This is a genomic window from Phenylobacterium sp. (assembly GCF_020402505.1).
GTDB lineage: Bacteria > Pseudomonadota > Alphaproteobacteria > Caulobacterales > Caulobacteraceae > Phenylobacterium.
Genome location: NZ_JADBZL010000148.1, coordinates 1 through 49,628, shown reverse-complemented (window position 1 = coordinate 49,628; position 49,628 = coordinate 1). Strand labels below are relative to the sequence as shown.

The 49,628-nt window shown below is 70.0% G+C and carries 50 protein-coding genes, 1 tRNA gene and 1 other RNA gene; 27 read left to right on the top strand and 25 right to left on the bottom strand.

Annotated features, from left to right (window positions below; genetic code table 11):
* Positions 1-579: cytochrome c family protein (locus IM632_RS10950; RefSeq protein ID WP_296552320.1), on the bottom strand; the 579-nt coding region annotated here is incomplete at its 3' end.
* Between the two features lie 167 nt (positions 580-746).
* Between IM632_RS10950 and IM632_RS10945 the strand changes: the two genes are divergently transcribed.
* Both IM632_RS10945 and IM632_RS10940 read left to right on the top strand, forming a co-directional pair.
* Positions 747-1,493, top strand: coding sequence for a 3-deoxy-manno-octulosonate cytidylyltransferase (locus IM632_RS10945; RefSeq protein WP_296552319.1), 747 nt, complete (start codon positions 747-749; stop codon positions 1,491-1,493).
* A complete protein-coding gene (locus IM632_RS10940; RefSeq protein WP_296480642.1) occupies positions 1,490-2,335 on the top strand; it encodes a prephenate dehydratase in 846 nt (281 codons plus the stop codon). Before IM632_RS10945 ends, IM632_RS10940 begins: the two co-directional genes overlap by 4 nt.
* Before the next feature lie 6 nt (positions 2,336-2,341).
* On the opposite strand, the gene nudC is transcribed toward IM632_RS10940, so the two are convergent.
* Complete coding sequence (gene nudC, locus IM632_RS10935; RefSeq protein ID WP_296480644.1) at positions 2,342-3,268, bottom strand: NAD(+) diphosphatase; 927 nt, start codon at positions 3,266-3,268, stop codon at positions 2,342-2,344.
* A 73-nt stretch (positions 3,269-3,341) separates the two neighbouring features.
* Here nudC and ffs point away from each other — a divergent pair.
* Together ffs and IM632_RS10925 are read left to right on the top strand one after the other, a co-directional pair.
* Positions 3,342-3,440, top strand: an RNA gene (gene ffs, locus IM632_RS10930) — signal recognition particle sRNA small type.
* 16 nt (positions 3,441-3,456) lie between these two features.
* A complete protein-coding gene (locus IM632_RS10925) occupies positions 3,457-5,259 on the top strand; it encodes a DNA polymerase III subunit gamma/tau (RefSeq protein ID WP_296480647.1) in 1,803 nt (600 codons plus the stop codon).
* A 268-nt stretch (positions 5,260-5,527) separates the two neighbouring features.
* Here the strand turns inward: IM632_RS10925 and pseC are convergent, their stop codons facing one another.
* Positions 5,528-6,697 carry a UDP-4-amino-4,6-dideoxy-N-acetyl-beta-L-altrosamine transaminase gene (gene pseC, locus IM632_RS10920; RefSeq protein WP_296480649.1) on the bottom strand — a complete coding sequence of 390 codons (1,170 nt, stop codon included), beginning with the start codon at positions 6,695-6,697 and terminating at the stop codon, positions 5,528-5,530.
* 1 nt (position 6,698) lies between these two features.
* Entirely contained in the window at positions 6,699-7,757 is a 1,059-nt protein-coding gene (gene pseB / locus IM632_RS10915) for a UDP-N-acetylglucosamine 4,6-dehydratase (inverting) (protein WP_296480652.1), read from the bottom strand.
* A gap of 87 nt (positions 7,758-7,844) precedes the next feature.
* Here pseB and IM632_RS10910 point away from each other — a divergent pair, with 87 nt between their 5' ends.
* Complete coding sequence (locus IM632_RS10910) at positions 7,845-8,246, top strand: hypothetical protein (protein ID WP_296480654.1); 402 nt, start codon at positions 7,845-7,847, stop codon at positions 8,244-8,246.
* Between the two features lie 6 nt (positions 8,247-8,252).
* On the opposite strand, the gene IM632_RS10905 is transcribed toward IM632_RS10910, so the two are convergent.
* Both IM632_RS10905 and IM632_RS10900 read right to left on the bottom strand, forming a co-directional pair.
* Positions 8,253-8,558 carry a 4a-hydroxytetrahydrobiopterin dehydratase gene (locus IM632_RS10905; protein ID WP_296480657.1) on the bottom strand — a complete coding sequence of 102 codons (306 nt, stop codon included), beginning with the start codon at positions 8,556-8,558 and terminating at the stop codon, positions 8,253-8,255.
* Positions 8,555-9,202, bottom strand: coding sequence for an HAD-IA family hydrolase (locus tag IM632_RS10900; protein WP_296480660.1), 648 nt, complete (start codon positions 9,200-9,202; stop codon positions 8,555-8,557). The genes IM632_RS10905 and IM632_RS10900 overlap by 4 nt, the downstream gene beginning before the upstream one ends.
* Before the next feature lie 87 nt (positions 9,203-9,289).
* Between IM632_RS10900 and IM632_RS10895 the strand changes: the two genes are divergently transcribed.
* Both IM632_RS10895 and IM632_RS10890 read left to right on the top strand, forming a co-directional pair.
* Positions 9,290-10,174 carry a heme-dependent oxidative N-demethylase subunit alpha family protein gene (locus IM632_RS10895; RefSeq protein ID WP_296480662.1) on the top strand — a complete coding sequence of 295 codons (885 nt, stop codon included), beginning with the start codon at positions 9,290-9,292 and terminating at the stop codon, positions 10,172-10,174.
* On the top strand, positions 10,161-10,952 hold the full coding sequence (locus IM632_RS10890; protein ID WP_296480665.1) for a tyrosine-protein phosphatase: 792 nt from the start codon (positions 10,161-10,163) through the stop codon (positions 10,950-10,952). The genes IM632_RS10895 and IM632_RS10890 overlap by 14 nt, the downstream gene beginning before the upstream one ends.
* 3 nt (positions 10,953-10,955) lie before the next feature.
* Here the strand turns inward: IM632_RS10890 and IM632_RS10885 are convergent, their stop codons facing one another.
* The 3 genes from IM632_RS10885 to IM632_RS10875 form a co-directional block, all read right to left on the bottom strand.
* Positions 10,956-12,638 (bottom strand): glycosyltransferase family 4 protein, encoded by a 1,683-nt coding sequence (locus IM632_RS10885; RefSeq protein ID WP_296480668.1) that lies wholly within the window; start codon positions 12,636-12,638, stop codon positions 10,956-10,958.
* A 97-nt stretch (positions 12,639-12,735) separates the two neighbouring features.
* On the bottom strand, positions 12,736-14,187 hold the full coding sequence (locus IM632_RS10880) for an NAD-dependent succinate-semialdehyde dehydrogenase (protein WP_296480671.1): 1,452 nt from the start codon (positions 14,185-14,187) through the stop codon (positions 12,736-12,738).
* A gap of 9 nt (positions 14,188-14,196) precedes the next feature.
* Complete coding sequence (locus tag IM632_RS10875; protein WP_296480674.1) at positions 14,197-16,221, bottom strand: prolyl oligopeptidase family serine peptidase; 2,025 nt, start codon at positions 16,219-16,221, stop codon at positions 14,197-14,199.
* Between the two features lie 298 nt (positions 16,222-16,519).
* Between IM632_RS10875 and ccoN the strand changes: the two genes are divergently transcribed.
* The 8 genes from ccoN to ccoS are packed head-to-tail and all read left to right on the top strand — an operon-like array spanning position 16,520 to position 24,307.
* On the top strand, positions 16,520-18,166 hold the full coding sequence (ccoN, locus tag IM632_RS10870; protein WP_296497825.1) for a cytochrome-c oxidase, cbb3-type subunit I: 1,647 nt from the start codon (positions 16,520-16,522) through the stop codon (positions 18,164-18,166).
* Positions 18,167-18,178: 12 nt separating this feature from the next.
* Positions 18,179-18,913: a cytochrome-c oxidase, cbb3-type subunit II gene (gene ccoO, locus IM632_RS10865; RefSeq protein ID WP_293543770.1), complete on the top strand. Its 735-nt coding sequence runs from the start codon at positions 18,179-18,181 to the stop codon at positions 18,911-18,913.
* Entirely contained in the window at positions 18,910-19,089 is a 180-nt protein-coding gene (locus IM632_RS10860; protein WP_296479779.1) for a cbb3-type cytochrome c oxidase subunit 3, read from the top strand. Before ccoO ends, IM632_RS10860 begins: the two co-directional genes overlap by 4 nt.
* A complete protein-coding gene (gene ccoP, locus IM632_RS10855) occupies positions 19,076-19,945 on the top strand; it encodes a cytochrome-c oxidase, cbb3-type subunit III (protein WP_296479778.1) in 870 nt (289 codons plus the stop codon). The genes IM632_RS10860 and ccoP overlap by 14 nt, the downstream gene beginning before the upstream one ends.
* Positions 19,946-19,954: 9 nt before the next feature.
* Positions 19,955-21,451: a cytochrome c oxidase accessory protein CcoG gene (gene ccoG, locus IM632_RS10850; protein WP_296479777.1), complete on the top strand. Its 1,497-nt coding sequence runs from the start codon at positions 19,955-19,957 to the stop codon at positions 21,449-21,451.
* Positions 21,448-21,951, top strand: coding sequence for a FixH family protein (locus IM632_RS10845; RefSeq protein WP_296497824.1), 504 nt, complete (start codon positions 21,448-21,450; stop codon positions 21,949-21,951). Before ccoG ends, IM632_RS10845 begins: the two co-directional genes overlap by 4 nt.
* Positions 21,942-24,155 (top strand): heavy metal translocating P-type ATPase, encoded by a 2,214-nt coding sequence (locus IM632_RS10840; RefSeq protein ID WP_296479776.1) that lies wholly within the window; start codon positions 21,942-21,944, stop codon positions 24,153-24,155. Before IM632_RS10845 ends, IM632_RS10840 begins: the two co-directional genes overlap by 10 nt.
* Positions 24,152-24,307 carry a cbb3-type cytochrome oxidase assembly protein CcoS gene (ccoS, locus tag IM632_RS10835; RefSeq protein WP_293515291.1) on the top strand — a complete coding sequence of 52 codons (156 nt, stop codon included), beginning with the start codon at positions 24,152-24,154 and terminating at the stop codon, positions 24,305-24,307. The genes IM632_RS10840 and ccoS overlap by 4 nt, the downstream gene beginning before the upstream one ends.
* 4 nt (positions 24,308-24,311) lie before the next feature.
* Here the strand turns inward: ccoS and IM632_RS10830 are convergent, their stop codons facing one another.
* Together IM632_RS10830 and IM632_RS10825 are read right to left on the bottom strand one after the other, a co-directional pair.
* Entirely contained in the window at positions 24,312-25,013 is a 702-nt protein-coding gene (locus tag IM632_RS10830; protein ID WP_296479781.1) for a VIT family protein, read from the bottom strand.
* Between the two features lie 127 nt (positions 25,014-25,140).
* Positions 25,141-25,602 (bottom strand): hypothetical protein, encoded by a 462-nt coding sequence (locus IM632_RS10825; protein WP_296552318.1) that lies wholly within the window; start codon positions 25,600-25,602, stop codon positions 25,141-25,143.
* Between the two features lie 412 nt (positions 25,603-26,014).
* Between IM632_RS10825 and IM632_RS10820 the strand changes: the two genes are divergently transcribed.
* Entirely contained in the window at positions 26,015-26,365 is a 351-nt protein-coding gene (locus IM632_RS10820; RefSeq protein ID WP_296502553.1) for a hypothetical protein, read from the top strand.
* 53 nt (positions 26,366-26,418) lie between these two features.
* Here the strand turns inward: IM632_RS10820 and IM632_RS10815 are convergent, their stop codons facing one another.
* The 4 genes from IM632_RS10815 to IM632_RS10800 all read right to left on the bottom strand — a co-directional run bounded on the left by IM632_RS10815 (position 26,419) and on the right by IM632_RS10800 (position 29,559).
* Positions 26,419-27,300, bottom strand: a complete 882-nt coding sequence (locus tag IM632_RS10815; RefSeq protein ID WP_296482715.1) for a tetratricopeptide repeat protein — start codon at positions 27,298-27,300, stop codon at positions 26,419-26,421.
* 86 nt (positions 27,301-27,386) lie between these two features.
* The gene (locus tag IM632_RS10810; RefSeq protein WP_296482712.1) at positions 27,387-28,307 is read right to left on the bottom strand and encodes an HNH endonuclease; all 921 of its coding nucleotides are present in this window, start codon (positions 28,305-28,307) and stop codon (positions 27,387-27,389) included.
* Positions 28,308-28,366: 59 nt separating this feature from the next.
* Positions 28,367-28,443 (bottom strand) — tRNA-Arg (locus IM632_RS10805).
* An 81-nt stretch (positions 28,444-28,524) separates the two neighbouring features.
* A complete protein-coding gene (locus tag IM632_RS10800) occupies positions 28,525-29,559 on the bottom strand; it encodes a P1 family peptidase (RefSeq protein ID WP_296482708.1) in 1,035 nt (344 codons plus the stop codon).
* Positions 29,560-29,642: 83 nt separating this feature from the next.
* On the opposite strand from IM632_RS10800, the gene ggt reads away from it, so the two are divergent.
* A complete protein-coding gene (ggt, locus tag IM632_RS10795) occupies positions 29,643-31,352 on the top strand; it encodes a gamma-glutamyltransferase (RefSeq protein WP_296497448.1) in 1,710 nt (569 codons plus the stop codon).
* A gap of 7 nt (positions 31,353-31,359) precedes the next feature.
* On the opposite strand, the gene IM632_RS10790 is transcribed toward ggt, so the two are convergent.
* Positions 31,360-33,054: a lysine--tRNA ligase gene (locus IM632_RS10790; protein ID WP_296552317.1), complete on the bottom strand. Its 1,695-nt coding sequence runs from the start codon at positions 33,052-33,054 to the stop codon at positions 31,360-31,362.
* A gap of 119 nt (positions 33,055-33,173) precedes the next feature.
* Here IM632_RS10790 and phnD point away from each other — a divergent pair, with 119 nt between their 5' ends.
* A complete protein-coding gene (phnD, locus tag IM632_RS10785; RefSeq protein ID WP_296484629.1) occupies positions 33,174-34,181 on the top strand; it encodes a phosphate/phosphite/phosphonate ABC transporter substrate-binding protein in 1,008 nt (335 codons plus the stop codon).
* A 29-nt stretch (positions 34,182-34,210) separates the two neighbouring features.
* On the opposite strand, the gene IM632_RS10780 is transcribed toward phnD, so the two are convergent.
* Genes IM632_RS10780 through IM632_RS10770 form a run of 3 tightly spaced genes read right to left on the bottom strand, consistent with a single transcriptional unit; the run spans position 34,211 to position 35,634 of the window.
* A complete protein-coding gene (locus tag IM632_RS10780; RefSeq protein WP_296484626.1) occupies positions 34,211-34,621 on the bottom strand; it encodes a PaaI family thioesterase in 411 nt (136 codons plus the stop codon).
* Positions 34,618-35,073: a PaaI family thioesterase gene (locus tag IM632_RS10775; RefSeq protein WP_296484624.1), complete on the bottom strand. Its 456-nt coding sequence runs from the start codon at positions 35,071-35,073 to the stop codon at positions 34,618-34,620. The genes IM632_RS10780 and IM632_RS10775 overlap by 4 nt, the downstream gene beginning before the upstream one ends.
* Before the next feature lie 42 nt (positions 35,074-35,115).
* Entirely contained in the window at positions 35,116-35,634 is a 519-nt protein-coding gene (locus IM632_RS10770; protein WP_296484621.1) for an HAD family hydrolase, read from the bottom strand.
* A 90-nt stretch (positions 35,635-35,724) separates the two neighbouring features.
* On the opposite strand from IM632_RS10770, the gene IM632_RS10765 reads away from it, so the two are divergent.
* From IM632_RS10765 to IM632_RS10755, 3 genes are all read left to right on the top strand, one after another.
* Positions 35,725-37,536, top strand: a complete 1,812-nt coding sequence (locus IM632_RS10765) for a dipeptide ABC transporter ATP-binding protein (protein WP_296497453.1) — start codon at positions 35,725-35,727, stop codon at positions 37,534-37,536.
* A 67-nt stretch (positions 37,537-37,603) separates the two neighbouring features.
* Positions 37,604-38,806: a threonine ammonia-lyase gene (locus IM632_RS10760; protein ID WP_296547349.1), complete on the top strand. Its 1,203-nt coding sequence runs from the start codon at positions 37,604-37,606 to the stop codon at positions 38,804-38,806.
* A gap of 11 nt (positions 38,807-38,817) precedes the next feature.
* On the top strand, positions 38,818-39,318 hold the full coding sequence (locus IM632_RS10755) for an FKBP-type peptidyl-prolyl cis-trans isomerase (RefSeq protein WP_296552316.1): 501 nt from the start codon (positions 38,818-38,820) through the stop codon (positions 39,316-39,318).
* On the opposite strand, the gene IM632_RS10750 is transcribed toward IM632_RS10755, so the two are convergent.
* Positions 39,307-40,362, bottom strand: coding sequence for a glycosyltransferase family 2 protein (locus IM632_RS10750; protein WP_296520651.1), 1,056 nt, complete (start codon positions 40,360-40,362; stop codon positions 39,307-39,309). The two genes, IM632_RS10755 and IM632_RS10750, sit on opposite strands and share 12 nt — an antisense overlap.
* A 44-nt stretch (positions 40,363-40,406) precedes the next feature.
* Here IM632_RS10750 and rfbC point away from each other — a divergent pair, with 44 nt between their 5' ends.
* The 4 genes from rfbC to IM632_RS10730 all read left to right on the top strand — a co-directional run bounded on the left by rfbC (position 40,407) and on the right by IM632_RS10730 (position 43,611).
* A complete protein-coding gene (gene rfbC, locus IM632_RS10745; protein WP_296479608.1) occupies positions 40,407-40,964 on the top strand; it encodes a dTDP-4-dehydrorhamnose 3,5-epimerase in 558 nt (185 codons plus the stop codon).
* Positions 40,965-40,979: 15 nt separating this feature from the next.
* Positions 40,980-41,813, top strand: a complete 834-nt coding sequence (locus tag IM632_RS10740) for an acyl-CoA thioesterase II (RefSeq protein WP_296479607.1) — start codon at positions 40,980-40,982, stop codon at positions 41,811-41,813.
* Between the two features lie 68 nt (positions 41,814-41,881).
* Entirely contained in the window at positions 41,882-42,796 is a 915-nt protein-coding gene (locus IM632_RS10735) for a glutathione S-transferase family protein (protein WP_296497462.1), read from the top strand.
* An 11-nt stretch (positions 42,797-42,807) separates the two neighbouring features.
* Positions 42,808-43,611: a crotonase/enoyl-CoA hydratase family protein gene (locus IM632_RS10730; protein WP_296497464.1), complete on the top strand. Its 804-nt coding sequence runs from the start codon at positions 42,808-42,810 to the stop codon at positions 43,609-43,611.
* Here the strand turns inward: IM632_RS10730 and queG are convergent.
* The 4 genes from queG to IM632_RS10710 form a co-directional block, all read right to left on the bottom strand.
* Positions 43,599-44,732, bottom strand: coding sequence for a tRNA epoxyqueuosine(34) reductase QueG (gene queG / locus IM632_RS10725; protein ID WP_296549759.1), 1,134 nt, complete (start codon positions 44,730-44,732; stop codon positions 43,599-43,601). The two genes, IM632_RS10730 and queG, sit on opposite strands and share 13 nt — an antisense overlap.
* Positions 44,713-45,384: a glutathione S-transferase family protein gene (locus IM632_RS10720; protein ID WP_296479603.1), complete on the bottom strand. Its 672-nt coding sequence runs from the start codon at positions 45,382-45,384 to the stop codon at positions 44,713-44,715. The genes queG and IM632_RS10720 overlap by 20 nt, the downstream gene beginning before the upstream one ends.
* Positions 45,385-45,446: 62 nt before the next feature.
* Positions 45,447-46,385, bottom strand: a complete 939-nt coding sequence (locus IM632_RS10715; protein ID WP_296479602.1) for a cation diffusion facilitator family transporter — start codon at positions 46,383-46,385, stop codon at positions 45,447-45,449.
* 36 nt (positions 46,386-46,421) lie between these two features.
* A complete protein-coding gene (locus IM632_RS10710) occupies positions 46,422-47,504 on the bottom strand; it encodes a citrate synthase/methylcitrate synthase (RefSeq protein ID WP_296479601.1) in 1,083 nt (360 codons plus the stop codon).
* Between the two features lie 109 nt (positions 47,505-47,613).
* Between IM632_RS10710 and IM632_RS10705 the strand changes: the two genes are divergently transcribed.
* Entirely contained in the window at positions 47,614-48,780 is a 1,167-nt protein-coding gene (locus tag IM632_RS10705; protein ID WP_296479600.1) for a citrate synthase, read from the top strand.
* Here the strand turns inward: IM632_RS10705 and IM632_RS10700 are convergent.
* Positions 48,762-49,145 carry a DUF2237 domain-containing protein gene (locus tag IM632_RS10700; protein WP_293519764.1) on the bottom strand — a complete coding sequence of 128 codons (384 nt, stop codon included), beginning with the start codon at positions 49,143-49,145 and terminating at the stop codon, positions 48,762-48,764. The two genes, IM632_RS10705 and IM632_RS10700, sit on opposite strands and share 19 nt — an antisense overlap.
* A gap of 64 nt (positions 49,146-49,209) precedes the next feature.
* On the opposite strand from IM632_RS10700, the gene IM632_RS10695 reads away from it, so the two are divergent.
* A partial coding sequence (locus IM632_RS10695; RefSeq protein ID WP_296552315.1) for an aldolase/citrate lyase family protein occupies positions 49,210-49,628 on the top strand: 419 nt, incomplete at its 3' end.

Here is a 49,628-nt window from a genome sequence, read left to right as displayed (position 1 = left end):
TTCGACCGGAGCCGCTGGAGCAGCCGCGGCGGCGGGGTTCGGCGCCGGGAGGGGCAGGGTCCCGCCCTGGGCGCGCAGATAGGCGATAATGTTGACCCGATCTTCGGACTTCTTGAGGCCGACAAAGGACATCTTGGTGCCCGGAATATACTTCTGGGGGGCCCTCAGGTATTCGTAGAGGTGTAGGTCATCCCAGACAGGCTGCTTGGCCCCGAACTCGATCATGGCCGTCGAATAGGCGAAACCCGCGTGCACTCCCGGCTTCATGCCGACAACACCCCAAAGGTTGGGACCTGTGCCATTTGCGCCGCCGTTGGCGATATTGTGGCAGGCTTGGCACTTGGCGAAGACAGCCTCACCGGCCTTCACGTCGGCGACAGGAAGAACGGTCCCGAAATCAGGAATCACCTCGGCGACGGGCGCATCGCCGCCGCCCTCAACGGTCGCCTCGATGAGATAGCCGGGCTTTTCCGGCGCCTCGACGTTGAAGAGCCCCGTCGTGATTTCCCGAAGCCCGACGATGGCCAGTGCCGTCGCCAAGCCGGCGCCTGCGATCTTGTTGAAGGTCAGATTGCTCATCGTCCCGAAACCGATTTTTCCCGGGACCGCAGCCCCGTCACCCAAAACCTGCAGGGCCGAATGAGGGGCCCTAGGGACGGGAGATTCTCCGCCCCTTATTGCGTTGGCGTCTCTTACACGCTACCGGCGCTCGCGCAACCGGGCAGATGGCCCCGCGGCCCAGGTTCATGACTCCGATCCTCCTCATCCCCGCCCGAATGGCTGCAACGCGACTCCCCGGAAAGCCTCTGGCGGAGATCGGCGGGCTTCCCATGATCGTGCGGGTCCTGCGCCAGGCGGAGGCCGCGGGCGTCGGGCCTGTTGCAGTGGCGGCCGGGGATGCGGAGATCGTGGAGGCCGTCGAGGCGGCGGGCGGGCGGGCCGTTCTGACGGATCCGGACCTGCCTTCCGGCTCGGACCGGATTGTCGCCGCCCTGCTCACCCTAGACCCGGAAGGCCGCCACGACGTGGTGATCAACCTCCAGGGCGACATCCCCTTCATCGCCCCGGAGGCGATCCGCGCCTGCGCGGGGCTGCTGGCAGATCAACCTGAGGCAGACATCTCGACGGTGATGGTGGCCGAGGCGGGTCCGGCGGACCGGTCCAACCCCGACATGCCAAAGGTGGTGGCCGCCATGGCGCCGGACGGGCGCTCTGGCCGGGCCCTCTACTTCACCCGCTCCGTCCTCTTTGGCGAGGGTCCGGTCTGGATCCACCACGGGATCTACGGCTACCGGCGCCGCGCGCTGGAGCGATTCACCGCCGCCCCACCCTCGCCCCTGGAGCGCCGCGAGCGGCTGGAGCAACTTCGGGCGCTGGAGCTGGGCATGACGATCTGGTCGGCCGTACTGGACGAGGTGCCGATCTCGGTGGACAACCCTGCGGACCTGGAGCGCGCCCGCGCCCACGCCCGCCGAATCGGAGGTCCGGCATGAACAGAAACCGGATCGCCTTTCAGGGTGAGCTGGGGGCCAACAGCCATGAGGCCTGCCAGGCCGCCTTCCCGGATATGGACCCCGTGCCCTGCGCCACCTTCGAGGACGCCTTCGAGGCGGTCCGATCGGGGGACTGTCACCTGGGCATGATCCCGGTGGAGAACTCCATCGCCGGGCGGGTGGCGGACGTCCACCACCTCCTGCCATCTTCCGGCTTGCGGATCATCGGCGAGCACTTCAAACCCATTCACTTCCAGCTGATGGCCAATCCAGGGGTGCGGATAGAAGACCTGAAGTCCGTCGCCTCGATGCCGATCGCCCTCGCCCAGTGCCGAGGCGTCATCACGCGCCTGGGCCTTGTGCGCGAGTCGGTCAGCGACACCGCCCTGGCGGCCCGCCGGCTCTCCGAGCGGCCGGACCGGACCCAGGCGGCGATCGCCCCGGCCCTGGCGGCGCGGCTCTATGGCCTCGAGATCCTGGAGAGGGATATCGAGGACACCCATAACAACACCACCCGTTTCCTGGTAATGACCGCCGACGCTAACGCTCCTGCGCCTGCGGCCGGCGTGAAGTGCGTCACCAGCTTCGTCTTCCGGGTCCGCAACCTGCCGGCGGCCCTCTACAAGGCCCTGGGCGGCTTCGCGACCAACGGCGTCAACATGACCAAGCTCGAGAGCTACATGGAGAACGCCGCCTTCACGGCGACCTTCTTCTATTCCGAGATCGACGGTCGACCGGAGGATGCTCCCGTCGCCCGGGCGTTCGAGGAACTGCAGTTCTTCTCGGAGCGGTTCGAGATCCTCGGCGTCTATCCTGCTGACCCTTATCGGGATCACATCTGAGACGGCTCAGCCACCTTCCGCCCAGGTCTTGATCAGCTGGTGGGCGATGGCCATGCCGCCAGGGGCGAAACTGCCCCTGATCTCTCCGGCCAGCAGGGCCCGGGCCTCTTCTCGAGTGTACCAGCGCACCTCCGACAGCTCCGTCTGGTCAGGACGGGCGTCGTCGCTGTCGACCTCTGCGATCAGGCCGATCATGAGGGAGTTCGGGAAGGGCCAGGGCTGGGTGGAGTGGTAGGTCACCGAGGTCGTCCTCAGTCCCGCCTCCTCGAAAAGCTCTCGGGCGCAGGCCTCCTCGATGCTTTCGCCGGGCTCAAGGAAACCGGCCAGGGCCGAGAACATGCCCGGTGGCCAGATCTCCTGGCGTCCGAGCATGCAGCGGTCGCCATGGACCGCCAGCATGATCACCACCGGGTCCGTCCGGGGGAAGTGTTCGGCGCCGCAGGCCGGGCACTCCCGCTTCCAGCCGCCCTCGGAGGAGCGTGTGGGCTCGCCACAGACCGAGCAGGCCCTGTGCTTGCGCCGCCACTCGAAGACCCCCTTGGCGGTGCCGACGATGGCGATCTCGCCCCCGGGCAGGCTGGACGCGAGGGCCCGGGCGTCCTCGAATCGCCCCATGCCCTGGAGCGGGCCGTCCGTGGGATCCGCCGGGCCTTCCAGGTCGACGGCGAAGACCGCCGTGTCCTGCCAAAGGCCCATGAACAGCAGGCGCTCGGGGCCGCCAGCGAGGTCCTCGATAAGCCGCGAAGGCAGGTAGGCGATCTGGGTCCCGCCGGAGCTGGAACGCTCTACGAGGGCCTTGCCGTTCCAGAGAACGAGGCCCAAAGACTGGTCGGAGGACAGGCGCTCGGCAAGCCAGGCGGAGTCCTTCCGGCGCTCGCTGGCGCGGTCCAGGGGATTGCCGGCGAAGGTGTTCTGGAAGGCGGTCAGGGGCATGACTCGTCTTTTATCCCACAGGCGGCGATCTGCACACGCTTGCATGCGGAGCGAGGGACCGCGATATAGGGGGTGGAGATCGGCGATGGGCGGACGCCTCGCCAACCCGGTCAGGTCCGGAAGGAAGCAGCCGTAACGAGTCCCGTTCCGGGTCGTTGTCCGGTCTCCACCCAGCCCGCATGGCGACCATGGCCGAAGAAGAACTCACGCCCGAACCCGAAGCGCCGGAGCGTGATCCCGATACCGCGGACATGTTCGGCGATCCGGCGCCTTCGCAGACCCGCGCGCCGGCCCCGGTCCAGACCGGCGCCGCCTACACCGTCATCGCCCGCAAGTACCGCCCGCGGACCTTCGAGGACCTCTATGGCCAGGAGGCCATGGTCCGGACCCTGCGCAACGCCTTCGCGGCGGGACGCATCGCCCACGCCTTCATGCTCACCGGCGTGAGGGGGGTGGGGAAGACGACAACCGCACGGCTCCTGGCCCGGGCTCTGAACTTTCAGACCGACGCCATCGACGCCCCCAGCCTCGACCTGTCTGTCGAGGGCCGGCACTGCCGCGCCATCATCGAGGGCCGGCACATGGACGTGCTGGAGCTGGACGCCGCCAGCCGGACCGGCGTGGGCGACATGCGCGACCTTCTGGACGGCGTCCGCTACGCCCCGGTGGAGGCCCGCTACAAGGTCTACATCATCGATGAAGTGCACATGCTCTCGACAGGGGCCTTCAACGCCCTCCTGAAGACCCTCGAGGAGCCGCCGCCGCACGCGAAGTTCATCTTCGCCACCACCGAGATCCGCAAGGTTCCCGTCACCATTCTCTCGCGCTGCCAGAGGTTCGACCTGCGCCGGGTGGAGCCCGAGGACATCATCCGCAACCTGCAGATGATCCTGGAGGCCGAGGGCGTGCGGGTGGAGGCCGAGGGCCTGACCCTGATCGCCCGGGCCGCCGAGGGTTCGGTGCGCGACGCCCAGTCCCTGCTTGACCAGGCCATCGTCCAGGCCGATCCGGGGCAGACGGTCCCCGCCGCCCTGATCCGCGAGATGCTGGGCCTCGCCGACAGGGCCGGGACCCTCGACCTCTTCGAGCTTGTGCTCAAGGGCGATCCCGGCGGGGCGGTCGGCGCCTTTCGCCACCTCTACGCCCTCGGCGCCGATCCGGCGCAGGTGGTCCTGGACCTGATGGAGCATGTCCATGGCGCCTCCGTCGCCAGGGCGGTGGGGCCCCAGGCCCTGATCCTGCCGAAGGATCAGACCGCCCGGCTGGCCGCCGCCGGCGCAGCGGTCTCCGCCCCCATCCTGGCCCGCCTCTGGCAGATGCTCCTGAGGGCGCATGACGAGGTCGGGCGGGCGCCGGATCCCGCCGCGGCGACCGACATGGCCCTCATCCGCCTGTCCCACGCGGCCGATCTGCCCGGTCCGGAGGAGGCGCTGAAGCTCCTGAGGAACGGAGAGAGCCCCGGCGGCGGCGGAGTTACAGGCGGCGGCGGCGCGAGCGCGGCTTCAGGCGGCGCGGCGCGCGCCCTGTCGCCCCAGGCCTCACTGCATTCGACGCCACAGGCGGAGGCCCGCCAGGGTCCGGTCCTTCAGACCTTCGAGCACCTGGTCGCCCTTATCGAGGCAGAGCGCGACATCGCCCTGAAACTGGACGTCGAGCGCTTCGTCCGGCCGATCAGCTTCCGGCCCGGGGTTCTGGAGTTCGAACCGGCGCCCGGCGCGCCCGCCAACCTGGCCCAGCGTCTGGTGAGCCGCCTCAAGGCCTGGACCGGTCAGCCCTGGCTGGTGGCCGCACAGGGCGGCGGCGGGGCCGAGAGCCTCTGGGAGCGCCAGACCCGAGAGACGCGCGAAACCCGGGCGGAGATCGCCCAGGACCCCTTCGTCCTGTCCCTCCTCGAGGCCTTCCCCGGGTCCGAGGTCGTCCACATCCGCCACCTGCCCCCGCCCGAACCCGCCCTGGTAGACGACCTGGGGGAAGAGGCGACGGAATATTAGGTTCGATCGACATCCAGGGCTCACGGGTTGCACCTTTGCGAGGGCCTGTGAGGCGCGCAAAGCGGCGCACTCTGGGTGACCCGGCATGGGACGGGACGGATCCCCACTCGCCCGGGAGGGCTGGAGGCCCTGGAGATCTGAGCCGATCGCTCGACCGGATCTGAGCCCAGGCCGCAAACTCCGGGACCAAACATCTAAGCCCCTGAGGCCGCTCAGCGGGGAGTTCTCCCCGAGAGAAGCCTCTGGATGGGCTGGACCTCGCAGGCGGCTATTCCAGTCCCAGAGCTCGGGAAAGGGCCTCCACGGTCCGATCGACGTCGGAGTCGGCCATGGCGGGAAACAGGGGCAGGCTCAGGCACCGGCGGTACCAGGCCGCAGCGCCGGGCAGGTCCAGGGGACCGTAACGCTGCACATAGTAGGGTTGGGCATGGACAGGGATGTAGTGGACCTGGGACCCGATCCCCTCCGCCGCCAGGGCCTCGACCACCTGTCGGCGACGCCGGCCGAGGGCCTCGAAGTCGATGAGAACGGTCAGGAGGTGCAGGACCGGCCGGCTCCAGTCCGGAGTCGCGGCGAGCCGCACGTGCGGGGCCAGGGGCGCCAGGGCGCCGGCATAGCGGGCCGCAAGGTCGCGGCGGCGAGCCGCAAAGGCGGGCAGGCGCTTCAACTGGGACTGGCCAAGGGCGCAGAGGATGTCCGGCAGCCGGTAGTTGAAGCCAGGCTCCCGCATCTCGTAGAGCCAGGGATCGGCCCCAATGGGACGCTCCATGCCGTGGCTGCGCAGTCGGCGCATGCGGGCGGCCAGGCCCTCGTCTGCAGTGGTGATCATGCCGCCCTCGCCCGTGGCGATGGTCTTGACCGGATGGAAGGAGAAGGTTGCCGCCGCCGACCAGCGCCCGTCGCCGATCCGATGGGGTCCATCCCCGAAATCGACTTCCGAGCCCAGGGCGTGGGGGGCGTCCTCGACCAGCACGGCGCCGACTCCCCGCGCGACCCGGGAGAGGCCGGGCAGGTCTGCGGCGTCGCCCCGCAGATGAACCGGAAGGACCGCCTTGAGCGGACCGGGCGACGCCTGATCGAGGGCGTCCCTGAGGGTATCCGGGGTCATCAGACCCGTCCCGGGATCGACGTCGGTGAAGATCACCTCGGCGCCGACGAAGCGGGCGCAATTGGCGGTGGCCAGGAAGGTCACGGAAGGGACGGCGACCCGGTCGCCGGGTCCGACATCCAGGGCGAGCATGGCCAGGTGCAGGGCGGCGGTGCCGTTGGAGCAGGCGACAGCGAAGGGCGCCCCGACCGCGGCGGCGAACTCCGTCTCGAAGGCCTCGACCCGCGGACCGGTGGTGAGGAAGTCCGACCTCAGAGCCTCGGCGACGGCGGCGATGTCGGTCTCGTCGATGTCCTGCCGACCATAGGGAAGGAAGGGCCGTCCGGTCACTTCAGGCCCCGGCCGCTGACGTCGTCAGTCCCCTCGAGGAGTCGTTCAGAAGCGCCAGGAGGTCCTCATGGGACAGCCACTCGTCATTCGTGTTGCTGGCGTAGGAGAAGCCGTCCTCCACCAGGGGATGGGCGCTCGAGAAGGACTCCCGGGAGAATTCCACGAAGGCCGGCTCAATGGCGTAGCGGTCGCCGAGGTCGACCACATGGCGGGCGTCGTCCACCGAGATCATCATCTCGTGCAGCTTCTCCCCCGGGCGGATGCCGATGACCCGGATGGGCAGGTCCGGCGCCATGGCCGCCGCCAGGTCGGTCATGGTCATGGAAGGAATCTTGGGAACGAAGATCTCTCCGCCCCGCATCAGAGAGAGGCAGGAAAGCACGAAGCCTACACCCTGGTTCAGGGTGATCCAGAAGCGGGTCATCCGGGGGTCGGTGATGGGCAGGTCCCGGGCGCCCTGAGCGATCAGCTTCTGAAAGAGCGGCGCCACCGAACCCCGGGATCCCACCACGTTTCCGTACCGGACGACGGCGAACCGGGCGCCGATATCGCCGGACAGGTTGTTGGCGGCCACAAAGGTCTTGTCCGAGGCCAGCTTGGTCGCGCCGTACAGATTGGCCGGGTTGCAGGCCTTGTCGGTGGAAAGGGCGATGACCTTCTGGACCCGGTTGGCGAGGGCGGCCCAGACGATGTTTTCCGCACCCAGGACATTGGTCTGGATGAATTCGGAGGGGTTGTACTCAGCGGCGGGCACCTGCTTGAGGGCCGCGGCGTGGACCACCACCTCGACCCCGCGCAGGGCCAGGGTCAACCGCTGACGATCACGGACGTCGCCCAGGAAGAAACGCATCCGGCTCATCTGCTCAGAAGAGAACCGCGCGGCCATATCGACCTGCATCTCGTGCTGCTTCAGTTCGTCCCGGGAGAAGACGATGAGCTTGCGCGGCCGCTCGGTCGACAGGACTGTATCGACGAATCGCCGTCCAAAGGAGCCCGTGCCCCCGGTCACAAGAACGGTCTTGCCGTCCAGTGCGCCGAAGTCTGTTCGAAAGCGGTTCAACCGGTCTCTCCGGGTCTGCGAATCGCTCCGGACTCTGGACGGGTGAGCGTAAAGAGATTGCTAACCATAATCGGGGACAACCGGCGCATGCTCCGGCGCACCTTCCTTGCTCTCCCGCCCGCTCTTCTCCTGGCCGGGCCCGCGCTGGCCGCCGCCCCGCCGCCAGCGAAGGGTGGCGAACAGCAGCCCAGGTTCATCAGCCTGCCCGTTTTCTCGGCCAACATCATACGCTCGAACCGAACCCGGGGAGTGATCTCTCTGGAGAGCGGGCTGGACGTTCCTGACCCCAAGCTGAGGGCCCGGATTCCGCTGCTCTTCCCGCGCCTCCGGTCAGACCTGGGCAGGCGCCTGTCCTATTACACGTCCAACCTGGCGCCCGGCGCCCGGCCCGACCTCGACATCCTTTCCTCTCTCCTGCAGAAGCAGGTCGATGTGACGGTTGGACAGGCCGGCGCCCGGTTCGTGATCCTCAACGTGCTGATCAACTGACCGGGATCAGCCGGCCCCAAGGCCGGACGCCGCCGCATCCATGAAGGTGGCCATCTCGACGTCCAGGCTGGTGACCCCGCCGGAGTCATGGGTGGTCAGGGTGACCTCAACCCGGTTCCAGACATTCGACCACTCCGGATGATGGTCCATGCGCTCGGCCTTGAGCGCGACCCGGCTCATGAAGGCGAAGGCGGCGTTGAAGTCCGGGAAGACGAAGGTCCTAGAGATGGCGTCGCGGCCACCGGGCAGGTCGCTCCAGAGGGGCAGCTTCTCCAGGGCGTCGATGGCCCCGATCCGGACCGGGCGGGTCATGCGGCGCCTCCGAAGGTGAGGCCGGTCGCCTGGGCGAGGTCAGTCAGCGCCTGGGCCTCGCCGACGACCTTGATGGCCTTCATGCCAAGGGCCGCCGCCGGCTTGCAATTGATCCCGAGGTCGTCGAGGTAGACGCAGGCCGACGGCGCGACGCTCAGCTGTTCGCACATCATGAGGTAGATTCTCGGGTCAGGCTTGCGAACCCCGGCCTTGGAGCTCTCGATGATGGCGTGGAAGTGGGGCATGACCCGGCCCATGGCCGTCACCATGGAGGACTCCGAGCCCGGCGAATGGCTGGTGGCCATGTTGTTGGTGATGCAGCCCACCTTGAACACCGCCTTGCAGGCCAGAAGGGCGTCGACCATGGCGGGCCGTAGCTGGCCGGAAAGGAGGGGCAGAACATCGCGGCCGGGGACCGGATGGCCAAGGGCCGCGCTCTCCTCGTGGAACAGACGGTCGAAGCCCTCGGCGTCGATTTCGGCGCGCTCGAACAGGGCCCAGGCATTGGTGTCGGGGTTGGTGGCGTTGACGGTGCGGATCAGGTCCCGGGGCAGCCCCTTTTCGGTCTCGTAGCGGTTGAAGGCCTCAAAGGGCGAGGAGGTGAAAACCCCGCCGAAGTCCCAGATCACGGCTTCCACGCCCATGTGTCATCCTCCGCCTGTCCGCGGCGGCGAAGCTAGGGCGTTTCCGGCTTGAGGGGAACAGGGAGCGCGGTGCTAGCATGCGCCCCCATGCCGCAGACAATCGCCCCAAGCCTGTCCGATCCGCCCTGGGCCGCGGCCCCGGGATTCGGAATCGGCCTTCGCCGGATCGCCCCGGGCGACTGGCTGGAAGGCGGGGAGGCCCGGCCTTGGGCGCGGAAGGACCGGCTTTTCCGCTCGGTCCCGGAAAAGGTCTGGGGCGAGACCGACGGCTCCCGTCCGGGCCAGGCCGAGGTCGCCGGCCTGGTGGGTCAAGCCCTGGGTCTGCGCCCGGGGCGCCCGGGCCGCCCGCCCCTGCTGGACGCCGCCCGCAGGGTTCCGGACGACCTGGTCCTCATGGAGCGCCGGGACGACGACTGGACGGTCTCGGCCCTGAGCCTGAGCTCCGGCTCCTTCTTCACCGCCGATGAAGCCCTGGGACGGAGTTTGGAGGCCCTCCATCAACCCGTTCCCGGCTTTGCGGATCGCTTCCTGGTCCGGGTACGGAGGATTTTCGACAACCTACCGGAAGACCAGATTCTGGAGCGAAGAAACTGGTCGGTCACAGCCTGGAGGGGCCTATATGCGCCTGACGCGGCGGCGGCCCGGCGACGGGCCCGGGCTCAGCGACCCCGGCGGCCCGGGTCTGGCCTCTACCTCCGCTGCGAGCGCCAGACCCTGCGCCGCCTGCCCCTGACCGGTGGGATCCTGTTCACCATCCGGATCCATCTCACGCCCCTGAGGGCCTTGGCGGGTGACCCGGCGGCCGTGGCTGTCCTCGCCCGCGCCTGGACCTCGGCGCCCGAAGACTTCCGCCGCTACAAGGGCCTGGACGCGGTGACGCCGGGGGTGGAGGCCTTCCTCGCCGCAATGGGGGCGGGCCGTCCCGAAACCGTCACAGACCTGAGCGAGAAGACACCCCATGACCCCGGATGAACGCCTGCTGCCCCTGGAGGGCGTCGAGAACTTTCGCGACTATGGCGGCTATGCCGTGCCCGGGGGGTTGCAGGTCCGGCGCGGGCGGCTTTGGCGCTCGGCCCATCACGGCGCGGCGACAGATGCCGACCTCGCCCGGATCGCCGGCCTCGGCCTCGCCGCCGTGGTGGACCTGCGCCGGCCGACGGAGCGGTCCAACCAGCCCTCCCGCCGGCCCGAGGGCTTCGGGGCCCGGGTCATCGACTGCGACCAGGGCGACCAGGCCGAGCCGCCGCACGTGGCCTTCCTGCGCGAGACCGACCTGTCTGCGCAGAGCGCCCGGGCCTTCTTTCTCGACTACTACCGCCGCGCGCCCTTCGAGCCGCGGCACATCGAGCTCTTCACCCGCTATTTCGAAGCTCTGGGTGAGGGCGCCCCGGTGCTGATTCACTGCACGGCGGGCAAGGACCGGACGGGCCTGCTCGCGGCCCTCACCCACAGCCTGCTCGGCGTGCACCCGGACGACGCGGCCGCGGACTTCGAGCTCACGAACCGGGCGGCGCGGATCGAGGCCCGCCTGCCGCAGGTGACGCAGTCCCTGGCCGAGACCCTGGGCCGGACGCCCTCCGAGACAGCCGTCCGCGCCTTCCTGGGTGTGGACGGCGCCTATCTCGCGGCGGCCTTCGACGCCATCACGGCGGAACACGGCTCCATCGAGGCCTACCTTGCCCGGCTTGGGGTCGATCTCCCCGCGGCGGGTCGGCTTCGCGAGATCTGGCTGGAGCCGATGGCGACCTGAGGCTCAGGCGACCGGCGGCAGCCAGTCGAGAACACCGATCTTGGCCAGCCAGACCAGGGACATCTGGATGGCGCGCCGGCGCTCCATCGGGAAGGCCAGGAGGAGGTCCCGGACACCCAGCTCGCCGGCCTGGGACAGGAGCTCGACGATCCGGGCGGCGTCCTCGGGGGGAGCGCGCCACATCCGGAAGGCGCCGTCCAGCTCCACCCCGGCCGAGCGGGCCAGATCCGACGTTCCGGCGCCCGGGCGAAGGCGCAGCCGCCGCTCCAGACCCAGGTCATGCGTTGCGAAGCCGGCGAAGTCGGCGAAGGGGTCGCCCCCCAGGGGATGCAGTCGGTGGGTCCGCGGACCGGCCGGGGTCGCGGCGCGCAGGGCGGCCAACTCCTCGAAAAGGCCGGTGAGCTGGCGCACGACGACGGGCCAGTCGAAAGTCTCCCGCGCCCGGGCCCGGCCCGCTGCGCCCATGCGCCGCCGCAGGTCGGGATTTCGGGTCAGTTCGGCGATGGCCTCCGCCGCCCGGCCGACATGCACCGCTGTGTGCTGGGCCACGGCGCCCACGAAAGCCTGGTAGGAGTCCAGCCCGATGGCGTGGCGGGCGGCGAGGGCCTCGCCCAGGCCGCCCGGCGGGCCGCCGAGGGTCGGGATCAGGAATCCCTCGCTGCGGTCGCGGACGGTGAACCGGTAGCCGTCCCAGTCACTGGCCACCACCGGAAGGCCCGCCGCCATGGCCTCGATCGGGGTGATGCCGAAGGTCTCCTGGATGTTGTCGACCAGGGACAGGAAGATGTCTCCCGCCGCCCAGAGGTCGGCCACCACCTCGGGATCGTTGCCGTCCTGGAAGTCCACCTGCACCGACGGGGCGTAGGCGGCGGCGGCCTGCTCGTAGCGGGCCCGGTCCGTCTCGCCGCCGGGGAACCAGCCGGCCAGGGCGAAGTGCATTCGCCGGCCCGCCAGCCGCCCGGCCTCTTCCACCGCCCGGAACATGGGCTGGGGGAAGGCCTTCTCGAAGAAGGACAGGCGGCCGATCCAGACCACCAGGACCTCGTCGCCCTCGACGCCGAGGTCGGAGCGGACCCGGGCCCGGGCGCCGGGGCGGTCGGCCTTGTCGCGAATCTCCTGGGCGTGGACGCCGAGGGGGATGACGGGCAGCTGCGGACGTGGCCGGGCCTCGCCCCCATAGCGCTCGCCGAGGAAGTCGCCCCAGCCGTCGAACATGCGCGAGACCGCGTCACGCACCGAAGGCGAGGTGCAGATGACCGCGTCCCAGGGCTGGACCGGCGCAGTCAGCGCACTGGCGATCATCTGGCGCATGGCCGGCGGCGCCAGGGTGTGGATCAGGCCCACCAGGCTGTAACCCCGGTCTCCCGTCGCCTTGCGGCGGAGCCAGGCCAGGGCGTCAAGCTCGGGCTGGCCGCGGAACAGCACCCCGCCCTCCGCCGCAGCCTCGGTGGAGAGCACGCTGCCGCCGGCGACCTGGCAGGGCGGGCGTCCGTCGGGGAAGAGGTCGGCGGTCACGTCCGCGTCGGCGACGGGAAGGTTGGACAACAGGTCGACCCGGGAGAACCCGCCATGGGTCGCCAGCGCCCGGTAGAGCTGCAGATTGGCCACGTCCTTGCCGAAAGGGTTGGCCTTCAGGCCGATCCGGCCGGGCGGATGGTAGATTGCGAGCCTTGACCCTGACTTCACCTCGGTCTCCGCCTCCGAACCCCCGCGCGTCCGCCGAATCGCGCCTGCTAGAGCATCAGTCCCGCGCAGGTTCGGCAAGAGCGGCCCGCCGGCCCGGTCAGACCGACAGGCAGACCATCTTGGTCTCGAGGTATTCCTCGAGGCCATACCGCGACCCCTCGCGGCCGAGGCCAGACTCCTTGACCCCGCCGAAGGGCGCGACCTCGGTGGAGATGAGGCCGGTGTTGATCCCGACCATGCCGGTCTCCAGCCCCTCGCTCATCCGCCAGGAGCGGGCCCCGTCCCGAGTGAAGACGTAGGCGGCCAGTCCCGCCCGGGAGGCGTTCGCCAGGTCCAGAACCTCCGCTTCGGTAGTGAAGCGGACGAGACCGGCCACCGGGCCGAAGGTCTCCTCGCGGTTGATCAGGGCCCCCGCCGGGACATCGGCCAGAACCGTCGGGGCGTAGAAGAGCCCCTTTCCGGGCAGGCGGCGGGCGCCCGTCAGCACCCGGGCGCCGCCCTCCAGGGCGTCGGCCACGTGACGCTCGACCTTGGCGAGGGCGGCGGCGTTGATCAGCGGGCCCTGGTCGGTCGGGCCGGCGAGGCCGTCACCAGGCCGAAGAGCCGCAGCCCGCGCCGCCAGGGCCCCCGAGAAGGCCTCGTAGACCCCCGACTGGACATAGATGCGGTTGGCGCAGACGCAGGTTTGACCGGTGTTGCGGAACTTGGAAGCCATGACGCCGTCGACCGCGGCTTCGAGGTCGGCGTCGTCGAAGACGATGAAGGGGGCGTTGCCGCCGAGCTCCAGGGAGACCCGCTTGACTGTGCCCATGCAGGCCGCCGCCAGGCGCTTTCCCACGGCGGTGGAGCCGGTGAAGGTAAACTTGGCCACGTCCGGCGACCCGGTCAGCACCTCGCCGATCGGCTCCGGCGCCCCGGTCACAATGTTGAAGACCCCGGCGGGAAGGCCGGCCTCGGCGCCCAGCCGGGCCAGGGCCAGGGCGGTGAAGGGGGTCAGCTCCGAGGGTTTCAGGACGACCGTACAGCCCGCGGCCAGGGCCGGCGCGACCTTGCGGGTGACCATGGCGGCGGGGAAGTTCCAGGGGGTCACGGCCGCGACCACGCCGACCGCCTGCTTCAGAACCAGGAGGCGCTTGTCCGCCTGATGTCCCGGGATGACGTCGCCATAGGCCCGCCGGGCCTCCTCGGCGAACCACTCGATGAAGGCGGCGGCGTAGGCGATCTCGCCCTCCGCCTCGGCCAGGGGCTTGCCCTGCTCGGCCGTCAGCAGCCGGGCCAGGTCCGACCGGGCGGCCATGACACGGTCGTACCAGCCCCGGAGCAGGACCGAGCGTTCCTTCGCCGTCCGGCCCCGCCAGGCGGGCAAAGCCTCCCTGGCGGCGGCCACCGCCTCGGCAGCACTGTCGCGCCCCAGATCCGGAACCCGGCCCAGGACCTCACCCGTGGCCGGATTGAACACCTCGATCCAGAGGTTCGAAGTCCGTTCGACGCCGCCGATCCAGGCGGCCTGGCGCAGGAGCCCCTGGCCCGATAGGCCCGCCTCGTTCACCGCAGGCCCCTAGAGCCCACCGGGCCCACACTCGTTGGCGAGATACTTCTCAATCTCCACCAGCTGGGTCTCCAAGTGTGCAGGCGTCATGGTGTTGTAGGTGTGCCCCATGTCCTTGATCGGGAGGTACCTGTACGGCCGGCCCGCGGCCTTGAGCGCGGCGACGAAGCGTTCGGATTCCGCGATATCGACGATGCGATCCCGGTCCCCGTGGTAGACGAGGATGGGTATCGAAGCCTTGGACGCGTTCGAAAGGACATCCAGGCCCCCGATGGTCGGTCTCTGAAACTCGCGCAGGAAGCGGTTCTCGAAGGTCTCATTCTGGAACCGCTTGATCTCGGCGGCGCCTGCGCCGGAAATCGCACACTGGTAAAGGCCGTTCGGGCGTATCGAGGCGGCCATGGCGGCATAACCGCCATAGGAGTAACCGAAGAGGGCGATCCGGTCCGGCGCGGCCAGGCCCTGTGAGATCAAGTATTTGGCCGCATCGTCGTTGTCGTCCTGCATGGCCAGGCCCCACTGCCGGTCGCCGGCCCTGTTGAGCTTGTCGCCCCAACCCTCCGACCCCCGGAACTGGGGCTGGATGACCACATATCCCCGCGCCGTGAAGTACTTGGTCCAGCCGGAGATGTCCCACTCAAGATCGTCCCGGGCCCAGGGGCCGCCATGGGGAAGCACGATGCCGGGGTAAGGTCCGGGTCCAAACCGCGCCCTGGACGGCGTGTGCAGGAAGGCCGGAACGACCAGACCATCCCGGGCCTTGTATTGGACGAGGCGGGAGTCCCCCAGGGCGGCGCCAGGGATTTGCGGCCGGGACTTGCCAAGCAGGGTCAGGTTGGTTCCGTCGGTCAGGAGGTAGTACTCAGGGGCCAGGTTGGGGCCGGACTTCTCGACCAGGACATACTTGAGGTCAGTAGACCAATCCCGGACGTAGGCTCCAGCGTTGTCAGGGTAGGAGATCTTCGCTGCGGTTCCGCTCGCCGGATCGATCCACTCCACAGAAACATTGGTGACGCCGAGCGCAGGTCCGATACCCTTCGCGATCGCGGCGAGTTTCTCATCGGTCCAGTAGACCCGCGGCGCCTCGGCCCGGTACGCAAAACCGAGCACCTTGCCGGCCCCGTTCTGCAACACTCCACCCGCTTCGAAGACTTTATGCTCGAAGGCGGGCCCGATGATTTTTCTTTCGGTCAGGTCATACTCGTAGATGCCCTGTTTGTCCTTTTCACGCTTGGACAGATAGACAATATTGGGGTCCTCAGAGAAACCACTCACCTCGGTCAGGTTGCGGTCCCGGGCATACGACCGAAAGTGGTCTTCCCACTGTCCCGTCGCCGTATCGAGGAACTGCTGGCCGACGAAGAGCGCCCCGTTGTCGAAGTCGATATAGCTGCGGGCGCGCAGGTTTCCATTCAAGTCGGCTTGATAATCGCCGTACTTGTCGGAGCCGCGGTAGAGACGCTCTGCGCTACCCTTGTAGACATCGACCTTGTAGATGTCGCCTTCACCGTCCAGGCGGTTATCAATCACCAGAACATGGTTGGGATCGTTCGGCAGGCGACTCAGAAACGTTGGATTGCTGGTCCTGTTGACGAAATCTTCGACCTCAGAACTCGACTTCTGCTCTGGTAAAGCAGGGATCCATTTTTCACCCTTCAGGTCGGTCAAGAAAATCTTGCTGATATGTCCGGCGAAGGTGCCGGCTGTGAACAGTTGCTGCGCGAAGACCCCCAGACGATCGTCCTTGACGAACCGGGCGGCCATCAGCCGCATCTTCTGTGCGCCCAGAATAACAGGCGCCTTGCCGGGATTGGCCGTCTCCCAGATGGCAATGTAACGCGTGTCGCCGTCCGGGGACACGATGCCCACCAGGTGTTTCCCGTTTGGAGAGATGGACAGGCCCTGGATGGCCGGTTCGCGGGCGAAGTCCCGGGCCGTCAGCCCTGCCGGCGTGGCGGCGGATTGAGCGATGGCGAACCCTGCGGACAGGCTGAACGCAAGGACGAGAGAGGTGAGAAGGCGGTGAGCGGACATGATGCACTCCGGAAGCTGAAGACCCAGCGGATTGATCCCGGCTGAAGCTACAGAGGAAGCCCAGAGTTGGAAAGCGGGAGGCCGACTCCGAGGGTTCGCGACCAGCGAATCTGACCCAGCGCCTGGCTTCAGGCCGAGAGACGGGCGCGCAAGCCCTTGTCCGACCGTTCGTCGCGCCGCCGACTGCCAGACCAGGCAGCCCCCGTCTCAGCCGCCAACCGGGTTTGCGCCAGATCAAGGTTGCCGGTCCTCTGCTGCGGCATGCCCCCCTGGAACGACCACTGGGGACTTGCCGGTCATGACAGACACCACTGCCCAGCAGGACTCGCCGCCCGGTGCGGCGGCCCTGCTGATCCTCTCGGCGGCGGCCGCCTTCCTGGCGCTGATGGCGACGGCGCTTTCGCCCGACCCCCTGTTCAGGCTTGAAGGCTGGATCTTCACTTCTGCGGCGCTGGTCTCTGCGGCCGCCCTGACTATAGGCGTGGCCAACGGGCGCTACCAGGCCGATCCCGGGCGGTACGAGGACGGGGTCATCCGGGCCGGCGCCATCGCCACCGTCTTCTGGGCCATCATCGGCATGCTGGTGGGCGTGGTCATCGCCCTGCAGCTGGCCTGGCCGCGGATCTTCTACTTTCCCGAAGCCGGGTGGCTGAACTTCGGCCGCCTGCGCCCTCTCCATACCTCCGGGGTGATCTTCGCCTTCGGCGGCAACGCCCTGATCGCCACCTCCTTCTATGTCGTCCAGCGCACCTGCCGGGCCCGGCTCGCAGGCGGCATGGCCGGCTGGTTCGTCTTCTGGGGCTATCAGCTCTTCATCGTCATGGCGGCGGTGGGCTATCTGGCCGGGATCACCGAGGGCCGGGAATACGCCGAGCCCGAATGGTTCGTGGACCTGTGGCTGACGATTGTCTGGGTCGTCTATCTGCTGGTCTTCCTGGGCACCCTCTGGAAGCGCAAGGAGCCCCACATCTACGTGGCCAACTGGTTCTACCTGGCCTTCATCGTGACGGTGGCCCTGCTGCACATCGTCAACAACCTGTCCCTGCCGGTCAGCCTCCTGGGGACCAAGAGCTACTCGCTGTTCGCGGGGGTTCAGGACGCCCTGACCCAGTGGTGGTACGGCCACAACGCGGTGGGCTTTTTCCTCACCGCCGGCTTCCTGGCCATCATGTACTACTTCGTCCCCAAGCGGGCGGAGAAGCCGGTCTATTCCTACCGGCTGTCCATCGTGCACTTCTGGTCGCTGATCTTCATCTACATCTGGGCCGGCCCTCACCACCTGCACTACACGGCTCTGCCGCAGTGGGCGCAGACTCTCGGGATGACCTTCTCGATCATGCTTTGGATGCCGTCCTGGGGCGGCATGATCAACGGCCTGATGACCCTGTCAGGCGCCTGGGACAAGCTCCGGACGGACCCGGTCCTGCGCATGATGGCGGTGGCCGTCGGCTTCTACGGCATGTCCACCTTCGAAGGGCCGCTGATGTCCATCCGGGCGGTGAACGCCCTCAGCCACTATACGGACTGGACCATCGGCCACGTGCACTCCGGCGCCCTCGGCTGGGTGGGCTTCATCAGCTTCGGGGCGATCTACTGCCTCGTGCCCTGGCTCTGGAAGAAGGACCGGCTCCATTCCAACGCCCTGGTGGAGTGGCACTTCTGGATCGCGACCCTGGGCCTGCTGCTCTACATCGCCGCCATGTGGGTGTCAGGGATCGGCGAGGGCCTCCTGTGGCGCGAGTACACCCCGCAGGGCTTCCTGGCGAACAGCTTCGTGGAAACAGTCTCCGCCAAGCATATCGCCAACATCATCCGCGCCCTGGGCGGCCTGATGTACCTCTCCGGCGCCGTGATCATGGCCTACAACATCTACCGGACCATCCGGCAGCCGGCGCCCGCCGTCCTGCCCGAGGCCTCCGGTCCCATCGTCGCGGCGGCGGCATAGGGGGACGGAATCATGTGGAAAAAACACTCAAAGCTTGAACGCCACTCCCTTCTTCTGGTCCTGGGCATCCTTCTGGTGGTGTCGGTGGGCGGCCTGGTCGAAATCGCCCCCCTCTTCTTCCTCGAGAGCACCATCGAGAAGGTGAGGGGGATGCGCCCCTACACCCCACTGGAGCAGGCCGGCCGGGACATCTATGTCCGCGAAGGCTGCTATGTCTGCCATTCCCAGATGATCCGTCCGCTGCGTGACGAGGTGGAGCGTTACGGCCCCTACAGCTTGGCGGCGGAAAGCATGTACGACCATCCCTTTCAGTGGGGCTCCAAGCGTACAGGCCCTGACCTGGCGCGGGTCGGCGGCAAGTATTCCGATGCCTGGCACGTCCAGCACCTGGTCGACCCGCGGTCCGTCGTGCCGGAGTCCCTCATGCCGCCTTACGCCTTCCTGGCGGACAAGGACCTGAAGACGGAGGACATCGAGGCTCGCCTGCGGACCCTCACCCGGGTCGGCGTTCCCTACACGGAGACCGCCCTGAAGAACGCCCGGGCGGACCTGGAGGCCCAGGTCGATCCGACGGCCTCGGGGGCCAGTCTGGCCCGCTACTATGGCGAAAAGGTCAACCGTCGCGACTTCGACGGCGATCCCGACCGGCTGACCGAAATGGACGCCCTCGTGGCCTACCTCCAGATGCTGGGAACCCTGGTTGACTTCAGGACCTACGAGGCTGACGCCCCGGAGAACCTGCGATGAACTTCCTGACCTACGAGCAAGTCGCCCGTTTCGCCCAGCAGGGAGGAACCCTCTACTTCATGGTCATCTTCCTTGCGGGCGTCGTCTACGCCCTGTGGCCCAAGAACCGCGAGGCCTTCCGGGACATGGCCAACCTGCCGCTGAGAGATGACGAGGACGAGCATGTCGGATCCTGAAACCCCTGACGACGCGCGCTCGGTCGGCACCACCGGTCACGAGTGGGACGGTATACGCGAACTCGACAATCCCCTGCCGCGCTGGTGGCTCTGGATCTTCTACGCCACGGTCGTCGTCGCCATCGGATATTGGGTCCTGATGCCCGCCTGGCCCGGACTGACGGGCTATACCCCCGGCGTGCTGGGCAAGTCCGACCGGGCCGAACTCGTCGGGCAGCTGGCGAAACTGAAGGCCCTCAGGGGTGAGCAGAACGCCCGGCTGACCAACGCCTCCCTCCAGGAGATTGAGAGCGATCCCCAGCTCCAGGCCCACGCCCTGGCGGTCGGCCAGTCGGTCTTCGGCGACAACTGCGCCACCTGCCATGGGGTCGGCGGCGTCGGCGGCAAGGGCTACGCCAACCTGCGGGACGACGTCTGGCTATGGGGCGGGACGCTGGAGGACATCCACCGTACGCTCCAGTACGGCATCCGCTCCGGACACCCCCAGGCCCGATTCTCGCAGATGCCGGCCTTCGGTCGGGACCAGCTCCTGACGCCCGCCCAGGTCGGGGACCTGACGGAATATGTCGTGTCGCTCTCAGGTCGCCCGGCGAACACCGCCGCGGTCCAGAGGGCGGCGCCGGTCTATGCCGCCAACTGCGTCGCCTGCCATGGGCCTGCGGGCCTGGGCGATCCCCTGCAGGGAGCGCCCAACCTCACCGACCGGGAATGGCTATACGGGTCGACCCGGAGCGACATCAAAGCTCAGATCCAAAATGGCCGGGGCGGGGTGATGCCCGCCTGGTCCGGACGCCTGGACCCCGAGACGGTCAAGGCCCTTGCCGTCTACGTTCACGCCAACGCCGCCGGGCAGTGAGCCAGGGTCATGACCGTCGTCATCGATCGGACGCGAGCCGAAGGACGGGATAAAGGGCCCGCCTCGGCGGCCGAAAAGGCGAGGCGTCGCGGGGACTCCGGAGGCGGTCTCTACAAGCCCCGCACGCCGATCTACCCCAAACATGTCCGTGGCCGGTGGCGGAGCCTGAAGTGGGGCCTGATGGTCGCGACCCTGGCCATCTACTACATCACCCCCTGGATCCGCTGGGACCGCCCCGGCGCCCTGCCCGACCAGGCCGTCCTCGTCGATTTCGAGGGACGTCGCTTCTACATGTTCGGTCTCCAGTTCTGGCCGCAGGAAGTCTACTTCATCACGGGCCTTCTGGTGATGGCCGCCTTGGCCCTTTTCCTGGCCAGTTCGCTGTTCGGGCGTCTCTGGTGTGGCTATGCCTGTCCGCAGACCATCTGGACGGACCTCTTCCTCCAGGTCGAACGGATGTTCGAAGGCGACCGCAACGCGCGGATGCGGCGGGACGCCGCCCCCTGGTCGCTCGACAAGCTCTGGCGGAAGGCTGGCAAACACCTGGTCTGGCTGAGCATAGCCTTCGGAACGGGCGGCGCCTGGATCTTCTATTTCCACGACGCCCCGACCGTCCTGGTCCAGTTCTGGGCCGGCCAGGCGCCCGCCACGGCCTATGTCTTCTGCGCCCTCCTGACCTTCACCACCTATGTCTTCGCCGGGACCCTGCGCGAGCAGGTGTGCACCTATATGTGCCCCTGGCCGCGCATCCAGGGGGCCCTGATCGACCAGGACACCCTCCAGGTCACCTACCGGATCGACCGGGGCGAGCCGCGAGGTCCGCACAAGAAGGGCGCCTCCTGGGAGGGCCGGGGCGGATGCATCGACTGCGACCAGTGCGTCGTGGTCTGCCCCATGGGCATCGACATCCGCGACGGCGCCCAGCTGGAGTGCATCAACTGCGGCCTGTGCGCCGACGCCTGCGACGAGATGATGGACCGGATCGACCGGCCCCGGGGGCTGATCGGCTACGACACCGACAAGGCGGTGGCGGCCCGGGCGGCGGGACAGGCGGCCGTCTATCGGCTGGTCAGGCCCCGGACCCTTGTCTACGCCGGGGCGCTGGTCCTCGTCTCCGGTCTCATGTTCTGGGGCCTGGCCCACAGACAAGCCTTTGACGTCCACGTCCTGAGAGACCGGAACCCTATCGCCGTGAGGCTTGCGGACGGCTCGGTCCGCAACGGCTATACCCTGAAGATCGCCAACCGGAGCTTCGCCGACGCTGACGCCCGCATCGCCTTCTCCGGGCCCGCCGGCGCCATCCTGAAGACCCCGGCTGAGCCCGCAGCCGACCACGTCAGGGCCCGGATCGAGACCAACACCCTTCGCGCCGTGCGGGTCTTCGTGACCCTGCCCGAGCAGACGGGGGCCGAGACGAGCCTGCCGGTCGCCTTCACCGTCACCCTCCCAGAGGGGGTCATGACCGTGAAGTCGACCTTCATCACCGACCCCGGAGCCCGCCCATGACTTCAACTCCCTCCACTCCTGCCGAGGGCTCCAGCGGCGGCTGGACCCTGACGGGCCGGCATGTCCTGGGCGTGGTCGTCGGCTTCTTCGCCATTATCATCGCCCTGAACATCTGGTTCCTGACCCTCGCCTACCGCACCTTTCCCGGTCAGGTCTCGGACACCCCCTTCGAGGACGGCCTGGCCTTCAACCAAAGGCTCGCGGCGCAGGCAGCCCAGGCGCGCCTGGGCTGGGAGGCGGCGGCCGCCGCCGATTCCCGTGGGCCCTGGGTGGAGCTCAGCGACGCCGAGGGTGGGCCCCTGCGCGGCCTGACGGTGACCGGCCGGCTGGAACGCCCCGCGACCGAGGCGGGCCACAGGCTTCTGACCTTCCGGGAGACGTCGCCCGGACGCTATGAAGCGCCCGCTGACGGCCTGACAGGCGCCTGGGACCTCTCCTTCCGGGCGGTCGACCCTCAGGGCCGCGCCTTCGAGGGGAGACGGAGGCTGACATGGCCCTGACCCACCGCGACCCTCCGGCGAGCGATCCTATCTCTGATGACGCTGCTGACGGCGCCGACGCCGACCTGTCCGCCTATCTGACCCCCGGTGCGTCCGGTCTGTCCAGGCTGGATCTCCTGGTCAGCGGCGCTCACTGCGCCGCCTGCATCTCCCGGATCGAGGGCGAGCTGGCCGACACGCCCGGCGTGGCGTCGGCCCGGCTGAACCTCAGCACCGGACGATTGGCGGTGAGTCTGCACCCGGACGGCGATCCCCGACGGGTCCTCCGGGTCCTCGAGCGCATTGGTTACCCCGCATCCCCCTACGATCCCGGCTCGGTCCGGGAGGCCCAGGACCGGGAGGGTCGGGAGCTGGCCATGGCCCTGGCCGTCGCCGGCTTCGGGGCCGGCAATGCGATGATCTTCTCGGTGCCCGTCTGGGCCGGTCTCTTCGGCCAGGAGCTGGGGCCCGCCACGCGCACCTTCATGCAGTGGGCCAGCGCCGGGGTCGGCGCCCCCTGCGCCGTCTTCGCCGGAATGGTCTTCTTCCGGTCGGCCTGGAAGGCCCTGCGCGCGGGGCGGGCCAACATGGACGTGCCGATCTCCATCGGCGTGATCCTGACCCTCCTGGTCAGCTTCCAGGAGACCCTCCTGATGGGGCGTGACACCTACTTCGACGCCGCCGTCACCCTGCTCTTCCTCCTGCTGATCGGCCGATGGATGGACCACGCCCTGCGCCGCAGGGCCCGCAGCGCCGCTGCGGACCTCCTGGCCCTGCAGGCGCCCTCCGCCTCCATCCTCGGCGAGGACGGGGCGGAGCGCCGGTCGCCCCTGCGCCTGGTCCGCCCCGGAGACCGGCTGAGGGTGCGCCCGGGCGAGCGCATCCCCGTGGACGGGGTGGTGGAGACCGGGGAGTCCGAGATCGACTACGCCATCCTGACCGGCGAGACGACGCCCCAGGCCGTCCATCCCGGCGTCGCCTGCCGGGCGGGCGCCCTGAACCTCTCGGGCCTGCTCACCCTGAAGGCCGAGGCGGCTTCCGAGGATTCGACCCTGGCGCGGATCGCCCGCCTCGTGGAGTCCGGCGCCCAGTCCCGGTCGACCTACGTCCAGTTGGCGGACAAGGCCGCCGCCCTCTACGTGCCCGTGGTCCATACCGCCGGGGCTCTGACCTTCCTCATCGCCTGGATGCTGGGGATTCCGGCGCGCGAGGCGGTGCTGCGGGCCGCGACGGTGCTGATCGTCACCTGCCCCTGCGCCCTGGGCTTGGCCGTCCCGGCGGTGCAGGTGGCCGCCGCCTCGCGCCTGTTCCGCCGGGGGGTGCTGGTGAAGTCCGGCGCCGGCCTGGAGCGCCTGGCGGAGGCCGACCATGTCGCCTTCGACAAGACCGGCGTTCTCACCGAGGGCCGGCCCCGCCTGCTGAACGCCGACCCCGCCGACATCGCCCGGGCCGCGCCCCTGGCCCGGGCCTCCTCGCATCCCCTCGCCCGCGCTCTGGCGGAGGCCGCTGGGGAAGGTCCGGTTGCGCCCGGGGCCGTCGAGGTCGCCGGACAGGGGATCGAGGCGCGCACAGGGACAGGCCTGATGCGCCTGGGCCGGGCGGCCTTCGTCGGCGCCCCCCTGTCGGGGAACCAGACCGAACTCTGGTTCCGGGACGCTGACGGCGCCCTCTTCCGCTTTTCCTTCGCTGACGCCCTTAGGCCTGAGGCGGTGGGCCTGGCGGGGGCCCTGGCCCGCCGGGGTCTTTCCGCCTCCATCCTTTCCGGGGACGTGGAGGCCGCCACCCTCCGGGTCGCCGGGCGGATGGGCATCCCGGACTGGCGCTCTGGCCTGACGCCGCAGGGCAAGGTCGAGGCGCTCGACGCCCTGAAGGCGGCTGGCCGCCGGGTGCTGATGGTGGGCGACGGCCTGAACGACGTGGCCGCCCTCAGCCACGCCCACGTGGCCATGGCGCCGGGGACGGCCCTGGACGCCAGCCAGTCCGCGGCGGACCTGGTCTATCCCGCCGACCATCCCGAGCGTATCGCCGAGGCGATCGACACGGCGCGGGCGGCCCGTCGCAGGGCGATGGAGAACTTCGCCTTCGCCGCCCTCTATAACCTTGTGGCGGGGCCGGCGGCGATGATGGGGCTGGTCAACCCCTTCGTGGCGGCCCTGGCGATGTCAGGCTCCTCCCTGGTGGTGACCCTCAACGCCCTCAGGCTGCTGAAGGGAGGCGGAAGATGAGCATTGTCGTCATCCTGGCGCCCTTTTCCCTGGCCCTGGCCCTCATCGGCCTGGCCGGCTTCTGGTGGACCCTGCGCCACGACCAGTACGAGGACCCCCAGGGCGACGCCAGCCGCATCCTGATCGAGGATCCTGAGGACCGGCCCCTCTGAGGGCTCAGACGGCGGCGCCCACCAGCCGGCCGATTCCGGCGGTCAGGGCCATGGCCAGGGCGCCCCAGAAGGTGACGCGAACCGCCGCCCGCAGCGGCGGGGCCCCACCGGCCTGCGCGCCCACTGCGCCGAGGATGGCGAGCCCGGCGAGGGAACCGACTGAGACCACAGCCGCCAGGGCCCCTGCGGGCGAGATGGCGGCCAGGACCAGGGGCGCGGCGGCGCCGGCGGTGAAGGTGGCCGCAGAGGTGAAGGCGGCCTGCACGGGCCTGGCGGCGGTGATCTCGGAAATCCCCAGCTCGTCACGGGCGTGAGCGCCCAGGGCGTCGTGGGCCATCAGCTGGTCGGCGACCTTGAGCGCGGTCTCGGCGTCGAGACCCCGGCTGCGATAGAGGCCCGCCAGCTCCTCCCGCTCGAACTCGGGCTGGGCGGAGAGTTCGCCGCGCTCGCGGGCGAGGTCGGCGCTCTCCGTGTCCGATTGAGAGCTGACCGAGACGTATTCTCCGGCCGCCATGGACATGGCCCCGGCCACGAGCCCTGCAACGCCGGCCACCAGCACCTCGGAGCGTCCGGCGGACGCGGCGGCGACCCCGACGATCAGGCTGGCGGTGGAGACGATTCCGTCATTGGCGCCAAGCACCGCCGCCCTCAGCCATCCCACCCGGGTGACACGGTGGCGTTCATCGTGAAGCTTCAGTCGGGTCATGGGGGCCTCCGCTCTCCAGCCCGCACCCTCCTCCTGACCGTGTCGTCCTGCAAGTGCGCTCAGGAGGGGATCGCGCCATTCCGGGTTCAGGCTGGCGATGATGAGGGCTGGGGTGCGGCTCATCGGACTACGCCGGCCCGTCCGTCGCCAGGATCGCTGCTTGACGGGCCGGCTCGGAGGCGTTGGGGGGCAGAACCATCGGTGGTCGCACCGGCAGGACAGGAGGGTCTTCGGGGAGGTGTCCGACAGAGCGGTTCGGGATCGACCGGTTCCGCGAGAACAGGTCCGTCCGGTGCTCGAGCACGCCGCCCGGGCCATGCAGGCGAACGCCCTCGCACCAGTCAGCCTCACCGGTGAACACCACGTCGCGCCGGCAGATCGCACCCTCGCCGGCCGCCGAGTCCTCACAGACCAGGTCGATGTCCCAGAGGCCGTCTTCCGGAACAGACGCGTGACGGCGCGGCGACAGGCGGGCCGTGGCGCAGGCCTCAGGCGACCCGAAGCAGGTCGCCTCGACGGTCAGGAGCCGGCCGGCGCCGGGAAAGTCAGCGATCCGGACGGTGGCGGTCTGAAGGGTCAGCTTGCTCAATTCAGGCTCCAAAGGCGATGACGGCGCGCCGGGGCGAGGGCCGGTAGGATCTGCACAGCGCGGGGCGCCCCGCAGGAAGGATCCGCGGCGGGCGGGCGACGTCAGCCTCAAGGGAGATCTGCAGACTCCGGGCGTCTCCACCCGCTCCCCGGTCAGTCATTCTGGTCATCGTCTGGCCCCCCGGCCGGTCGTTGCGCCCGGACAATCCGGCGTCACCAACAGGTGCATACTCCCGGTTGTGCGTGCGGGCCCCGTGACGCCCGACGGTCGCCGGGCGTGAAAAACGCGTGAAAAGCGAACAAATCCAGGCGTGAACACCCGTACCGAGGGGTCAAGCGGCGCGCGCGCGGCGGTTCGACCCCGGTTTTACGACGCCTTGCCGCCGGCGGAGGCCGGCGCCAGACTTCCACCCATGTCCTCTCCCGAGACCCACTCCCACACCGTTCCCGGCGGACGCGGCCACTGGCTGACGGAAAAGCTCTGGGCCGCCGCCGCCGGCCTGCCCGTCTTCCGGATCGCCATCGCCGACATCCCCGAGTTCGACCAGGACTGCTGGTTCCTGGGCCGGGCGCCCAGCCTGCGGCAGGTGGCGGCCCATGCGGCCCGCATCCAGTCGGCGGACCTGTCCTACCCCATCATCCTCTCCGCCGACGGACGGCTGATGGATGGCGGCCACCGCATCGCCCGGGCCTGGATCGAGGGCCGCACGGAAATCGACGCCGTCCGGTTCGAGGTCGACCCCGAGCCGGAGTTCATCCGCTGAGCGGCGCCTGTGTGGTGATGACCTGGCGGTTCCTGCAGGGGGGGTGAGGCGGCTCAGCAGCCCTTGAAGCCGGCCATGAAGCAGGCGGTCGAGAGCTTCTGGGCCCGGGCGATGTCCTCGGGGGTCATGAACTCCGCGAGGGTCTGCTTGGCCACCGCCACCTGCCCCTTGGAGCCGAGCCCGTACCCCCGCGTCCCGGCGAGGTTGATCCACATGTAGGCGCGGACATAGTCCCGCGGCAGGCCGTGCTCGTTGGCGTAGCCGGCGCCCAGCTGGTACTGGGCCAGGCCGCTTCCCGCCTCGGCGGCGCGGCGGAACCACTTCATCTCCGTCTCGTGGTCGACCGGCGTCGCCTGCCCCTCGTGGTGCATCAGGGCCAGGGTGTTGGTGGCGTCCACATGGCCCAGGGCCGCGGCCTTCGAGAACCATTCGAAGGCGTCGGCGTCGCTCTGCGGCACGGAGGTCCCGTTCCGGAACAGGCGGCCGAGGTAATACTGCGCCGGGGTGAAGCCATCGTCCGCCGCCATTCGGATCCACTGGACGCCCTTCATGACGTCCTTCCGGACCCCCGCGCCATCTTCGTAGGCCAGGCCCAGGCTGAACCGGGCGTCGTTGTTCTCCTGGGCGGCGGCCTTCGCATAGTACTCGGCGGCCTTGGCGTCATCGTCGGCCGGCCCCTCGGGCGGGCCAAGCCGATACATCTCCCCGACGGCGTATTGGGCGGCGGCGTTCCCGGCGTCCGCCTGCTTCTTGCAGGCCTCGAACAGCCGCGCCCAGTCGGCGTCCGGCGTGTCCTCGGTCGGGCCGTCATTCCACTTGGCGTAGGTCGCCCCGCAGTCGGTGATTTCCTCGGCGCCGGCGATCCCGGGCAGGACGGCGCTGGCAAGGACGGCGCAGGCGAACCCCGCGAGCGCCCTGGTGAAGGACCTGGACATGGCGGAACCCCTCAGCCGGATAGTTGGACGAGGGCGGAGGATCGCAGGCCAGGGTTGAGGCTTCGCGTGCATCTCTTGAGCTTGTGTCAGGCGGCCTTACCAGCGAACCGATCCCGATGGTGGGACAGGAAGCGCGGGTGGGGCCACAGGGTGCGGTCGCGAGGGAGATGAAGCCGGTCCTCAGCCTCTCGGAAAAGACCCCGAAGCTCCGAGGGCACCCGGTTGTCGGCCACCAGAAGACGGTAATCGTCGCTCACCGAGATCAGGTGGCGGTCGAAGAGCCAATGTGCGGTAGCGGACAAGGCGAGGCCATTCTGAACGATGTCCGGCCCATCATCTGCAACGGGTCGGATGTGGGCGGCCTGAACCTCGGACCTGCCCCCGCCATTGATGATGCGCAGGCGCGTGACGGCGCAACGATCGTCGTAGGCCTCGCAAACCTGGAGGCGGAAGTTCGCGTCGCGGACCTTGCGGTTGAGGAGAAGCTGTTCGGTCGCCCTCGAGTTGTCGGTCTCCTGAAGCGAGTACGCGGGGAGGAGGAGTTCCGGCTCACCCTCCAGCCCAACGCGGCGAGCGTTATCTGGGGAAAGGGTCTCCTTAAGGCCGGCAGCGACGATTTCGTTGAAGTCCGCGTCGGAGATTGTGCGTAGGGATTTTCCTTGAATGGTCCTTCCAGCGGAACGCCGATCAACGAGATCGCGGAGGCTTTTCTCGAAGTATCTCCCGTTTTCGTAAATCGGAACAGGATTCGGGAAGGGAATGAAATCACTCACATACGCATAAAGGTGATCACTCCGAAGAGGATCTTGCTTTACGCTTACTACCTTCGCAGCAGCTATATATGCTGTCCGCCCGCCGGATCTTCGAGGCTCACGAAATATTACCCAATCATCCAATGCATTCATCGCGGCTTCGACGTATTCGCTTGGCGACGAAGGGAAGTGATATCTTTCTGTGATATCATCATCGTATTCGGATTTCGGTCTGACGTCGAAAATCGCCTTCATGGACGCAACTGTTCATCCGCCAAACAGGGGAAGTCAAACCGCCTTTGAAGGAGAGAAAATGGCGCGCCCGGAACGATTCGAACGTCCGACCCTCAGATTCGTAGTCTGATGCTCTATCCAGCTGAGCTACGGGCGCGCACCGCCTTGCGGCGAGGGCGCGAGAATTAGTCGCACGGGCGGGAAAGCGCAAGCGGGGGGCGGGAGATTCCTTGGCCGCTCAGCGGCGGTCGCGCCAGGCGGGGGGGCCTTCACCGCCGCGGGCGTCGGGCCAGGCCGTCGCCTCGAAGACGCCCCGGGCGACGGCGCGGGCCAGGGTGTCGGCGGCCAGGGCGCCGAGGCGGGCCAGCGCCGCGTCTCCGCCCACGAGGGGCCGGCGGGCGGTGGAGAGGGCGAAGACCACGTCGCCGTCGAAGGGGGCGTGGACGGGCCGGATGGCGCGGGCGAGGCCGTCCTGGGCCATGACAGCGAGGCGCCTGGCCTGGGACGGGGTGAGGGCGACGTCGGTGGCCATGCAGGCGATGGTGGTGTTCTGGCGGGCGCCCGCCGGGGGCGGGGCCTTGGAGGGGCCCCACTGGCCGGGGCCGGCGCGCAGTCCGTCGAGGGGCAGGCCCCCGAACTCGCCGTCGATCTCGAAGGGGGCGGCCCAGAAGGTGCGGCCGTCCGGGGCGGTGACCGAGCCCCAGCTGTTGACGCAGACCAGGGCCCCCACGGCGCCGTCCGCCGAGAGGAGGGAGGCCGAGCCGGTCCCGCCCTTCAGGCCCCCCGCCGCCGCGCCATAGCCGGCGCCCGCCGTGCCCAGGGCGAAGTCCGGCCCCGCGGCGGCGCAGGCCCGGCGGCCCAGCTCGCGATAGGGCGGATCCTCGCCCCAGGCTTTGTCGCCGCCATTGGCGAGGTCGAAGAGGATGGCCGCAGGCACGACGGGCGAAGGCGGGACGCCCGGCCGGTCGGCGAGGCGGAAGCCCCGGCCCCGGGCCCCCAGCCAGGCGACGGCGCCGTCGGCGGCGGCCAGGCCCCAGACCGAGCCGCCGGACAGGACCACGGCGTCCACCGCCTCCACCAGGTTTTCGGGCGCCAGAGCGTCGGTCTCCCGGGTGCCGGGGCCGCCGCCGCGCACATCCACGGCGCAGACCGCCCGGTCGTCGGGCAGGATCACCGTCACGCCGGTGCGGGCCGCCGCGTCCTGCGCCTGGCCGACGGAAAGGCCGGGCACGTCGGTGATCAGGTTGCGGGGGCCGGGGGCGGGCGGGCTCATGGCGCTCCTAGAACACCGGATGGCGTTCCTTGTCCACGCGGGCGGGTCTATAGATCGGTCGGTTCCTGCGTCGCGAGGCCCCCATGCGCCGAATTGCTCTCCTGAAGTCCGCCCTACTGTCCGCCGCCGTCCTGGTCCTGGCCCTCCCGGCCCTCCCGGCCCTGGCGCGGGAGGCGAAGGAGACCGGCATGGTCGCCGCCGCCCACCCCCTGGCGGTGGAGGCGGGCGTCTCCGTCCTGAGGCGCGGCGGCTCGGCGGTGGATGCGGCGGTGGCCGTGCAGGCGGCCCTGGGCCTGGTGGAGCCGCAGAGCTCCGGCATCGGCGGCGGGGCCTTCATCACCTATTACGACGCGAAAACCCGCAAGGTGACCGCCTACAACGGTCGTGAGACCGCGCCCATGGGCGCCTCGCCCGCCATGTTCCTGGGCCCTGAGGGCAAGCCCCTGTCCTTTGTCGACGCCGTGACCAGCGGACGGTCCACAGGCGTGCCCGGCGCCGTGGCCATGCTGCACATGGCCCAGAGGGCCCACGGTCGCCTGGCCTGGAAGGACCTCTTCACCGAGGCTGAAGCCCTGGCCGACCAGGGCTTCGCCGTCACCCCGCGCCTGGCCGCCCTGGCCGCCCGGTCCGCCGCCTGGGGGCGGCAGCCCGACGCGGTGGCCTATTTCACCAAGCCTGACGGCCAGCTGATCCAGGCCGGCGACATCCTCAGGAACCCGGCCTACGCCGCCACCCTGCGCAAGATCGCCGCCGAGGGCCCCGCCGCCCTGCTGGAGGGCGAGATCGCCGAGGCCATCGTGAAGCGCACGACCGAAGGCCCTCTGCCGGGAACTCTGACCCTCGCCGACCTTAAGGCCTACAAGCCCAAGGTCTCCGAGCCGGTCTGCCGGCCCTATCGGGTCTATGTGGTCTGCGTCCCGCCGGCGCCCTCGGGCGGACCCGCCGTGCTGATCGGCCTCGGCATCCTGGCCAACACCGACATCGCCGCCCACGGTCCGGACACGGTTCAGGGCTGGTACCTCTTCTCCCAGGCCAGCCGGCTGATGTACGCCGACCGCGACCGCTATTTCGGCGACCCGGACTTCGTGGACGTGCCGGTGGAGGGTCTCCTCGACCCCGCCTACCTGAAGGCGCGGGCGGCCCTGATCCCGAAGGATGTCGCCGGCGCGCCGCCGCCTCCCGGCAAGCCCCGCGGGGCCGGCGTGCGCGCGCCGGACGCCACGCAGGAGCCCGGCGGCACCTCCCACTTCGTCATCGTCGACGGCGAGGGCAATGTCGTCTCCATGACCACCACGGTGGAGAGCCTCTTCGGCTCCGGCCGCATGGTCCACGGCTTCTTCCTGAACAACCAGCTGACCGACTTCTCCTTCTCGCCGACCGAGAAGGATGGCGTTCCCGCAGCCAACGCCGTGGCGCCCGGCAAGCGGCCGCGCTCGTCCATGGCCCCGGCCGTGGTGCTGGACCGCAAGGGCCGGTTCGTGGCTGCGGTCGGCTCGCCCGGCGGGAACGCCATCCTGGCCTACAACCTCAAGGCCCTGGTCGGCGTGCTGGACTGGAAGCTGTCCATGCAGGAGGCGATCGCCCTGCCCAACCTGATCGCCCGGGGCGCGCCCTACATGTCGGAAGCGGCCAAGTTCCCGCCCGGCGTGGTCGAGGGCCTGGCGGCGCGCGGCGTGGTCCTGGTGGGCGCCGGCGGGGCGGAGGGCTCGGGCCTTCACGGGGTGATGGCGACGCCGCAGGGCCTGTCCGGCGGCGCCGATCCCCGTCGCGAGGGCGTGGCGCGCAAGCCCTGAGCCTGCGTCAGGAGGCGAGCTCGCCCTTCAGGGCGCGGTCGATCAGGTCCACCGTCCGGTCGAGGCCGAAGATGGCGGCGAAGGAGCCGAAGCGCGGGCCCTGGCTCTGGCCGAGCAGGACCTCGTAGAGGGCGCTGAACCACAGGCGCAGGGGCTCGAAGCCCGCCGCCTTGCCGGCCTCGTAGACCTCGGCCTGGATGAGCTCGGCGTCCTGGCAGCCGGCGGGCAGGGCGCGCAGGCGGGCGGCGAGGTCGGCCATGGAGGCCCGCTCCCGATCATCCGGCGACCGGAACCGCTTGGCGGGCTTCACGAAGTCCTCGTAGTAGTGGATCGCATAGTCGGCCAGGCGGTCCAGCAGGGGCTGGCTGGCGGCGTCGGCGCCGGGCATGTAGCGGGCGATGAAGCCCCACAGGATCTCCTTGGTCGAGGCGTCGGCCGCCGAGACCAGGTTCAGGAGCAGGGAGAAGGACAGGGGCGAGCCCGCCGCCGGCGGCGCGCCGGTGTGGACATGCCAGGCCGGGTTGTCGATGGCCGGGGCCTTGGCCTCGGCGCTGGCCCGGTTGTAGGCGTCCAGCTGCTGGAGGTACTCGTCCGTCGCCTTGGGGATGACGTCGAAATAGAGCCGCTTGGCCGACTTGGGCGACTGGTACATGTAATAGGCGAGGCTCTCGGGCGCGCCGTAGCGCAGCCACTCCTCCATGGTCAGGCCATTACCCTTGGACTTCGAGATCTTCTGGTTGTTCTCGTCCATGAAGAGCTCGTAGTGGAAGGCCTCCGGCGGCTCGCCGCCGAGGATCCTCGCCAGCCGGTTGGAGACCCGCACGGAGTCCACCAGGTCCTTGCCGGACATCTCGTAGTCCACTCCCAGGGCCACCCAGCGGGCCGCCCAGTCCGGCCGCCACTGCAGCTTCACCCGGCCGCCGGTCACCGGGGTCTCGGTGAGGGTCCCGTCCTCGTCGCGGAAGATGATGGTTCCGGCCTCGACATTGCGCTCCAGGGTGGGGACCTGCAGGACCCGGCCGGTCTTCGGGCTGATGGGCAGGAAGGGCGAATAGGTGGCCCGACGCTCCTCGCCCAGGGTGGGCAGCATGACCCCCTGGATGGCGTCGAAGCGCTCGAGCACCCTCAGCAGCACGGCGTCCAGCCGCCCGGACCTGTAGGTCTCGGTGGAGGACATGAAGTCGTAGTCGAAGCCGAAGCCGTCGAGGAAGGCGCGCAGGCGGGCGTTGTTGTGGGCCCCGAAGCTCTCGTAGAGGCCGAAGGGATCGCGGACGCTGGTCACCGGCTTGTCGCGGTCGAGCTCCAGCTGGTCGCGGTTGGGGACATTGTCGGGGATCTTCCGGAAGCCGTCCATGTCGTCGGAGAAGACGATCAGCCGGGTCGGGATGGCCTCGCCCGTCAGGGCGCGGAAGGCGGTGCGCACCATGGTGGGCCGGGCGGCCTCGCCGAAGGTGCCCATGTGCGGCAGGCCCGAGGCGCCGTAGCCGCACTGGAAGATGACGGGCTCGCGCAGGGCGGGCAGGGCGGCGACGGCTTCGTCCGGCCGGCCCTGGGCCAGGAGGGCGGCGGCCAGGTCGCGGCCGGCGTCGTCGAGGCGCAGGCGCAGGATGCGGTCGAGCAGGAGGCGGGCCTGCTCGAAGGGCCAGGAGCGGGCCTCGCGGGCGGGCAGGGCGAGTGCGGACAGGTCGGTGCGAGCGGACATGTGGGGGCGTTAGCCTTCCTTGGCGGCGGCCTCAAGCCCGCACAGGGACGACAACGCCTTGCCCTTCGCGCCGAAACCGGCATGAACTCGCCCCCCGAACCCCGCGCCGGAGACCACCCATGCCCCCCGCCCGCCTTGCTCTCCTGGCCCTCGCCGGCCTCGTCCTGGCCGCCTGCCAGCCCAGGGCGCCCGAGGGCCCGCCGCCGGGGACGGTGCGCTTCTCCATCATGTCCACCGAGAACATCCAGGCCGCCCAGGGCGCCTGGACCCCCTTCCTGGCCGACATGGAGAAGGCGACGGGCCTCAAGATCGAGCCCTTCTACGGGACCAACTACACCGCCCTGATCGAGGCCATGCGCTTCCGGCAGACCGACGTGGGCTGGTTCACCAACCAATCGGGCCTGGAGGCCGTGCGCCGGTCCGGCGGCGAGATCTTCGCCCGCACCACCAAGCCCGAGGGGCCGGACGGCTACCAGGCCCTCATCGTCGTGAAGAAGGGGTCCGGCCTGACCCTCGAACGCATCCTGGCCTGCGACCAGACCCTGAACTTCGCCATGGGCGACGCCAAGTCGACCTCGGGAACCCTGGCGCCCATGACCTGGCTTTTCGGGCCGCGCAACATCCGCCCGGAGACCTGCTTCAAGACCGTCCGCAGCGCCAACCATGAGGCCAACCTCTTTGCGGTCTCGATGGGGCAGCTGGACGCGGCCACCAACAACTCCCAGTCCATCGCCCGGCTGGCCGACCAGAAGACCGAGGCGGCGCAGAAGGCCGTCGCCGACATCGAAGTGATCTGGCGTTCGCCCACCCTGCCCGAGGATCCGATGGTCTGGCGCAAGGACCTGGACCCGGCCCTGAAGTCGAAGATCCGGGACTTCATCCTCGCCTACGGGGTGGGCGACAGCGACGAGGCCAGGCGGCAGAGGGAGATCCTTCGCGCCATCCAGACCGGCCCCTTCAAGCCCGCCGACGACAGCCACCTGTTGCCCGTGCGCGAGATGGAGGCCACCGCCGCCCTCATCGAGGCCCGCAACCGCAAGGACGCCGAGGCCGAGGCGAAGGCGAAGGCCGACCTCGACCAGATCCGAACCGAGCAGAATGCCCTGGTGGCGCGGAAAGACGGCTGACCCCTTCGGCCCGGGGCTGGCGCCCCGGCCTAATCCTCGGCCAGGGTGAAGTGTCCGCGCAGGGCGGCGACGGGCTGGCTGCGGGCCTCCTGCCAGGCCTCGACTTGGACGTTGGCGACCCGCCGGCCGACCTTGCGCAGGTCGGCGCGGGCGAAGGTGGTCATGGGCCGGCCCGGACGCAGGTACTCGATGGTGATGTCCAGGGTCCTGGGTTTGCGGTCCGCGGGCTGGGTCAGGGTCAGCTGCGCCAGGGCGGTGGTTTCCAGGAAAGCGCCGAGGACCCCTCCGTGCAGGGACGGCAGGAGGGTATTGCCGACGAGGTGGGGCGAGAAGGGCAGGACGCCGGTCACCTCGTCGCCGGCCAGCTCGGCGGTCATGCCGAGGAACCGCAGGTAGGGCGAACGGGCCAGGAAGGCCTGGAGCTGATCCTCGCGGGTCATCCGGCGGCTCCCGTCCCGGGCGCCGGCGCGCCGGACAGCATGAAGGCCGCCTGGGCGGTGGCGATGGGGTCCGCCGGGTCGTTGTCCCAGGCGTGGGCCCGGACGAAGGCCACCGCGCTGGTCATGGCGTAGCAGTGGGCCTCCACGCTGACCCCCGAGCGGGGTGAGGGAGACCGCAGGAAGTCGATCCGCAGGTCCAGGGTGGCGGTGGGCAGGCGCTGGTTGCGGGCGGCGGTGACGGCCATGCCGCAGCAGTGGTCGATGATCGAGGTGACCACGCCGGAGGCGAGCGACCCCCCTTCCCCATCCGCCGTGAGGTCCTCGCGCCAGGGCACGTGCATAACCCCGCGGGCGTCGCCGGCGGAGACCATGCTGAAGCCGAGGGCGGCGGCCTGCGGGACGGTGGTCGCCATGGCGGCGGCGGCTTCGAGATTGGGATTGGGATCGCTCATACCTTCCGTTTGCAGTGACGGAAGGAACGGGTCAATGCGCTGTCAGTCCGCTGCGACCTGGGCGGTGAGGAAGGCGAAAAGGTCGCCGCCCGGGAAGAGGAGGCTGCGCACCCCCGCCCGGCGGCCGGCCTCCAGGTCGATGGCCTTGTCCCCGACCATGACCGAGCGGGCGGCGTCCACCGGCCAGTCCGCCATGGCGCGCAGGAGCATGCCGGGGTTGGGCTTGCGATCCGGCGGGTCCGGGTGGCGGTAGCGGTCCTCGAGGGCCTCGGGATGGAGGGGGCAGTGATAGAAGGCGTCGATCCGCGCACCCGCCGCCGCCAGCTCCTCGGTCATCCGGGCGTGCAAGGCGTGGACGTCGGCCTCCGAATAGTAGCCCCGCCCGACGCCGGACTGGTTGGTCACCACGAAGACCCACCAGTCGCGGGCGTTGAAGGCGGCCACCGCCTCCCGGGCGCCGGGGATCCAGCAGAAGTCCTCCCACCGGTAGACATAGCCGCGGTCCTCGTTGAGGACGCCGTCGCGGTCTAGGAACAGGGCGGGCCGGGGCAGTCGGGTCACGCAGGGCAGTCTAGCGGCCTTCCCGGCGTCTGGCGATTTCCCTTCTGCGTCCGCCGTCCTATGTTCGGTCGAACCCCAGCGGAGCCCCCAGTGACGCACACGCCCCCGAGCCCCGTCCTGACGATCAAGGACCTGCGCATCGATTTCCAGACCCGGGACGGGTCCGTGCCGGCGGTGCGCGGGGTCTCCCTGGAGGTCCGCCCGGGGGAGACGCTGGGCGTGGTCGGCGAAAGCGGCTCGGGCAAGAGCCAGACCTTCATGGCGGTCATGGGCCTGCTGGCGGCCAACGGCCGGGCGACCGGGTCGGTCTGCTTCGAGGGGCGGGAGATCCTCGGCGCCCCCAAAACCGTGCTCAACAGTGTCCGGGGCGCCGGCATGGGGATGATCTTCCAGGACCCCCTGACCGCCCTGACCCCGCACCTGCGGATCGGCGACCAGCTGGGCGAGCCCCTGCGTCGGGCCCGCGGCCTGTCAGCCCGCGACGCGCGCGCCGAGGCCCTGCGCTGGCTGGAGCGGGTGCGGATACCGGACGCCGCCCGGCGGATGGACCAGTACCCGCACGAACTGTCCGGAGGCATGCGCCAGAGGGTGATGATCGCCGGCGCCATGGCCTGCGCGCCCCGGCTGCTGATCGCCGACGAGCCCACCACGGCCCTCGACGTGACGGTCCAGGCCGAGATCCTCGACCTGATGGAGGAACTGACCCGGGAGAGTGGGACAGGGCTCGTCCTGATTACCCATGACATGGGCGTGGTGGCGCGCCTCGCCGACCGGGTCTGCGTGATGAAGGACGGCGCCTACGTAGAAGCTGGATCCGCCGCCGAGGTCTTCGCCAGGCCGCAGACAGACTACGCCCGGAACCTGCTGGAGGCCGCGCCCAGGCTGGACCGGCCCGATCGCCGGGGTCGCCCCACCCCGGCGCCCGTCGCCCCCGATGCGGCCCTGGTGGTCCGCGGGGAGGAGGTGAAGGTCTGGTTCCCCGTGCGCCGGGGCCTGTTCGGCCGGCGGGCTGACCTGCGGGCCGTGGACGGGGTCAGCCTGGAGATTCGGCAGGGCGAGACCCTGGGCGTCGTCGGGGAGAGCGGTTGCGGCAAGTCGACCCTCTCGCGGGCCGTGCTGCGGCTCATTCCGCGGACCGGCGGCGCGGTCACCGTGCTGGGCCGGGACATTCCCGAGACCGACCGGGAGGCCCTGCGCGCCGCCCGACGGGACCTGCAGATCGTCTTCCAGGACCCCCTGGCCAGCCTCGACCCCCGCATGCCGGTGGGCGACTCCATCGCCGAGCCCCTGGGGGTGTTCCGTCCCGACCTCGACCGGCGCGCCCGGGAAGCCGAGGTCCGCGCCATGATGGCGCGGGTCGGCCTGTCCGGGGACCTGATCAACCGTTATCCGCACGAACTGTCCGGGGGGCAGAACCAGAGGGTCGGCATCGCCCGGGCCATGATCCTGCGGCCCCGGGTGGTGGTCTGCGACGAGGCGGTCTCGGCCCTCGACGTGTCGATCCGCGCCCAGATCATCGACCTGCTGATCGACCTTCAGCACGAGTTCGGCATGGCGATGATGTTCATCAGCCACGACCTGGCCGTGGTGCGGGAGATCAGCCACCGGGTCATGGTCCTCTATCTTGGCCGCGTGGTGGAGCAGGCGCCGGCGGACCGGATCTTCGCGGATGCGCGGCACCCCTACACCCAGGCCCTCCTGTCGGCGGCCCTCATCCCCGATCCGGCGGTGGAGCGCCGGCGACCCCGGGCGCGCCTCACCGGGGAGCTTCCCAGCCCCCTCGATCCCGAGGGCGCCCTGCGCTTCCTGCCCTCCCGCCGGGGGGAGTCCCCCCCGTACCGGCCGCAGCTGACGGAAGTGGCCCCAGGCCACTGGGTCAGCGAATTCGATCCCCCCGCCTGACGCCGGGACGCTTTCCCTTTTCCGGCGGAGCGACTAGGGAAGACCCCCTGAAAGCCGCAGGTCCGCCATGAGCCTCTCCCTCGCTGATGTCCGCGCCGCCGCCGAGCGCATCGCCGGCCGGGTCGAGCGCACGCCCATGCGCCGGTCGCAGACGCTTTCCGAGATCACCGGGGCCGAGGTCTGGGTGAAGTTCGAGAACCTGCAGTTCACCGCCGCCTACAAGGAGCGCGGCGCCCTCAACACCCTCCTGCAGCTCTCGGACAACGAGGCCCGGCGGGGCGTCATCGCCGCCTCGGCCGGCAACCATAGCCAGGGACTGGCCTATCACGCCGCCCGTCTGGGCATCCCCGTGACCATCGTCATGCCTCGCAGCACGCCCTTCGTGAAGGTCCAGCAAACCCGCGCCTTTGGCGCCGAGGTGGTTCAGGACGGGGACACCTACGACGAGTCCGCCGGCCTCGCGCGGAAGCTCTGCGACGAGCGGGAGCTAACCTTCGTTCATCCCTTCGACGACCTGAAGGTCATGGCGGGACAGGGCACGGTGGCCCTGGAGATGTTCGAGGAGCAGCCCGACATCGAGGTCCTGCCCGTGCCCGTAGGCGGCGGCGGACTGATCGCCGGCTGCGCCACGGTGGCCAAGTCGATCAATCCGAATTGCCGGGTGATCGGCGTGGAGCCGGCCATGTATCCGTCCTTCACGGCCCGGATCCGGGGGGTCGAAGCCTCGACCGGCGGGGCGACCATCGCCGAAGGCATCGCCGTCAAGCGGGTCGGCGACCTGACCTACGGGATCGCCCGCCCGCTGATCGACGAGGTGCTGCTGCTTGAGGAGCCCTACCTCGAGCGCGCCGTGGCCCTGTTCTGCAACGTGGAGAAGACCGTCGCCGAGGGCGCCGGGGCGGCGGCCCTGGCCGCCCTGCTGGCCTACCCGGATCGGTTCCAGGGCAAGAAGGTCGGCGTCATCATCTCGGGCGGCAACATCGACACCCGCCTGCTGGCCTCAGTGCTGACCCGCGAGCTGGTCCGCGACCAGCGGCTGGTCTCCCTGCGGATCATCGGCGACGACCGCCCCGGCCTTCTGGCCAATGTCTCAGCCCTGATCGGCCAGATGGGCGCCAACATCATCGAGGTGGCGCACAACCGCCTCGCCCTCGACGTGCCCGCCAAGGGCGCGGAGTTCGACATCATGATCGAAACCCGCGACGCCCGGCACACGGAAGAAATCATGGAGGCCCTCCGGGCCAGGGGCTATCCGCCCCGCGCGGTCTGAAGGAGACCCTGATGCGCCTCGCCCTCGTCATCCTGGCCGCCGGCCTGTCCCTGCTCGTCGCCTGCCAGAGGGGGCCTGACCCCAAGGTGCTCGCCGCCAACGCAGAGGCGGGAGAGGCCTTCCTGGCGAAGAACGCCGCCGAGCCCGGCGTGAAGGCCCTGCCCTCCGGCCTCCAGTACCAGGTTGTGAAGTCAGGTCCTGCCGATGGCGTGCAGCCGCTGCCGGGCGACCAGATCAAGGTCCACTACGAGGGCAAGCTCCTGTCCGGCGAGGTCTTTGACAGCTCCTATGACCGCGGTGTTCCGGCGGTCATGCCCCTGGACGGCCTGATTCCCGGTTGGGTGGAGGCTCTTCAGCTGATGCGCCCCGGCGACGAGTGGCGGATCTTCGTCCCGGCGAAGCTGGGTTACGGGGATGAAGGCGGCGGTCCGATCCCGCCGGGCGCCACCCTGGTCTTCCGGATCCAGCTGATCGACGTTCTGCCTGGCCCGCGCCACAAGTCAGGCGGCTGACCCGCCCCCGCTGCGCCGCCGCGAGCGGCGGATGACCACCCGGCGGCCCAGGAGGTCAAGGGGATTCCAGGTCATGGCCCGGGCGATCTCCCAGGACGTGACCGTGCGGGTCGCCTGGGTGCGTCTCCGCGCAGCAAGGGCCGCCGGCAGGTCCGCCAGCGCCGCCCGGGCCCCCTTCAGGTTCGGGGCCAGCCGTCCCTGGCCTGACAGTCTCAGAAACAGGACGAGGGTGGCGATCACATGCAGGGGCAGGGTCAGCCAGAAGAGGACGGGCGGCGTATTCTTGATGAAGACCCGGATCCGGTTCCGGGCGCCGTGGAAACTGGCGAAGTCCGAGCCCGCCCCGCCGGTGGAGGCCGAGCCGACGTGGGCGACGACAGCGTCGGGGATGACACCGCAGGCGCCGCCGGCCAGCCGGATCCGGTAGCCCAGGTCGACGTCCTCGCAGTACATGAAGAGATCCTCGTCAAAGCCGCCGAGCGCCTCAAACAGGTTCCGCCGGATGAGCATGGCGCCGCCGCAGGCGGAAAAGCACTCGCCGTCTTCCACCGGACCAGGATCGGCCAGACCGTAGCCGCCACGGTAGGGGATGCCCGGCAGGCTCATCACATCCCCCAGGCCGTCAAGCCGGCCCTTGGCGTCCGCCATGGTCTGCCGGCAGCCAAAGCACTGTACGTCGGGATGGCGCGCGGCGCCCGCAAGCAAGCGCTCCAGCCAGTCGGGCGCAGCGAAGGCGTCGGGATTGACCAGGGCCAGCCAGTCGCCCCTGGCCCGCCGGGCGCCCAGGTTCACCCCTGCGGCGAAACCCAGGTTGGCGCCTGCGGAAATCAGGGTGATCCCGGAGATCGCCCGGACCGCCGCCTGGGGCGCCCCGTCCGTGGAAGCGTTGTCCACCAGCAGGATCTCGAGGGGCGGACAGGTCTGTGCGGTCAGGGCGGACAGGCACCGCGTCAGGTCCTCGCCCGACTGCCAGGCGACGACAATCACGCTCACCGAGCCCTCTGCAGGCGTGTCAGGGTTGTTTTTCCGCGCGTCCCGCGCCATGCCTCGCACCCTTCGCGGCCCCGCCGCCCGTATCCGGGACTCTGATGACGACCCTGACGCCCCTGGCCCTTCCCGAGGTCACCCTTATCACGCCCCGCCGCCATGGCGATGCACGAGGCTGGTTCTCCGAGACCTGGAGCCGCCGCACCCTGTCAGCTCTCGGGATCGACGCCCACTTCGTCCAGGACAATCAGGCCTTCAGCGCCAGGTCGGGGACGATCCGCGGCCTGCACTTCCAGACAGCGCCGCACGCCCAGGCCAAGCTGGTGCGGGTGCTGGCGGGCGCCATACTGGACGTGGCGGTGGACATCCGCCCCGGATCGCCCACCCGGGGACGCTGGGTCTCTGCCCGGCTGACCGCCGAAGGCGGCGAGCAGCTCTTCGTGCCGCGCGGGTTCGCCCATGGCTATTGCACCCTCTGCGACAACGTCATGCTGGCCTACAAGGTCGACAGCGACTACGCCCCCCAGTCCGAGGGCGGGGTGGTGTGGAACGACCCGGACCTCGCCATCGCCTGGCCTGTCGACGCCGACGACGCCGTCCTTTCCGACAAGGACCGCATCCTGCCTCGCCTCGCCGATCTTCCCGACCCCGTCTTCTGAGGCCCGCATCCCGCCATGTCCCAAGACCACGAGCTGCTCACCCTCCTCGACCTGGAGACCTTGGACACCGACCTCTTCCGGGGCTTCAACCCGCCCCACGAGACCCGCCGGATCTATGGCGGCCAGGTCGTGGCCCAGGCCCTGGCGGCGGCCTACCGGACCATCGAGGACCGGGTCTGCCACTCCCTGCACTGCTATTTCATCCGCCCTGGCGATCCGAAAATCCCGATCCTGTTCCAGGTGGACCGGGCGCGGGACGGCGGCTCGTTCAGTGTGCGCCGCGTGGTGGCGATCCAGAACGGCAAGCAGATCTTCAACCTGGCGGCCTCCTTCCAGGTCCCCGAGACAGGGTTCGAGCACCAGCTGCCCATGCCCGAGGCCCCGCCTCCGGAATCCCTGATGAACGAGGAGGAACTCCGGGCCGAGGCCGGCCTCGACCCCGCCTCGCGGCGGATCTGGCCTGTGGAGCTCAAGCCCTGCGAGCCGGTTCCACAAGGCTTCGTCGGGGTGCGCGAGCCGGTGGATATGTGCTGGTTTCGCACCCGCCTGCCACTGGGAGATGACCTGGCCGTCAACCAGTGCGCCCTGGCCTATGGCTCGGACATGACCCTGATGGACGCCTCCCTGCGCCCGCACGGGGTGGACTGGGACAGCGGACGGCTCCAGGCGGCCAGCCTCGATCACGCCATGTGGTTCCACCAGCCCTCGGACTTCCACGACTGGCACCTGTTCGTTCAGGACAGCCCGTCGGCCTCGGGGGGGCGAGGATTCAACCGTGGCCAGATCTACGCCCGGGACGGGCGGCTGGTGGCCGAAGCGGCCCAGGAGGCCCTGATCCGCTGGCGCTGACGCCGCGTCACGGTGGCCCGCCGGCGAAATCCGTGACAGCCTGACTAGGCTGTCGGCAGGGAGCGCCCATGGACCTGATCCTTCACCATTACGACGCCTCACCCTTCTCGGAGAAGGTGCGGATCGTCTTCGGCATGACCGGCCAGGCGTGGTCCTCGGTGATCACCCCGAACATGATGCCCAAGCCCGACCTGACCCCGCTGACGGGCGGCTACCGACGCGCGCCGGTCCTGCAGGCCGGCGCCGACGTTTACTGCGACTCCATGGCCATCCTCGATGAATTGCAGAGGCGGACGCCCCTGGCGGGCGACCGGGGCCTTGCGGGCCTTCGGGGGATCGGCCTCTGGGCCGACCGGCTGTTCTTCCAGGCCACCGTGCCGGTGATCTTCGGCGAGATGGGTCACCTGACCCCCAAGGCCTTCATCGCCGACCGCGAGAAGCTGTCCGGCCGGCCGTTTGACGTCGAGGCCATGGCCCAGGCGGCGGGTCCTATGCGCATCCAGTGGCGGGGGCATGCCTCCTGGCTGGACTACGCCCTGGAGGATGCGCCCTTCCTCGCCGGCGACCGGCCCGGGCTGGCGGACGCCTCGGCCTGGATGAACATCTGGTGGCTGAAGGGCGCCCTGCCCGATACCTACGACCGACTGACCGTCGGCCTGGACCGGCTGGAAGCCTGGCGGCGGCGGATGGCCGACATCGGTCACGGCGTCCGGAAGGAGATCACCGGGGCGGAAGCCCTGGCCATCGCCAAAAGCGTCCGGCCCGCCGACCCGCCGGCGCACGACCCCAATGACGCCCTGGGCCTGTCTCCCGGCGACGCGGTGGTGGTCATGGCTGACGACTATGGCCGGGACCCGATCGCCGGGACCCTGGTGGCGGCGCGCCATTCCCGACTCATCCTCGCGCAGGAGACCCCCGACCTCGGGCGCCTGCACCTGCATTTCCCCCGGGTGGGCTACGTCGCCCTCCCCGGCAAGAGCTGAAGGAGACACCCATGGAAGACCGCATCCAGGTCACGATCGAGAACGGCGTCGCCGACGTCCGCCTCGTCCGCACCGACAAGATGAACGCCCTCGACGACCGCATGTTCCAGGCCCTGGTGGACACCGGCGAGCGCCTGAAGACGGAAAAGGGTGTGCGGGCCATCGTGCTGTCGGGCGACGGTCGGGCCTTCTGCGCCGGCCTCGACATGGGCAACTTCGCCAAGATGGCCTCGGGCGAGCGCCGCGGCGGGGCGGGCCTTCTCACGCCGGAGCGCACCGCGGGCGGGTCGAACCATGCCCAGCACGCGGTCATGGTCTGGCGCGAGCAGACGGTCCCCGTGATCGCCGCCATCCACGGCGTCGCCTTCGGCGGCGGCTTCCAGCTGGCCCTGGGCGCCGACATCCGCTTCGTGACGCCGGACGTCCGAATGGCGGTGCTCGAGATCAAGTGGGGCCTGGTGCCCGACATGGCGGGCCTGGTCCTGATGAAGCGGCTGGTGCGCGACGACGTCGCCCGGGAGCTGACCTATACGGGCCGGATCTTCAATGGCGAGGAGGCCCACCGCATGGGCCTCGCCACACGGGTCTGCGCCGACCCCCGCGCCGACGCCCTGGCCCTGGCGGCGGAGATCGCCTCCAAGAACCCTGACGCCATCCGGGCGGGCAAGCGGCTCCTGGACCTGGCGCCGGACGCCGACCAGCACGCCATCCTCCTCGCCGAGAGCCGGGAGCAGGGCGCCCTTATCGGCTCGCCCAACCAGGTCGAAGCCGTGAAGGCGGCGATGGAGAACCGGCCCGGCGTCTACGCCGACTGAACCCTCTCCCACTCGACCCGGACGTCGGGATCGGTCTCGGCCCCGGCGTGGGCACGGGCCAGCTCCAGCAGTTCCGGTCGGGGCAGGAGCCGGCCCAGCGCCCAGACCGCGGCGCCCCGCACCAGGGGTGAGGCGTCATCCAGCCGCGCCTTCGCGGCCGGGACCAGGGCCGGATTGTCGGAATTGCCGATCGCGTAGAGGACATTGCGCAGGAACCGGTCCCGGCCCGTGCGCTTGACCGGCGAGCGGGCGAACCGGGCCCGGAAGGCCGTCTCGTCGAGGGCAGCCAGCTCGGCCAGGGGCGGGGCCGCCAGGTCGTCGCGGGCCGCCAGCCTCTGTTCACGTCCGGCCCGGGCGAACTTGTTCCAGGGGCAGACCGCCAGGCAGTCGTCGCAGCCATAGATGCGATTTCCCAGGCCGGGCCTCAGGTCCGGATCCACGGGACCCTTGTGCTCGATGGTCAGGTAGGAGACGCAGCGCCGGGCGTCGAGCTGGTAGGGCGCCGGGAAGGCGGCGGTGGGACAGGCGTCGAGGCAGGCCCGGCACTGGCCGCAGTGGTCGGCTTCCTCCGGATCCGGCGGCAGGTCCGCCGTCGTCAGGATCACGCCGAGGAACAGCCAGGAGCCGAAGTCCCGGCTGACCAGGTTGGTGTGCTTGCCCTGCCAGCCCAGGCCCGCCTGCTGGGCCAGGGGCTTCTCCATCAGGGGGGCGGTGTCGACGAAGACCTTCAGGTCCCCGCCGAGCCGCGCGGCCATCCAGCCCCCCAGCTGCTTCAGCCGGCCCTTGAGCACCTCGTGATAATCGTCGCCCCGGGCGTAGACGGAGAGGAGGCCCCGGTCGCGCAGGGCCAGGCCGTCGAGGGGGTTGGTCTCCGGTCCGTAGTTCAGGCCCAGGACGACGGCGCTGCGGGCCTGCGGCCAAAGGGCCAGGGGATGCCCGCGCCGCTCCGCCGTGGCGGCCATCCATTCCATGTCGCCATGGCGGCCGGCCTGGAGGAAGGCCTGGAGCCTCGCCGTCGCCGGCCAGGACGCCCCGATCCCCGTGAACCTGCACACGTCGAATCCGAGGTCGGCCGCCCGCCGCCGGATGGGATCGCGCGGATCAGAAGTCGAGGTCGTCATAGTGCGCCGCCGGCGCCAGTCCGGGCCAGCGGTCGGCGAGGAGGGGACGGAAGGCCGGACGGGACTTCAGCCGCATGTACCAGGTCTTCACCGCCGGATAGCCGTCCCAGGGGACGTCGCCCAGATAGTCGATCACCGACAGGTAGGCGGCGGCGGCGAAGTCGGCCAGGGACATGCGCCGGCCCGCCAGCCAGTCCCGCGCGGCCAGGAGGGCCTCAAGATAGGCCATGTGGTGGCGAAGGGATTCCCGTCCCTGCCTCAGGGCCGCCAGGTCCGGCGCGCCGAGCCCGAGAAGCCGCTTCTCCATCTTCTCGTGCAGCAGGAAGCCGGCGACCTCCAGGTCGAACTTCCGGTCGAACCACAGGACCAGCCGCCGGGCCTCCGCCCTTTCCTCCGCCGACCGGCCCAGCAGGGGCGGCTCCGGGCAGGTCTCCTCGAGGTGATCAAGGATGGTCCGGGATTCGCAAAGGACCAGTCCGTCCTCGACCATCACTGGCGTCACGCCGGAGGGGTTGAGGTCCAGGAAGGCGTCGGGCTGTTCCCAGTAGCGGACCGTCTGCTCGTTGAAGGCCAGGCGCTTCTCCCCCAGCGCAAGACGGACCTGGCGTGAGGCGGGGTCCAGCGGGAAATGGTGAAGGATGCGTTCGGTCATGCCCGGCCGGCGAGACGTTCTGTGTCGAGCCCACTAAGGACGATCAGACCTTAAGGGGCGGTTTACTCTGCGGCCGTGGCCTCCGCGAAGGCCCCGCCATGGGGTTCGGCCAGGCCCCTGGGATCCGGATGGATCAGAATGTCGGCCATGGGGAAGGCCTCGAGCAGGCGGCGCTCGGCCTCGACGATGACCCGGTGGGCGTCCTCGAGGGTCAGAAGGGGGTCCAGGTCGACGTGCATCTGCATGTGGACATAGGGCCCGGAGGCGCGGGTGCGCAGCTGATGGACGTCCGTCAGGCGCGGGTCCCGGGTGACCAGTTCGACGATCCGGGCGCGCTCCGCGGCCGGCAGTTCCTGGTCCATCAGCTGGACGGCGGCCTCGCGGAAGACGCCAATGGCGCCCCACAGGAGGAGGGCGGCGATCACCAGGGCGGCGGCGCCGTCCAGGCCCGCCACGCCCAGCCAGGCCGAGGCGCCGATCCCCGCCAGGGCCGCCAGGTTGGAGGCCAGGTCCGAGGCGTAGTGCGCCCGGTCCCCGCTGACCGCCACCGAGGCCGTCCGGCGAAGGACCCAGGTCTGGGCCGAGATGAGGACGAAGGTCATGACGGTGGACAGGACCATGACCGCAAGGGCCCAGGTTCCGGCCTCGAGGGGCTGGGGATCCAGAAGGCTGCGGATCGCCTCCTGGCCGACAAGCGCCGCCGAGGCGAAGACAAGGCCCGCCTGCATCAGGCTGGCGAAGGCCTCGGCCTTTCCATGGCCGAAACGGTGATCATCGTCCGGCGGGGCCGCGGCGTACCGGACGGCGAAGAAGGTGATGGTGGAGGCCACCAGGTCCAGGGTGGAGTCCGCCAGGGAGGCCAGCAGGGCCACGGAGCCGGAGGCCATCCAGGCGGCCGCCTTGGCCGTCACCAGCAGGGTCGCCACACCGACGGACATCAGGGTGATCCCCCTTGTCAGGGCGGTGGCGCGATCCGGGGAGAGGCGGACGTCAGACGACATGGCCCCGTTCTAGCGCCCGGGCTCCCCGCGGCCAAATCATTCCGCTGCCCGGAGGGCGGAAGGCTGCGGTCCCACATAGACCGACCGGGGCCGGATCAGCCGGCCCGTGGCCACCTGCTCCCAGGCATGGGCGACCCAGCCTGCGGCCCGCCCCGCCGCGAAGATGCAGGTGAAGGCGGAGGAGGGAATGCCGAGGGCCTCGAGGAGAAGGGCGGTGTAGAACTCGACATTGGTCTCCAGGGGCCGGTCGGGCTTTCGGGTGCGCAGGATTTCCAGGGCCGCAGCCTCCACCGCTTCGCCGAGGGCGAGACGTCCCTCATCCACGCCCAGGCGCCGGATGGCCGCCTTGAGGGCGTCGGCGCGGGGGTCGCGGACCCTGTAGACCCGGTGGCCGAAGCCCATCAGCCGGTCGCCGCGGTCGAGGGCCGCCTCCAGCCAGGGACGGGCGTTCGCGGGCGCGCCGATCCCGTCCAGCATGTCGATCACCGGGCCGGGCGCGCCGCCGTGCAGCGGCCCCTTCAGGGCGCTGATCCCGGCCAGGGCGGCGGAGACCAGGCCCGCCCGGGTCGAGGCGGTCACCCGGGCCGCGAAGGTCGAGGCGTTGAGGCCGTGGTCGATCACCGTCACGAGATAGGCGTCGAGGGCCGCGGCCTGCGCGGCGGTCGGCGACCGTCCCAGGATCATCCTCAGGAGGTCCGCGGCATGGGGGGCTTCAGGGTCCGGGGCCAGGGGGGTCAGACCTTCCCGCCGCCGGAGGAGGGCGCCGGTGAAGACCGCAGGCGCCGCCGTCACGCGAAGGGCGGCGTCCATGTCCTCGTCATCCGCCAGCCGGGCCATCAGGGCCCTCAGTCCCTCCACCGGAGACAAGGCGACGAGGCCGTCATCGAGGTGCGCGATCTCGGCCCAGACCTTCGCGCGGGCGGCGCCGAGGGCGGCCCTCAGGTCGGATGGCAGGTCCGGCCCCAGGTCTGACCAGAGGCGGGCGCAGACCGTCTCGAAGTCCGCAACGCCCGCCAGGTCCTCCAGGGCCGCGCCCCGCAGAACCAGGCGGCCTGCCTCCCCGTCGACATCCGAGAGCACGGTGTGCGCAGCGACGACCGATTCCAGTCCGGCTTCCATGACAATCCCCTTTCCTTGGCAGGTCATGTGAAACGAACCCAACGCCTTGGAGATTGACTCGTCAATCTTGATCAATCTAATCAATATCAAAGCATCCGAGGAGGTCGTCGTGACCGAATGGCTCTCGGCCGCCGAGGCCCTGGACCGCCTCGGCCTCAAGCCCCAGACCCTCTACGCCTATGTCAGCCGGGGCCTGATTGCGGCCCGGCCGGATCCGGCCGACTCCCGCCGCAGCCTCTATCGTTCGCGGGAGGTGGAGGTGCTGGCCGAGCGTCGCCGCCGCAGCCGGCGGCCCTCGGACGTCGCCGCGGGGGCCATGACCTTTGGCGAGCCGGTCCTGGCCTCGGCCATCACCACCGTGCACGCCGGTCGCCACTGGTACCGTGGGCGGGACGCCATCGTGCTGGCGGAGACCGAGACCCTGGAGTCGGTCGCCCGTCTGCTGCGGGGCGGGGACGGGGTCACCCTCAAGCGTTCGGACCGGCCCGCGCCGCCGACGGAGGGCCCTCCCCTGGCCCGCGCCTTCCTGGCCCTGGCGGCGCGGGCGGCGGCGGCGCCTCCGGCCCTTGGCCAGCCGACCCTCGCTCGCTCGGTCGAGGCGGCGGTCCTTCTCGATGTCTTCGCCGACGCCCTCGCCGCGGAGACCGAGCCCGGGCCCATACACCTGCGCCTCGCCAAGGCCTGGAGGCTTGGACCCGGAGGCCCGGGCGCTGACCTGATCCGCCGGACCCTGGTGCTTCTGGCGGACCACGAGCTCAATCCCTCGGCCTTCGCCGCCCGGGTGGCCGCCTCGACGGGCGCCTCCCTCGCCGCCTCGGCGCTGGCGGGCCTCGCCGCCCTGTCCGGTCCCCGGCACGGGGGCGCGCCCGCCGCCCTGGCGCTGTTCCGGGAGGAGGCCAGGCGCCTGGGGCCCGCTGCAGCCGTTTCGGCGCGCCTTTCCGAGGATCGTAGCCTACCGGGCTTCGGCCACCCCCTCTATCCGGACGGGGACCCGCGGGCGTCGGCTCTGTGTGTCCGGTTCCAGGCGGCGGCGGACCTCGAGGCCCTGGCGGACCAGGTCCGGGCGACCACGGGGCAGGCGCCGAACATCGATTTCGCCCTGGTCGCGCTCTGTGACCACCTGGGTGCGCCCGAGGGTTCGGCCCTGTCGCTGTTCGCCGCCGCACGATGCGCCGGCTGGCTGGCCCACGCCCTGGAGCAGATTCAGGACGGCGGGCTGATCCGGCCGCGGGCGCGCTATACCGGGGACATCTTCGATCAGGACCCTGCGGCGTAGGCCTTCAGGACTTCGAGAGGCGCGACGGCCAGAGCCTCCTCATGGGTCGCGGCCAGCACGATCTTCGGCGCCGCGCCCGCGTCGAGGGCTTCGCGCCAGCGGGGCGCGCACAGACACCAGCGATCCCCGGGCTTCAGCCCCGCAAAGCCATAGGCCGGGACCGGGGTCGACAGGTCGTTGCCCACCGACTTCGAGAAGGCGAGGAACTCGGCGGTCATGATGGCGCAGACCGTGTGCATGCCGACGTCCTCAGCACCGGTCTCGCAGCAGCCATTCCGGTAGAATCCGGTGACGGGGTCAAGGCCGCAGGGCTCCAGCGGACCGCCCAGCACGTTGCGGGCGTCAGGTTCGTAACGGGTGATCATGCGGTCATCATAGTCTATCACCAGGGCCTGCGGCGACCCCGCTTTGAGGCCATGGAGTCCGGAAATGCCGTCCGCCCGTCCCCGACGCAGCGCCCTGTACATGCCGGCGGGGAATCCCCGCGCCATCGGGAAGGCCCGCGGCCTGGCCTGTGATGTGGTGATCCTTGATCTCGAGGACTCCGTCGCGCCGGACGCCAAGCCCGCCGCCCGGGACCTCGCCATCGCGGCACTGGCCGAGGGCGGCTTTGGGCGCCGGGAGGTCGTCGTGAGGGTCAACGGCCTCGATACGCCCTGGGGCGAGGCGGATCTCTCCGCGGTGGGGTCCGGTCCCGTCCGTCCCGACGCGGTGCTTGCGCCCAAGGTGTCGACACCGGAGGACGTCGCCGCCTACGCCGCGCGCCTGCCCGCCGGCGTCGCCCTGTGGATCATGGTCGAAACCTGCGCCAGCCTCTTCGCCCTCGACCGCCTGGCCTCGGCGGGCGG

Coding starts and splice junctions, on each gene's coding strand:
- IM632_RS10945 (WP_296552319.1), top strand. CDS start 747: ATGACTCCGATCCTCCTCATCCCCGCCCGAATGGCTGCAACGCGACTC.
- IM632_RS10940 (WP_296480642.1), top strand. CDS start 1,490: ATGAACAGAAACCGGATCGCCTTTCAGGGTGAGCTGGGGGCCAACAGC.
- nudC (WP_296480644.1), bottom strand. CDS start 3,268: ATGCCCCTGACCGCCTTCCAGAACACCTTCGCCGGCAATCCCCTGGAC.
- IM632_RS10925 (WP_296480647.1), top strand. CDS start 3,457: ATGGCCGAAGAAGAACTCACGCCCGAACCCGAAGCGCCGGAGCGTGAT.
- IM632_RS10910 (WP_296480654.1), top strand. CDS start 7,845: ATGCTCCGGCGCACCTTCCTTGCTCTCCCGCCCGCTCTTCTCCTGGCC.
- IM632_RS10905 (WP_296480657.1), bottom strand. CDS start 8,558: ATGACCCGCCCGGTCCGGATCGGGGCCATCGACGCCCTGGAGAAGCTG.
- IM632_RS10900 (WP_296480660.1), bottom strand. CDS start 9,202: ATGGGCGTGGAAGCCGTGATCTGGGACTTCGGCGGGGTTTTCACCTCC.
- IM632_RS10895 (WP_296480662.1), top strand. CDS start 9,290: ATGCCGCAGACAATCGCCCCAAGCCTGTCCGATCCGCCCTGGGCCGCG.
- IM632_RS10890 (WP_296480665.1), top strand. CDS start 10,161: ATGACCCCGGATGAACGCCTGCTGCCCCTGGAGGGCGTCGAGAACTTT.
- IM632_RS10875 (WP_296480674.1), bottom strand. CDS start 16,221: ATGTCCGCTCACCGCCTTCTCACCTCTCTCGTCCTTGCGTTCAGCCTG.
- ccoN (WP_296497825.1), top strand. CDS start 16,520: ATGACAGACACCACTGCCCAGCAGGACTCGCCGCCCGGTGCGGCGGCC.
- ccoO (WP_293543770.1), top strand. CDS start 18,179: ATGTGGAAAAAACACTCAAAGCTTGAACGCCACTCCCTTCTTCTGGTC.
- IM632_RS10860 (WP_296479779.1), top strand. CDS start 18,910: ATGAACTTCCTGACCTACGAGCAAGTCGCCCGTTTCGCCCAGCAGGGA.
- ccoP (WP_296479778.1), top strand. CDS start 19,076: ATGTCGGATCCTGAAACCCCTGACGACGCGCGCTCGGTCGGCACCACC.
- ccoG (WP_296479777.1), top strand. CDS start 19,955: ATGACCGTCGTCATCGATCGGACGCGAGCCGAAGGACGGGATAAAGGG.
- IM632_RS10845 (WP_296497824.1), top strand. CDS start 21,448: ATGACTTCAACTCCCTCCACTCCTGCCGAGGGCTCCAGCGGCGGCTGG.
- IM632_RS10840 (WP_296479776.1), top strand. CDS start 21,942: ATGGCCCTGACCCACCGCGACCCTCCGGCGAGCGATCCTATCTCTGAT.
- ccoS (WP_293515291.1), top strand. CDS start 24,152: ATGAGCATTGTCGTCATCCTGGCGCCCTTTTCCCTGGCCCTGGCCCTC.
- IM632_RS10830 (WP_296479781.1), bottom strand. CDS start 25,013: ATGACCCGACTGAAGCTTCACGATGAACGCCACCGTGTCACCCGGGTG.
- IM632_RS10820 (WP_296502553.1), top strand. CDS start 26,015: ATGTCCTCTCCCGAGACCCACTCCCACACCGTTCCCGGCGGACGCGGC.
- IM632_RS10815 (WP_296482715.1), bottom strand. CDS start 27,300: ATGTCCAGGTCCTTCACCAGGGCGCTCGCGGGGTTCGCCTGCGCCGTC.
- IM632_RS10810 (WP_296482712.1), bottom strand. CDS start 28,307: ATGAAGGCGATTTTCGACGTCAGACCGAAATCCGAATACGATGATGAT.
- IM632_RS10800 (WP_296482708.1), bottom strand. CDS start 29,559: ATGAGCCCGCCCGCCCCCGGCCCCCGCAACCTGATCACCGACGTGCCC.
- ggt (WP_296497448.1), top strand. CDS start 29,643: ATGCGCCGAATTGCTCTCCTGAAGTCCGCCCTACTGTCCGCCGCCGTC.
- IM632_RS10790 (WP_296552317.1), bottom strand. CDS start 33,054: ATGTCCGCTCGCACCGACCTGTCCGCACTCGCCCTGCCCGCCCGCGAG.
- phnD (WP_296484629.1), top strand. CDS start 33,174: ATGCCCCCCGCCCGCCTTGCTCTCCTGGCCCTCGCCGGCCTCGTCCTG.
- IM632_RS10780 (WP_296484626.1), bottom strand. CDS start 34,621: ATGACCCGCGAGGATCAGCTCCAGGCCTTCCTGGCCCGTTCGCCCTAC.
- IM632_RS10775 (WP_296484624.1), bottom strand. CDS start 35,073: ATGAGCGATCCCAATCCCAATCTCGAAGCCGCCGCCGCCATGGCGACC.
- IM632_RS10760 (WP_296547349.1), top strand. CDS start 37,604: ATGAGCCTCTCCCTCGCTGATGTCCGCGCCGCCGCCGAGCGCATCGCC.
- IM632_RS10755 (WP_296552316.1), top strand. CDS start 38,818: ATGCGCCTCGCCCTCGTCATCCTGGCCGCCGGCCTGTCCCTGCTCGTC.
- IM632_RS10750 (WP_296520651.1), bottom strand. CDS start 40,362: ATGGCGCGGGACGCGCGGAAAAACAACCCTGACACGCCTGCAGAGGGC.
- rfbC (WP_296479608.1), top strand. CDS start 40,407: ATGACGACCCTGACGCCCCTGGCCCTTCCCGAGGTCACCCTTATCACG.
- IM632_RS10740 (WP_296479607.1), top strand. CDS start 40,980: ATGTCCCAAGACCACGAGCTGCTCACCCTCCTCGACCTGGAGACCTTG.
- IM632_RS10735 (WP_296497462.1), top strand. CDS start 41,882: ATGGACCTGATCCTTCACCATTACGACGCCTCACCCTTCTCGGAGAAG.
- IM632_RS10730 (WP_296497464.1), top strand. CDS start 42,808: ATGGAAGACCGCATCCAGGTCACGATCGAGAACGGCGTCGCCGACGTC.
- queG (WP_296549759.1), bottom strand. CDS start 44,732: ATGACGACCTCGACTTCTGATCCGCGCGATCCCATCCGGCGGCGGGCG.
- IM632_RS10720 (WP_296479603.1), bottom strand. CDS start 45,384: ATGACCGAACGCATCCTTCACCATTTCCCGCTGGACCCCGCCTCACGC.
- IM632_RS10715 (WP_296479602.1), bottom strand. CDS start 46,385: ATGTCGTCTGACGTCCGCCTCTCCCCGGATCGCGCCACCGCCCTGACA.
- IM632_RS10710 (WP_296479601.1), bottom strand. CDS start 47,504: ATGGAAGCCGGACTGGAATCGGTCGTCGCTGCGCACACCGTGCTCTCG.
- IM632_RS10700 (WP_293519764.1), bottom strand. CDS start 49,145: ATGATCACCCGTTACGAACCTGACGCCCGCAACGTGCTGGGCGGTCCG.